This window comes from Enterobacter sp. CC120223-11 (assembly GCF_900215375.1).
Classification (GTDB): Bacteria; Pseudomonadota; Gammaproteobacteria; order Enterobacterales; family Enterobacteriaceae; genus Scandinavium.
The window spans coordinates 1-57671 of sequence record NZ_OBEF01000005.1 but is presented as its reverse complement, the minus strand read 5'-3'; the positions used below and the strand labels follow the sequence as shown (position 1 = coordinate 57671).

At 56.8% G+C, this 57671-nt stretch carries 40 protein-coding genes, 1 tRNA gene, 1 other RNA gene and 1 pseudogene (1 of these 43 running past the window's edge); 33 read left to right on the top strand and 10 right to left on the bottom strand.

Translation table 11 applies throughout. The features are described 5' to 3' along the window. Nucleotides 1-177: the 3' portion of a glycine--tRNA ligase subunit alpha gene (gene glyQ / locus CRO87_RS07555; RefSeq protein WP_004126458.1), read on the top strand. It extends 735 nt beyond the left edge of the window; 177 of the gene's 912 nt are visible here — the last part of the coding sequence; its start codon lies off the left edge, out of view; it ends in the stop codon at nucleotides 175-177. Nucleotides 178-186: 9 nt separating this feature from the next. Continuing rightward, entirely contained in the window at nucleotides 187-2256 is a 2070-nt protein-coding gene (gene glyS / locus CRO87_RS07550) for a glycine--tRNA ligase subunit beta (protein ID WP_097162327.1), read from the top strand. Nucleotides 2257-2358: 102 nt separating this feature from the next. Here glyS and CRO87_RS07545 read toward each other — a convergent pair whose 3' ends face one another. Continuing rightward, entirely contained in the window at nucleotides 2359-3240 is an 882-nt protein-coding gene (locus CRO87_RS07545; RefSeq protein ID WP_097162326.1) for a hypothetical protein, read from the bottom strand. Nucleotides 3241-3653: 413 nt separating this feature from the next. Here CRO87_RS07545 and pncA point away from each other — a divergent pair, with 413 nt between their 5' ends. From pncA to CRO87_RS07525, 3 genes and pseudogenes are all read left to right on the top strand, one after another. Next, a complete protein-coding gene (gene pncA, locus CRO87_RS07535; RefSeq protein ID WP_217992665.1) occupies nucleotides 3654-4460 on the top strand; it encodes a bifunctional nicotinamidase/pyrazinamidase in 807 nt (268 codons plus the stop codon). Between the two features lie 251 nt (nucleotides 4461-4711). Beyond that, nucleotides 4712-4882, top strand: a pseudogene (locus tag CRO87_RS07530) (DALR anticodon-binding domain-containing protein); the annotation flags it as partial. Nucleotides 4883-5151: 269 nt separating this feature from the next. Then, entirely contained in the window at nucleotides 5152-6774 is a 1623-nt protein-coding gene (locus CRO87_RS07525; protein WP_097162324.1) for an ABC-F family ATP-binding cassette domain-containing protein, read from the top strand. Nucleotides 6775-6820: 46 nt separating this feature from the next. Here CRO87_RS07525 and CRO87_RS07520 read toward each other — a convergent pair whose 3' ends face one another. Both CRO87_RS07520 and CRO87_RS07515 read right to left on the bottom strand, forming a co-directional pair. After that, a complete protein-coding gene (locus CRO87_RS07520) occupies nucleotides 6821-7108 on the bottom strand; it encodes an HTH-type transcriptional regulator (protein WP_097162323.1) in 288 nt (95 codons plus the stop codon). Nucleotides 7109-7357: 249 nt separating this feature from the next. Continuing rightward, nucleotides 7358-8716 carry an MFS transporter gene (locus CRO87_RS07515; protein ID WP_097162322.1) on the bottom strand — a complete coding sequence of 453 codons (1359 nt, stop codon included), beginning with the start codon at nucleotides 8714-8716 and terminating at the stop codon, nucleotides 7358-7360. Nucleotides 8717-9093: 377 nt separating this feature from the next. Between CRO87_RS07515 and CRO87_RS07510 the strand changes: the two genes are divergently transcribed. Continuing rightward, complete coding sequence (locus tag CRO87_RS07510; RefSeq protein ID WP_097162321.1) at nucleotides 9094-9804, top strand: DUF3053 domain-containing protein; 711 nt, start codon at nucleotides 9094-9096, stop codon at nucleotides 9802-9804. Nucleotides 9805-9903: 99 nt separating this feature from the next. On the opposite strand, the gene ghrB is transcribed toward CRO87_RS07510, so the two are convergent. Both ghrB and CRO87_RS07500 read right to left on the bottom strand, forming a co-directional pair. Continuing rightward, complete coding sequence (gene ghrB / locus CRO87_RS07505) at nucleotides 9904-10875, bottom strand: glyoxylate/hydroxypyruvate reductase GhrB (RefSeq protein WP_097162320.1); 972 nt, start codon at nucleotides 10873-10875, stop codon at nucleotides 9904-9906. 124 nt (nucleotides 10876-10999) lie between these two features. Then, nucleotides 11000-11662: an OmpA family lipoprotein gene (locus tag CRO87_RS07500; protein WP_097162319.1), complete on the bottom strand. Its 663-nt coding sequence runs from the start codon at nucleotides 11660-11662 to the stop codon at nucleotides 11000-11002. Nucleotides 11663-11829: 167 nt separating this feature from the next. On the opposite strand from CRO87_RS07500, the gene CRO87_RS07495 reads away from it, so the two are divergent. Continuing rightward, the gene (locus CRO87_RS07495) at nucleotides 11830-14163 is read left to right on the top strand and encodes a molybdopterin guanine dinucleotide-containing S/N-oxide reductase (protein ID WP_097162318.1); all 2334 of its coding nucleotides are present in this window, start codon (nucleotides 11830-11832) and stop codon (nucleotides 14161-14163) included. On the opposite strand, the gene CRO87_RS07490 is transcribed toward CRO87_RS07495, so the two are convergent. Beyond that, nucleotides 14132-14572, bottom strand: coding sequence for an N-acetyltransferase (locus tag CRO87_RS07490; RefSeq protein ID WP_097162317.1), 441 nt, complete (start codon nucleotides 14570-14572; stop codon nucleotides 14132-14134). The genes CRO87_RS07495 and CRO87_RS07490 overlap by 32 nt on opposite strands. Then, nucleotides 14550-15131, bottom strand: a complete 582-nt coding sequence (gene tag / locus CRO87_RS07485) for a DNA-3-methyladenine glycosylase I (protein ID WP_097162316.1) — start codon at nucleotides 15129-15131, stop codon at nucleotides 14550-14552. The genes CRO87_RS07490 and tag overlap by 23 nt, the downstream gene beginning before the upstream one ends. Before the next feature lie 206 nt (nucleotides 15132-15337). On the opposite strand from tag, the gene CRO87_RS07480 reads away from it, so the two are divergent. The 17 genes from CRO87_RS07480 to CRO87_RS07400 all read left to right on the top strand — a co-directional run bounded on the left by CRO87_RS07480 (nucleotide 15338) and on the right by CRO87_RS07400 (nucleotide 38146). Beyond that, nucleotides 15338-15985, top strand: coding sequence for an autotransporter domain-containing protein (locus tag CRO87_RS07480; protein ID WP_255252496.1), 648 nt, complete (start codon nucleotides 15338-15340; stop codon nucleotides 15983-15985). Nucleotides 15986-16217: 232 nt separating this feature from the next. Continuing rightward, nucleotides 16218-17420, top strand: coding sequence for an MFS transporter (locus CRO87_RS07475; RefSeq protein WP_097162314.1), 1203 nt, complete (start codon nucleotides 16218-16220; stop codon nucleotides 17418-17420). A 242-nt stretch (nucleotides 17421-17662) separates the two neighbouring features. Further along, nucleotides 17663-19345, top strand: a complete 1683-nt coding sequence (gene eptB / locus CRO87_RS07470) for a kdo(2)-lipid A phosphoethanolamine 7''-transferase (RefSeq protein ID WP_097162313.1) — start codon at nucleotides 17663-17665, stop codon at nucleotides 19343-19345. 90 nt (nucleotides 19346-19435) lie between these two features. Next, nucleotides 19436-19512: transfer RNA gene (locus CRO87_RS07465), tRNA-Pro, on the top strand. Between the two features lie 35 nt (nucleotides 19513-19547). Beyond that, nucleotides 19548-19679, top strand: a non-coding RNA gene (locus CRO87_RS07460) — RtT sRNA. A 790-nt stretch (nucleotides 19680-20469) separates the two neighbouring features. Next, on the top strand, nucleotides 20470-22077 hold the full coding sequence (dppA, locus tag CRO87_RS07455) for a dipeptide ABC transporter periplasmic-binding protein DppA (protein WP_097162312.1): 1608 nt from the start codon (nucleotides 20470-20472) through the stop codon (nucleotides 22075-22077). Between the two features lie 131 nt (nucleotides 22078-22208). After that, nucleotides 22209-23228 (top strand): dipeptide ABC transporter permease DppB, encoded by a 1020-nt coding sequence (dppB, locus tag CRO87_RS07450; RefSeq protein WP_097162311.1) that lies wholly within the window; start codon nucleotides 22209-22211, stop codon nucleotides 23226-23228. Nucleotides 23229-23237: 9 nt separating this feature from the next. Continuing rightward, entirely contained in the window at nucleotides 23238-24137 is a 900-nt protein-coding gene (gene dppC / locus CRO87_RS07445; protein ID WP_097162310.1) for a dipeptide ABC transporter permease DppC, read from the top strand. Nucleotides 24138-24147: 10 nt separating this feature from the next. Further along, nucleotides 24148-25131: a dipeptide ABC transporter ATP-binding protein gene (gene dppD / locus CRO87_RS07440; RefSeq protein WP_097162309.1), complete on the top strand. Its 984-nt coding sequence runs from the start codon at nucleotides 24148-24150 to the stop codon at nucleotides 25129-25131. Next, nucleotides 25128-26141, top strand: coding sequence for a dipeptide ABC transporter ATP-binding subunit DppF (dppF, locus tag CRO87_RS07435; RefSeq protein WP_097162308.1), 1014 nt, complete (start codon nucleotides 25128-25130; stop codon nucleotides 26139-26141). Before dppD ends, dppF begins: the two co-directional genes overlap by 4 nt. 478 nt (nucleotides 26142-26619) lie before the next feature. Continuing rightward, complete coding sequence (bcsO, locus tag CRO87_RS07430; RefSeq protein WP_097162307.1) at nucleotides 26620-27192, top strand: cellulose biosynthesis protein BcsO; 573 nt, start codon at nucleotides 26620-26622, stop codon at nucleotides 27190-27192. After that, entirely contained in the window at nucleotides 27183-27986 is an 804-nt protein-coding gene (gene bcsQ / locus CRO87_RS07425; protein WP_097162306.1) for a cellulose biosynthesis protein BcsQ, read from the top strand. Before bcsO ends, bcsQ (CRO87_RS07425) begins: the two co-directional genes overlap by 10 nt. A 17-nt stretch (nucleotides 27987-28003) precedes the next feature. Next, a complete protein-coding gene (gene bcsA, locus CRO87_RS07420; protein ID WP_097162305.1) occupies nucleotides 28004-30109 on the top strand; it encodes a UDP-forming cellulose synthase catalytic subunit in 2106 nt (701 codons plus the stop codon). Next, on the top strand, nucleotides 30106-32604 hold the full coding sequence (bcsB, locus tag CRO87_RS07415; RefSeq protein WP_097162304.1) for a cellulose biosynthesis cyclic di-GMP-binding regulatory protein BcsB: 2499 nt from the start codon (nucleotides 30106-30108) through the stop codon (nucleotides 32602-32604). The genes bcsA (CRO87_RS07420) and bcsB (CRO87_RS07415) overlap by 4 nt, the downstream gene beginning before the upstream one ends. Further along, nucleotides 32601-36656 carry a cellulose biosynthesis protein BcsC gene (locus tag CRO87_RS07410; RefSeq protein WP_176504276.1) on the top strand — a complete coding sequence of 1352 codons (4056 nt, stop codon included), beginning with the start codon at nucleotides 32601-32603 and terminating at the stop codon, nucleotides 36654-36656. The genes bcsB (CRO87_RS07415) and CRO87_RS07410 overlap by 4 nt, the downstream gene beginning before the upstream one ends. A gap of 1 nt (nucleotide 36657) precedes the next feature. Further along, nucleotides 36658-37131 (top strand): cellulose biosynthesis protein BcsD, encoded by a 474-nt coding sequence (gene bcsD / locus CRO87_RS07405; protein ID WP_097162302.1) that lies wholly within the window; start codon nucleotides 36658-36660, stop codon nucleotides 37129-37131. A gap of 25 nt (nucleotides 37132-37156) precedes the next feature. Then, nucleotides 37157-38146: a glycosyl hydrolase family 8 gene (locus CRO87_RS07400; protein WP_097162301.1), complete on the top strand. Its 990-nt coding sequence runs from the start codon at nucleotides 37157-37159 to the stop codon at nucleotides 38144-38146. Nucleotides 38147-38211: 65 nt separating this feature from the next. Here CRO87_RS07400 and bcsG read toward each other — a convergent pair whose 3' ends face one another. Genes bcsG through bcsE form a run of 3 tightly spaced genes read right to left on the bottom strand, consistent with a single transcriptional unit; the run spans nucleotide 38212 to nucleotide 41637 of the window. Beyond that, nucleotides 38212-39891, bottom strand: a complete 1680-nt coding sequence (gene bcsG / locus CRO87_RS07395; RefSeq protein WP_097162300.1) for a cellulose biosynthesis protein BcsG — start codon at nucleotides 39889-39891, stop codon at nucleotides 38212-38214. Then, nucleotides 39884-40081: a cellulose biosynthesis protein BcsF gene (bcsF, locus tag CRO87_RS07390; protein ID WP_097162299.1), complete on the bottom strand. Its 198-nt coding sequence runs from the start codon at nucleotides 40079-40081 to the stop codon at nucleotides 39884-39886. The genes bcsG and bcsF overlap by 8 nt, the downstream gene beginning before the upstream one ends. Next, a complete protein-coding gene (bcsE, locus tag CRO87_RS07385) occupies nucleotides 40078-41637 on the bottom strand; it encodes a cellulose biosynthesis c-di-GMP-binding protein BcsE (RefSeq protein ID WP_097162298.1) in 1560 nt (519 codons plus the stop codon). Before bcsE ends, bcsF begins: the two co-directional genes overlap by 4 nt. Nucleotides 41638-41853: 216 nt before the next feature. On the opposite strand from bcsE, the gene bcsR reads away from it, so the two are divergent. The 9 genes from bcsR (at nucleotide 41854) to CRO87_RS07340 (ending at nucleotide 57521) form a co-directional block, all read left to right on the top strand. Next, nucleotides 41854-42042 (top strand): cellulose biosynthesis protein BcsR, encoded by a 189-nt coding sequence (gene bcsR / locus CRO87_RS07380; protein ID WP_097162297.1) that lies wholly within the window; start codon nucleotides 41854-41856, stop codon nucleotides 42040-42042. A 10-nt stretch (nucleotides 42043-42052) separates the two neighbouring features. Continuing rightward, nucleotides 42053-42802 (top strand): cellulose biosynthesis protein BcsQ, encoded by a 750-nt coding sequence (gene bcsQ / locus CRO87_RS07375; protein WP_097162296.1) that lies wholly within the window; start codon nucleotides 42053-42055, stop codon nucleotides 42800-42802. Beyond that, nucleotides 42799-45417 carry a UDP-forming cellulose synthase catalytic subunit gene (gene bcsA, locus CRO87_RS07370; protein ID WP_097162295.1) on the top strand — a complete coding sequence of 873 codons (2619 nt, stop codon included), beginning with the start codon at nucleotides 42799-42801 and terminating at the stop codon, nucleotides 45415-45417. The genes bcsQ (CRO87_RS07375) and bcsA (CRO87_RS07370) overlap by 4 nt, the downstream gene beginning before the upstream one ends. A 10-nt stretch (nucleotides 45418-45427) precedes the next feature. After that, a complete protein-coding gene (gene bcsB / locus CRO87_RS07365) occupies nucleotides 45428-47848 on the top strand; it encodes a cellulose biosynthesis cyclic di-GMP-binding regulatory protein BcsB (protein WP_097162294.1) in 2421 nt (806 codons plus the stop codon). 6 nt (nucleotides 47849-47854) lie between these two features. Then, a complete protein-coding gene (gene bcsZ / locus CRO87_RS07360; protein ID WP_097162293.1) occupies nucleotides 47855-48961 on the top strand; it encodes a cellulose synthase complex periplasmic endoglucanase BcsZ in 1107 nt (368 codons plus the stop codon). Then, nucleotides 48943-52254 carry a cellulose synthase complex outer membrane protein BcsC gene (gene bcsC, locus CRO87_RS07355; RefSeq protein WP_097162292.1) on the top strand — a complete coding sequence of 1104 codons (3312 nt, stop codon included), beginning with the start codon at nucleotides 48943-48945 and terminating at the stop codon, nucleotides 52252-52254. Before bcsZ ends, bcsC begins: the two co-directional genes overlap by 19 nt. A 149-nt stretch (nucleotides 52255-52403) precedes the next feature. After that, nucleotides 52404-54413, top strand: a complete 2010-nt coding sequence (gene hmsP / locus CRO87_RS07350) for a biofilm formation regulator HmsP (RefSeq protein WP_097162291.1) — start codon at nucleotides 52404-52406, stop codon at nucleotides 54411-54413. Between the two features lie 146 nt (nucleotides 54414-54559). Further along, nucleotides 54560-55846, top strand: coding sequence for a dicarboxylate/amino acid:cation symporter (locus CRO87_RS07345; protein WP_097162290.1), 1287 nt, complete (start codon nucleotides 54560-54562; stop codon nucleotides 55844-55846). Nucleotides 55847-56033: 187 nt separating this feature from the next. Continuing rightward, nucleotides 56034-57521, top strand: a complete 1488-nt coding sequence (locus CRO87_RS07340) for a pitrilysin family protein (protein ID WP_097162289.1) — start codon at nucleotides 56034-56036, stop codon at nucleotides 57519-57521. Nucleotides 57522-57671: the final 150 nt, after the last annotated feature.

Sequence of the window (57671 nt, the reverse complement as noted above, 5' to 3'; positions counted from 1 at the left end):
GAGCGTATTCTGAAAGCCGCCCACAGCTTCAACCTGCTGGACGCGCGTAAAGCCATCTCCGTCACCGAGCGTCAGCGCTACATTCTGCGCATTCGCACCCTGACCAAAGCCGTGGCAGAAGCCTATTACGCTTCCCGTGAAGCCCTTGGCTTCCCGATGTGCAACAAGAATAAATAAGAGGCGGCCATGTCTGAAAAAACTTTCCTGGTGGAAATCGGCACCGAAGAGCTGCCACCAAAAGCCCTGCGCAGCCTGGCAGAATCCTTTGCTGCGAACTTTACGGCCGAGCTGGATAACGCCGGTCTTGCCCACGGCAACGTTGAGTGGTTCGCCGCTCCTCGCCGTCTGGCGCTGAAGGTGGCGGGTCTTGCGGCAGCGCAGCCCGATCGCGAAGTTGAAAAACGCGGCCCGGCGGTTTCTGCGGCGTTTGACGCCGAAGGCAAACCGAGCAAAGCGGCTGAAGGCTGGGCACGTGGCTGCGGTATCACCGTAGACCAGGCTGAGCGCATCGCAACCGACAAAGGCGAATGGCTGCTCTATCGCGCCCACGTGAAAGGCGAAAGCGCAGAAGCGCTGCTGCCAAATATGGTGGCGACGTCGCTTGGCAAACTGCCAATTCCAAAACTGATGCGCTGGGGCGCGTCCGACGTGCAGTTCGTGCGTCCGGTTCACACCGTGACCCTGCTGCTGGGCGACAAAGTCGTTCCGGCAAAAATTCTCGGCATCGATTCCGATCGCGTGATCCGCGGCCATCGCTTTATGGGCGAGCCGGAGTTCACCATCGACAACGCCGATCAGTATCCGCAGATCCTGACGGAGCGCGGCAAAGTCATTGCTGACTACGAAGCGCGTAAAGCCACCATCAAAGCAGATGCCGAAGCTGCAGCACGCAAAATCGGCGGCAACGCCGACCTGAGTGAAAGCCTGCTGGAAGAAGTCACCTCGCTGGTGGAATGGCCGGTCGTGCTGACCGCGAAGTTCGAAGAGAAATTCCTCGCGGTGCCTGCGGAAGCGCTGGTCTACACCATGAAGGGCGACCAGAAGTACTTCCCGGTCTACGGCAACGACGGCAAGCTGCTGCCAAACTTCATCTTCGTGACCAATATCGAGTCAAAAGATCCGACCCAGATTATCTCCGGTAACGAGAAGGTTGTTCGCCCACGTCTGGCGGATGCAGAGTTCTTCTTCAACACCGACCGTAAAAAGCGTCTGGAAGACAACCTGCCGCGCCTGCAAACCGTGCTGTTCCAGCAGCAGCTCGGCACCCTGCGCGATAAAACCGACCGCATTCAGGCCCTGGCGGGCTGGATTGCCGGGCAGATTGGCGCTGACGTCAATCACGCAACGCGTGCGGGCCTGCTCTCCAAGTGTGACCTGATGACCAACATGGTGTTCGAATTTACCGACACCCAGGGCATCATGGGCATGCACTATGCGCGTCACGACGGCGAAGCCGAAGACGTGGCCGTTGCGCTGAACGAGCAGTATCAGCCGCGCTTTGCGGGTGATGACCTGCCGTCCAACCCGGTAGCCTGTGCTGTCGCGATCGCCGATAAAATGGATACCCTCGCGGGCATCTTCGGCATCGGCCAGCATCCGAAAGGCGACAAAGACCCGTTTGCTCTGCGTCGTGCCGCCCTCGGCGTGCTGCGTATCATCGTTGAGAAGAACCTGAACCTCGATCTGCAAACGCTGACCGAAGAAGCGGTGCGTCTGTACGGTGACAAGCTGACCAACGCGAAGGTTGTGGATGAGGTGATTGACTTTATGCTGGGCCGCTTCCGCGCCTGGTATCAGGACGAAGGCTTCACCGTTGACACCATTCAGGCCGTGCTGGCACGTCGTCCAACCCGTCCGGCGGACTTCGATGCACGCATGAAGGCGGTGTCCCACTTCCGCACCCTGGAAGAGGCAGCAGCGCTGGCGGCAGCCAACAAGCGTGTTTCCAACATTCTGGCTAAGTCTGACGAAACGCTGAACGAGAGCATGCATGCTTCCCTGCTGAAAGAAGCGGCGGAAATCAAGCTGGCAACCCACGTGGTTGTTCTGCGTGACAAACTGCAGCCGTTCTTCGCCGAAGGCCGCTATCAGGATGCGCTGATCGAACTGGCGTCCCTGCGCGAACCGGTGGATGAGTTCTTTGAGAACGTGATGGTGAACGCCGACGATAAAGACGTGCGCATCAACCGTCTGACGCTGCTGGCCAAACTGCGTGAGCTGTTCCTGCAGGTCGCGGATATTTCTCTGCTGCAGTAACCGATTTGCGTATATTTAAGGCAAATGCAATCTGACGGTGACCGATAAACAACCGGTCACCGTCCGGTTTTTGGAACTATAGCTTATAACCAGGTCGTGAAATTAAAAGTAGGTTTCCACCCAGGCCGCTCGCCATTTGCTCGAACCGTTAACTGGAGTAAAATCTGGATTATTGCATTTTACTTCTTCAACGCAGGTAAAAATCGTCCCTTTATTAAATACTCTGTCGGCTTTTTCGAATTTTCCAACGTTTTCGGTGAAACCGGAAAAATCATAACTGGTTACTTTAGGTGTAACATTAAAAGCATTATCCATATCCATGCAGAAGCCCTGATCCGCACCTCTCAGGCAGATGTCGCGTTTTAGTAAGACTTCATTAGTGGGTGTTTTTACCCGGTTAAAAATAGTAACTTTGCTGCTTCTCTGCAGCTCAGGTGCGGTAAATGAAAGGCTGAATTTATCTTTGCTAATTTGAACACCTTTCAGCAAGCTTTCTGTTGCAGGATCAAAGGTCCATTCGGTTTCTAGCTGATCCTTTTTATTTTCTCCTTCTGGCATAAAGTTTAAATCAACCTTAACTATTTCACCCTTATTGTAGTTTGTCTTACTTTTTAACGGAGTACAGCCGAGCACAAAGCCCTCCTGGCAAAATTTCCTGGAAAGGGTTCGGTACTCTCCGTTGTCCTGTACGGCTGCCTGCACCAGTGATGTATGTGGTAGCCATCCCATGGAAAAACCTGTGATAGCAGTGTCTCCATAAGATTTGAAATAATGCGTACGATAAAATCTATTCTCAGCTAATAGCCAGTGAACGGCACCGCGATAATCCTCCTTATTCTCCAGGCTATACTCAGCACTCCAGTTGTCGCGCTCAATATAAGAAGGTCCATTAATATACATATGGTCGATGTTTGCATGGGCAGAATAAGCACTGAAAATTAACGGTAAGACCAGTAAAGCGAGAGGTTTTCTTTTAAGTTCCATTTAATGCACCTTTTTGAAAGTAATTATTCCCAGGAGAAACAAAAAGTAACATAACCTTTTATCATTTCAACCAGCCTGGATGCATTCTGGAAAATTCTCGCCCACCAAAAGATCAATCTTAATGAATAAACGAAAATTTATTTTTGGCTGAAAGCGAGCAGCGTTTTGATAAGGATAAATATAGCCGTTGCGTGAGTTAGCCCAGGATTTGGGCTGATGATTATTGTAACCGCAGCTATACATCATTTCGGTATCTGAGCGCCGCATCAACGTTGATTTTCTTCGGCATAACCCCGCCAAAGAAATACCTTATCGATCTTGCCTTTTATCTCATAGATCCGTCCCGTTAACTCATTGTAAAAACGGCATTCAAGACCGCTTACCTGAGCTAACTATCAAAGGGATTTATTGGAATGAAAGGTATTTTTACGCCTCCTCAAAAGCAGAATGCGCCGTGTGACTCATCGGCGGGGGAAGGTCTGCCGTCGTTGTCGAGAAGACACTTGATTGCCGCAACTTTTGGCGCCACGGCCATGATCGCATGCGGCGGAGCGATTGCGCAGACAGAAAACCGTCAGAAAACAGCACGCAACGGAAGAGGGGGCGGTAAACGTGCGCTGATTATTGTCGACATGCAGAATGACTTTCTTCCCGGTGGCGCGTTGGCGGTGGAGAGGGGAGATGAGATTATTCCGGTCATTAACGCCCTCTATGAGAAGTTCGACACCATTATTGTTACTCAGGACTGGCATCCTCATGGCCATATTTCGTTTGCCAGCGCCCACGATGGCAAAGAACCTAATGACACCATTGATACTCCCAATGGTCCTCAGATTCTTTGGCCCGATCACTGCGTGCAGGGCACCTGGGGAGCAAAGATTTGTAAGGATCTGCGCATCACTAAGGCCCAGCTGATCATCCGCAAAGGATATAATATCGACCTGGACAGCTACTCCGCGTTCAAAGAAGCGGACGGTCAGACGCCTACGGGGCTGGCGGGATATCTGCGCGAGCGCGGGATCGCGCATCTTTTCGTTACCGGAGTCGCGACCGATTTTTGCGTGGGCTGGACCGCTATTGACGCCGCCAGTCTCGGTTTTGACGTAAGCGTAGTTGAAGATGCAACCCGGGGAATTAACCTTGATGGCTCGCTCGACAAAGCCTGGGAGGCAATGAAGAAAGCTGGCGTCAGCCGCATTAAGGCCAGTGATATTGGCTGACTCAGGAGGACCGTATTACCTTTTCTGTCACTGGAGGACATGACTTCACCGGTGGCATGGATACGCTTTCTTCGTGTTGCAGAATATTTTACCCGGCAAACGGCAGGCGGCTTTACTGTTCAGGCGGGGGGATACTCATCGACAGTGCAGTTCCTGCTGTCGATGGCCCGATAAAGTTAGGCCCGGCAGCTTTGGCCTTAACGTACCTGTCCTCAATATGCCACAGGCAAAGATCGGAAGGATTACGCTGCTACCAGAAAGTGCTGGTGGAGCTGGCGTCCCTGCGCGAGCCGGTGGATGAATTCTTCGAGAACGTGATGGTGAACGCGGAAGATAAAGACGTGCGTATCAACCGTCTGACGCTGCTGACTAAGCTTCGTGAGCTGTTCCTGCAGGTGGCGGATATTTCTCTGCTGCAGTAAGTGGGGCCGGGTGTTGTCTGATGCCCTAACCCCAACCCTCTCCCTCGGGAGAGGGGAAATCAGAAACCCGCAGCCGCGGGTTTTTTTATGCCTGATGGCGAAAATTTAGCCTTGAAACCCCATGCCGTATGCGGCTATCCTGTGCCGCGACGAACCCCTCGTCATATCCGGAGTCTCTGCTGAAAATGAACAATCACGACTGATGAATTTCGCCCCTGACACAACGCATTGCGTTGGCGGGGAGGTTTTAATTTCATTCAGGAGTGCTTATGGCTCATTTTTATGCGCAATCCCCTTCTTTTATTTTGCATCAGGTCACCTGTCAGTTTGCGACGGGCGATGTGCTGTTTGGTCCGCTGAATTTTTCGCTTGAATCCACGCTGTGCGGTCTTGTCGGGCGCAACGGCAGCGGCAAGTCCCGGCTGTTGCAGCTGCTGGCAAATATCGATTTCCCTGCTCAGGGGCATATTGAGCGCTTCTCGCAGGTTGCCTACGTTGCCCAGGAGCATCAACTTCCTCCCGGTTGCACCCTGGCTGAACTGCTTGGTCTGAGCGATCGCTATGAGGCGATGGCCCGTGTGGCAAAAGGTGAAATGCTGCCGGAAGACGCCGATCTGCTGGACGGACACTGGGATTTAGCGGAGCGGCTAAGTGCCGGGTTTGCTGAACTCTCTTTACCTGTTTTTGACCCACAGCTTCCGGCGGCTTCCCTGAGCGGTGGAGAGCGGGTAAAAGCCCTGCTTTGCGGCGCGTTTCTGTCCGGGGCTGATTATCTGCTGCTGGACGAACCGACCAACCATCTGGATCGGGCCGGGCGGGAGTGGTTCTGGCAGCAGCTTTCACGCTGGCGCGGTGGAGCGCTGATTGCCAGCCATGACCGCGAGCTGCTGAGCAAGTTACCGCACATTCTGGAACTGGCCGCAGGCGAGCTGCGCAGCTATGGCGGTAATTTTGACGTCTGGCAGCAGCAGCGCGATGCCGAACAACAGGCGGCCCGCGCCGCACTGGAGCATGCGGCCACAGAGCGTCGGCGCACCCGCGCACGAATGCAGAAAGAGCACGATGCCAGCCTGAGACGTTCGGCGCAGACATTACGGACGGTGGATTCGCTGAATATCGCCTCCTTCGAGCGTGTGGCCTATAAAGGTGCCGCCAAAGCACGCCCGGGCACGATTCGTCGGCAGCACAGCGAGCAAAATGAGGCCCTGAATGCCGCGGTGAAACAGGCTCGTGAACGGGTGGAAGAGGACGCCACGGTAATGTTTACGTTGCCCGGCAGCCAAATTGCCGCAGGAAAACAGGTGCTGGAATTGAAGGATTTAGTGCTGCCACACGCAGCCCTGCCGCCGCTGAACATCCTGCTAACGGGGCCGATGCGCATTGCCCTGCGTGGGCCAAACGGCTGCGGCAAGACGACCTTATTAAAGGTGATTCAGGGGCTGCTCCCTCCCGTTTCGGGGAGTTGCAGGCTTTCCGTTCAGGCGGCCTGGCTCGATCAGCATCTCAGCCAGTTCGATCTGTCTCTCTCAGTCATGTCACTTCTGAATCTCGGTGATACGCCGCTCGAGGAGGGCGTGCTGCGCAGCCGCCTGGCACAGCTGCAGCTTACCGCCGATAAGGTCACGCTGCCGCTCGCCTCACTCAGCGGCGGTGAGCGCCTGAAGGCGGCGCTGGCAGGCGTGCTCTGGCGGCGGGAGGCGACACAGCTTCTGCTGCTGGATGAGCCGACCAACCATCTGGATTTGGCCTCCACGCAGGCAATCGAAACCGCGCTGTCGGCGTTTCCTGGGGCGATGATGGTGGTGTCGCACGATGAGGCATTTTTGCAGGCGCTGAGCCTCACGCACGTGTTGGAGTGGCGAGAAACAGGCTGGGAGTTCAGGACGTTATAAACAAAAACCCCCGCAGAAGCGGGGGCGGTCAGAAAGGTCGTGCTACTCAGGCAACGTGTTTGCTACCGGCAATATTTGCCTGAATTAAGCGCATAAGCATCAGTTCGCTGGGCGTCGGCTTTTCTCGTCTCGATTCCCACTCCTGCACCATGCTTACGCTCACGCCCATCGCCCGGGCGAAATCATCAATTTTTAAACCGGAGCCTTTACGCAGTTGCTCAAACTCGGTAAAGGCAGTGGGCTTTTGGGTCAGGGTAATTCTCTGTGATTCGTCTTTAAAAACAATGTTTTCCAGACTACTCAGCAGTTCAGACATCGGATCTTTAACTTCCATTGAGAACTCCTCTGGAGGGCCAAATGAGATTGTTATTATTGGCAAGCTCATTAAGCGTAGTCAGTAAAATGGGTGAGGTGTTGTCACGGGAGTGATTATTCGTGCGATATATTTGGCCTGACGCGTTTCAGCCAGAGGCCCGACAGAACTAATTATCTGATAAAGAACCGGGAAAGTTGTTCAGCGCTTTTTTTGTAAATCGACCGTAAAAAAACGCAAAAGGGCGGGCGCAGCGGCCCGCCGTTGAGATCAGGCTTTTTGCGTCGCTTTCGGGATGTCGCGGGTTTGGTTACGGGTCGGGCGGGTAACGAGATACTTAATCATCAATGCCGAGGCGGACAGCAGCGCCGGGATAGCCAGCAGCATAAAGATCGTTTCAAACGACAGCTCGGCCTGCATCAGGAAGACGCCGCTGAAGGCCCCAAGAATGCCGCCAAAACGCCCGATGCCGAGCATCCACGCTACGCCCGTGGCGCGGCCCTGCGTCGGGTAGAAACCGGCAGCAAGTGCTGGCATGGAGGACTGCGCGCCGTTCATGATGCTGCCTGCGATAAACACCATCACGCCCATCAATACCAGGCTGCTGGTCGAGAAACCGACGAGGCAGACGAACACGCCGGTCAGCAGCCAGCCGACGGCCACCACTTTGTTCGGATTGAATTTGTCCATCAGCGCACCGAGCACCAGCACGCCGATGCCGCCGCCGAGTGGGAACAGCGCGGTGATCACCGAGGCCTGGCTCATGGTGGCACCGGTTTCACGAATGAGCAGCGGTAGCCAGCTGGTCAGCAGGTAGAAAATCAGCAGGCCCATAAAGTAGGTCAGGCAAAGCATCACGGTGCCGACGAGGTAGCGCGGCGAGAAAATCACGCCCAGCGCGGATTTCTCCTGCACTTCACCCGCCTCGTGCAGGACAAAGTGAGTCTCTGCGGGCAGCGGAGCGATGCGGTTCAGGATGGCTGCCACCTGCTGCTGAGATTTGTTTTTCGCAACCAGGTAGCGGACGGACTCCGGCAGGAAAAACAGCAGCACGACAGCCATTACCAGCGGCATCACGCCGCCGAGGATCAGCACGCTTTGCCAGCCGTAGTGCGGGATCAGCCAGGCAGAGACAAAGCCACCGAGCGAAGAGCCAATCGGGAAGCCGACGAACATCAGATTCACCAGCAGCGCGCGACGGCGCTCCGGCGCATATTCGCTCATCAGCGTGGCGGCGTTTGGCATGGCCGCACCCAAGCCGAGGCCGGTGAGGAAGCGCAGCAGCGTCAGTTGGTTCAGGCTGGTAGCTGCCGCAGTCAGCAGGCTGAACGTACCAAACACGATGATGGAGAGGAGCAGCACCTTTTTACGGCCAATACGGTCCGCCATCGGGCCTGCGGTCAGTGCGCCGACGGCAAGGCCGACCAGCGCGGCGCTCATGACCGGGCCGAGCGCCGATTTCTGCACGCCCCATTCCTGAACGAGATCAGAGGCGATAAAGCCGATGATGGCGGTGTCGAAACCGTCCAACGCCACGGTAATAAAGCACAGTACGAGGATCATCCACTGATATTTCGTGAACGGATGCTCGTTGATAAAGGCCTGGATATCGGTTGTTGTCTTTGTCATGTCGCGATTCCTGGGAGGTAAAATGTGCGATTATCGAACATCAATCCGGTAATCGTTCATTCAATCAAACCACCCGCGCGCTTTTTCGACAACGTGCTGGCCCGGGGAAGCGTGCGATTATCGTACGCGGAAAGATCACACGCACAAAAAACCTGAATAAAGCAGTTTTAATTCATGATGTTATAGGTTGAATGCCGGGAAAGAACAATTTCACGAAGTGTGATGCGGGCAACAAATCATTAACATTAGGCGGCGAGCGGAATTTTCCGATGATGAACGCAGGAAAGGGTATCCTGTGAGGCCCGTGTCGACTATCCTTGTCAACGTCAGGCACGTGTGTGCCGGTTTGCGCTTTTTTTGGCTGAAGGAGTATGAAAATGGCGACAGGAAAGTCCTGCTCTCGCTGGTTTGCGTCCGTGGCGGCGTTGTTGATGGTAGTTAGCCTGAGTGGATGTTTCGATAAAGAAGGCGATCAGCGCAAAGCGTTCATCGACTTCCTGCAAAATTCCGTGATGCGGAGCGGCGAGCGTCTGCCGACGCTGACCACCGATCAGAAAAAACAGTTTGGTCCGTTCGTCTCCGATTATGCGGTGATCTACGGCTATTCGCAGCAGGTGAGCCAGGCGATGGATGCAGGTCTGCGTCCGGTTGTCGACAGCGTGAACGCCATCCGCGTGCCGCAGGATTACATGACCCAGCGTGAGCCGCTGCGTCAGGCGAACGGTGCGCTTGGCGTGCTGAGCCAGCAGCTGGAAAATGCCAAAATGCAGGCCGACGCGGCGCACTCAGCGCTCAAGCAGGGCGACGATCTGAAACCTGTGTTCGATCAGGTGTACAACAAAGTTGTAACTCAGCCTGCTAACGCGATGCAACCGCTGATCCCGGCGGCGCAGATCTTCACCCAGCAGCTGGTGCAGGTGGGCGATTTTGTGGCCCAGCAGAACACTCAGGTGAGCTTTGTGGCGAACGGTATTCAGTTCCCGACCTCGCAGCAGGCAAGCCAATACAACTCGCTGATTGGCCCATTGGCCTCCCAGCATCAGGCGTTTAACCAGGCCTGGACCGCGGCGGTGAACGCCACGCGTTAATTGGCGTTAGAGCCCGGTGGCGCTGTGCTTACCGGGCCTACAAACTTATCCGGCCTACGCGTAGGCCCGGCAAACGCAGTGCCGCCGGGCAATTCCCTCTTAAAGAACCTGCGGATTGACGCAGTTCTTTTCCACTTCCCCGTTCAGGGCATTTATCAGGTTATCCACCGCCGTTTCTGCCATCGCATAGCGCGTTTCATGGGTCGCGGAACCGATGTGCGGCAGGGCCACCACGTTTGGCAGCTTCAGCAGCTCAGAGGACACCGGCAGCGGCTCCTGCTCGAAAACGTCCAGTCCTGCGGCATGAATGTCACCGTTTTTCAGCGCGTTAATCAGCGCCTGCTCGTCCACCACCGGGCCACGGCCTGCGTTGATGAAAATCGCCGATTGTTTCATTTTGCGGAACTCCTCTGCGCCGAACAGGTGACGGGTTTCCTCGGTCAGCGGCAGAATCGAGCAAACAAAATCCGCTTCCTGTAATAGCGTGTCGAGGTCACAGTGGCGCGCGTTGAAGCGCTCTTCCGCCTCTTTGTGCTGACGGCGCGCATTGTAGAGCACCGGCATGCCGAAGCCAAAATGCGCGCGCTGCGCCAGGGCCAGGCCAATGCGCCCCATGCCGACGATGCCGATGGTTTTATGGTGAACGTCAGTGCCGAACCAGTCCGGGCCGATGCCCTTCGTCCATTCGCCCGCTTTCACGCGCTCTGCCACTTCAACCACCCGCCGGGCGCTGCTCAGAATCAGGGCCATCAGCGTGTCGGCGACGGTTTCGGTCAGCGCGGTGGGCGTGTGCATCAGCAGCACTTTGCGGGCGTTCAGCGCGCTGACGTCATAAGTGTCATAGCCTACGGAAATGGTGGACGCCGCTCGCAGCGCGGGCATGCTCTCCAGCAGTGCCGCATCAACGGTTTCGCTGGAGCCAAGCAGGCCAACAGCTTGCTTAAAAGTGTCGGTATGCTTCTGAACCGTACCGGGGCTGATATCGGGCAAAACGGTGACCGTGAAGTGGGACTCGAGGCGCTGCTGTAAATCCTGGGGTAAGGCTTTATAGAGAATAACGGGCGGCTTCATGACTTCTCTCCGTTGATTAGCAAGCTAGCAATCAGAGTAAGCCAACACAGGAATGAAATGCCAGTCCATATTTTAGGGGTGAGGAAAAGTACCCGGCCACCGAAGGCCGCCGGGTGATAAAGACTTACTGCAGTGGACTGAGGGTAATTTCCACGCGACGGTTCTGCGCTTTGCCTTCCGCCGTGCTGTTGCTGGCGATTGGGTTCGCCGGGCCCATACCGCTGGTGCGAATGCGGTTAGATGCCACGCCCTGGGTAATCAGCGAGCTGGCAACGGACTCCGCGCGCTGCTGAGACAAGCGCATGTTCAGCTCCTGGCCGCCGGTGCTGTCGGTGTAGCCCACCACGTTGACGGCGGTTTTTTCGTACTCTTTAAGCACCATCGCCACGCCGGTCAGGGTGTTGGCACCCGCCGGTTTCAGGTTGGCGCTGCTGCTGTCGAAGGTGACGTTGTTCGGCATGTTCAGCACGATGTTGTCGCCGTTACGGGTGACGCTGACGCCGGTGCCCTGCATTTTTTCGCGCAGCTTCGCTTCCTGCACGTCCATGTAATAGCCTACGCCGCCGCCGACGGCCGCACCCGCTGCGGCACCAATCAGCGCGCCTTTGCCGCGATCTTTTTTCGATGACGACAGCATGCCGATACCCGCGCCCGCCAGCGCGCCAATGCCTGCGCCGATGCCGGATTTACCCGCTTCACGCTCGCCGGTGTAAGGGTTGGTGGTACAGCCGGAAAGGGCCAGTGCGCCGCTGACCATAGCAGCAATCACGATTACGCGTTTTTTCATCTTATTTCCTTAATCCTTTTTATTCTTTGCCACGACGGACGTGGCGGTTGATTATGACGCGTGATTGCGTGGAAAATTCCAAAGGCAATTCTTAAATATGTAAATAAATTGAACGCTGACGAAAAAATCGGCGTCGCAACACCTGCATCTGTAAACAGGAGCCTGTTTTGGCCAACTCATCTGCAACAAAAACCGTTCTGACCGCCGCCCACTGGGGACCGATGCTGGTCGAAACCGATGGCGATACTGTGCTGGGCTCGCGTGGCGCGCTTTCCGGAACGTTTGAGAACTCGCTGCAAAGCGCGGTGCGCGACCAGGTGCACAGCAAAACGCGCGTGCGTTACCCGATGGTGCGCAAAGGCTTTTTGGCTTCGCCAGGCTCTCCGCAGGGCGTACGTGGGGAAGATGAGTTTGTGCGGGTGAGCTGGGATGATGCGCTGAACCTGATTCATACGCAGCATCAGCGTATTCGGAAGAGCTACGGCCCGTCGTCGATTTTTGCAGGTTCCTACGGCTGGCGTTCAAACGGCGTGTTACACAAAGCTGCGACGCTGCTGCAACGCTATATGAGCCTTGCGGGCGGCTATACCGGGCATCTGGGTGATTACTCTACCGGCGCTGCGCAGGCGATTATGCCTTACGTGGTCGGCGGCAATGAGGTCTATCAGCAGCAGACAAGCTGGCCGATGATTCTGGAACATACCGACGTTGTGGTGCTGTGGAGCGCCAACCCGCTCAACACGCTGAAAATCGCCTGGAACGCCTCCGACGAGCAGGGCATTACCTTTTTCGACAAGCTACGCCGCAGCGGTAAACGGCTGATCTGCATCGATCCAATGCGATCGGAAACCGTTGATTTCTTTGGTGATGCAATGGAGTGGATTGCCCCGCACATGGGCACCGATGTGGCGCTGATGCTGGGCATTGCGCATACCCTGGCAGAAAACGGCTGGCAGGATACAGAGTTCCTGGCACGCTGTACGACAGGCTATGAAGAGTTTGCCGAATATCTGACGGGCGAGCGCGACGGCGTGGCCAAAACCGCCGAGTGGGCGGCGGAAATTTGCGGCGTTGAGGCGGCCAAAATCCGCGAGTTGGCGAAACTGTTCCATGAAAACACCACCATGCTGATGTCCGGCTGGGGTATGCAGCGCCAGCAGTTCGGCGAGCAGAAGCACTGGATGCTGGTGACGCTGGCGGCGATGCTCGGGCAAATCGGTACACCGGGCGGCGGCTTCGGCCTTTCATATCATTTCGCCAACGGCGGCAACCCAACGCGCCGTGCAGCGGTGCTGGCCTCAATGCAGGGCAGCGTGAAGGGCGGGACGGATGCCGTCGATAAAATTCCGGTGGCGCGCATTGTTGAAGCGCTGGAAAGCCCTGGCGCGCCGTATCAGCACAATGGCATGGACAGGCACTTCCCTGATATCCGCTTCGTCTGGTGGTGCGGCGGGGCCAACTTTACCCATCATCAGGACACCAACCGCCTGATCCGCGCCTGGCAAAAACCGGAGCTGGTGGTTATTTCCGAATGCTTCTGGACCGCAGCCGCGCGCCATGCGGATATTGTCTTACCGGCGACGACCTCGTTCGAGCGCAATGATTTGACCATGACCGGCGACTACAGCAACCAGCATCTGGTGCCGATGAAGCGGGTGGTGCCCCCGCGCGACGAGGCGAGGGATGACTTGGCGGTCTTCGCCGATCTCTGCGAGCGCTGGGAAGAGGGCGGCTACGAGCGTTTTACCGAGGGGAAAAGCGATCTCGAATGGCTGGAAACCTTCTACGACATTGCCGGGCAGCGCGGGGCTAGCCAGCAGGTCACTCTGCCGCCGTTCCATGAATTCTGGGAGGCCAATCAGCTGATTGAAATGCCAGAGAGCGAGCAGAACGCGCAGTTCATTCGGTTTGCGGCATTCCGGGAAGATCCGTTGGCCAATCCGCTGAAAACCGACAGCGGCAAAATTGAGATCTTCTCGCAGCGCATCGCCGGGTTTGGCTATGCCGACTGTCCGGGACACCCGACGTGGCTTGAGCCTGACGAGTGGCACGGCAATGCCCAGTCCGGGCAGCTCCAGCTGCTGTCGGCGCACCCGGCGCACCGTCTTCACAGCCAACTCAATCACACTTCCCTGCGTGAGAAATATGCCGTGGCAAACCGTGAGCCTTTGACGCTGCATCCTGAAGACGCGCACGCGCGGGGAATAAACGACGGCGATTTGGTTCGAGTCTGGAACGGGCGCGGACAGGTGCTGGCCGGAGCCGTTGTCACCGAAGGCATTCGTCCGGGGGTGATTTGCCTGCACGAAGGTGCATGGCCGGATCTGGACCGCAGTGCGGGTGGGCTGTGCAAAAACGGCGCGGTGAACGTGCTGACCAAAGACATTCCCAGCTCGAAGCTGGGGAACGGCTGCGCGGGAAACACGGCGCTGGTGTGGCTTGAGAAATACAGCGGGCCGGTGCTGCCGCTTACAGCATTCGATCCGCCTGCCAGCGCATAAGCCAGGTCGGCTGTTGTGTGTCATCCTGCCATGCGCTGTCTTCAATACGAAAACCCTGCGCATGGTAGAAATTCACCGCCCGGCTGTTCTTCTGATACACCTCAAGGCTTAAGTCCGGGTAGCGATCGCAGATAAACGTGAGCAGCGCCCGGCCAATGCCGTGCCCGATACTCTGCGGGGCGACAAACAGCGCCCCGATAAAGCGCTGATCCATCACGCTGATAAAGCCTTTCACTTCACTTTCTTCTTCCCATACCCAGGTGTGCGCCGAGGGGAAATAGACGTCGCGCACCAGCGCTTCGCTTTCGTGCCAGTAGCCTTCGTCGATAAAGGGATGTGCGTAAATGGTGCTTTCAAGCCACAGCTTCAGCAAAGGGCTGCGGTCGTTACTTTGCCATTTGCGGATCATCCTCGCCTCCGGAGTAGCAGAAGCAGCTGGTGACGTGGTCATTGACCAGCCCGCAGGCCTGCATAAAGGAGTAACAGATAGTGGTGCCCACGAACTTGAAGCCGCGTTTTTTCAGCGCTTTTGACAAGGCATCTGAGGCGGGCGTGCTGGTGGGGATCTCCGACAGGCTGGCGGCGTGACGGATTTGTGGCTGATTATCGACAAACGACCAGACGAAATCGGTAAAGTCCTCGCCGTTGGCCTGCATCGCTAAAAAGGCACGCGCGTTGCCAATAATGGCCTGAATTTTCCCGCGATGGCGAATGATCCCGGCGTTTTGCACCTGTTGCTCAACATCGTCTTCGGTCATCGCCGCCACTTTGATCGGGTCGAAGTGGTGGAAGGCTTCGCGATAATTTTCCCGTTTTTTCAGCACCGTTATCCACGAAAGCCCCGCCTGCTGGCCTTCGAGGCAGATCATTTCAAACAGCTTCTGGCTATCCCGCTGAACAACGCCCCATTCGTTATCGTGGTAATCCCTGTAAAGCGGATCTGTACTCACCCAACCGCAACGTTCCATCTGATTCTCCCACTTTTTGATGTCGATGAAGAAATGTGCAACCTGCCTTGACGACAGAAATAAAATGACAATATTTAGTAATACGCAGTCGCGTAAAAAATCATAACAACAATGCCGGGTTCGGCTCTGTCGGAGTCGCAAAAATGATTATTAAGAAATGCAATGGCTTTCGGGGTTGTGTCTACCCGGCTTCTGTTTTTGTGTGGATGTCTCTGGCGGCACCCGCCATTGCCTGGCAACAGGAATATATCGTTTCTGATGCCCAAAGTAATACGGCGGAACGCTATACCTGGGATAGCGATCACCAACCGCGTTATAACGATATTCTTGCCGAGCGCATCAGTGCGGCGCAAATGCAGCCTGGCATCGCCATGAATCAGCCCGATGATACACCGCTGGATACGACACGCACCTTAAGCGTGGGATGGAATATGCCGCTGAGTGCACTGTTTTCCACCGGGCCGGTGGCGAGCTGGCATTATGATGGCTCTGCAACCTCAATCTGGAACGAATTTGGCGACAGTGGGACCAGCACCACGGCGCTGACCGATCCGATGTGGCATGCCAGCATCAGCACGCTCGGCTGGCGTTTTGATTCTCAGCCGCTTTGGGGCGTCCATCCCTGGGCGCAGATTAGCTACAACCAGCAGTTTGGCGAGAATCAGTGGAAGTCCCAGTCGGGCCTGAACCGGACGCCGTCCACCACCCAGGACGGTAACTGGGTCGATGTCACCGTTGGGGCGGATATGCTGTTGAATCAGCACGTTGCAGCCTATGCTTCGTTATCCCAGGCGGACAATATGGCCGAAGGAGCGAACTACCTCTATGTGATGGGCGTGAGTGCGCGTTTTTAACATTTAACGATCGTTTTCAGTACATCGCTATTTCTGTTTGATCACAATGGTGGCGCATTCTGGCGCGATAGTGACTGCTCACGTTTCTGCTTTTCCTTTTTCGGCAATGCCATTCATTCTGCTTTTAGTGCATTTCATTCCGCACTGACGGCAGTTCATGCCTTTTTTAACCTGCAGTGAAATGCACTTCGCTATTTTAAGCAGCAGTTAATCTTGATAAGGCAACTCTGCGATGAACGCTGCAATCCGTCCTTCTACCCGCTGGCTGACGCTGTTCGGGACCATCATTACCCAGTTCGCACTGGGTTCGGTTTACACCTGGAGCCTGTTTAACGGCGCGCTTTCAGCCAAGCTCGATGAGCCCGTGAGCCAGGTGGCGTTTTCCTTTGGTTTGCTGAGCCTCGGCCTGGCGATTTCTTCCTCGGTGGCCGGTAAGTTGCAGGAACGCTTTGGCGTGAAGCGCGTCACCATGGTCTCCGGTATTCTGCTCGGCGTGGGCTTTTTCCTGACGGCGCATGCGAATAACCTGATGATGCTGTGGCTGAGCGCGGGGGTGCTGGTTGGCCTGGCGGACGGCGCGGGCTATCTTCTGACCCTCTCCAACTGCGTGAAGTGGTTCCCGGAGCGCAAAGGGCTGATTTCAGCATTCTCCATCGGCGCGTATGGCCTTGGCAGCCTCGGCTTTAAGTTTATTGACAGCCAATTGCTGGCGAGCGTGGGCCTTGAGAAGACATTTATGATCTGGGGCGCGATTGTGCTGGTGATGATCGTCTTCGGTTCTACGCTGATGAAAGACGCGCCGAAGCAGGAAGTGAAAACGCTCAACGGCGTGGTGGAAAATGATTTCACCCTGGCGCAGTCGATGCGTAAGCCGCAGTACTGGATGCTGGCGGTGATGTTCCTGACCGCCTGCATGAGCGGCCTGTACGTGATTGGTGTGGCGAAAGATATTGCGCAGGGCATGGTGCACCTGGACGTGATGACCGCGGCGAATGCGGTGACGGTGATTTCCATCGCTAACCTGAGCGGACGCCTGGTGCTCGGTATTCTGTCCGATAAAATTGCCCGTATCCGCGTGATTACCATTGGTCAGGTGATTTCGCTGGTGGGTATGGCGGCGCTGCTGTTTGCCCCACTGAATGCGGTAAGCTTCTTCGCCGCAATTGCCTGCGTGGCCTTTAACTTCGGTGGCACCATTACCGTATTCCCGTCGCTGGTGAGTGAGTTCTTCGGCCTGAACAACCTGGCGAAAAACTACGGCGTGATTTATCTCGGCTTCGGCATCGGCAGTATCTGTGGATCGATTATTGCGTCGCTGTTTGGCGGGTTCTACGTGACTTTCTGCGTGATCTTCGCGCTGCTTATCCTCTCCCTGGCGCTTTCCAGCACCATTCGCCAGCCGAATCGCGAAGTGCTGGCCCAGGCACACGCCTGATACGGCGATGTTCCGCTGATAGGTAATCCATCAGCGGAATAAATCTTCAACCGGGGGCATTATTTTTGTAAAAATTGCTCCCGATCGCATTTCCTGCTGACACTTTTCCCGCCTCTCATGGTCTACTTGTCGCGCTTATAGACGTTTCTTATAACTGTTCCTTATGCGATTCCTTAATCTACTTACCGTCATTCCGATGGATAAGTCGGTTTTTTGTGCCCCTTTTCCCAGGGTTTGCTTGCATGAATTATATTAAATCGTTAACGCAACAACGGCTGTGTCTGTTCCTTGCGATCTATATCGGCCTGTTCCTGAACGGCGCCGTACTCGTCAGACGCCTGATGGGCTATTTCGAAGATTTGACGGTCAGAAACGGAATTTTCGCCGTTATAGAAATCTTTGGTTCGGTCCTCGCGACTTTCTTCCTGCTGCGCCTGCTTTCGCTGTTTGGCCGCCGTGCCTGGCAAGTGCTAGCCTCGCTGGTGGTGGTGATTTCCGCCGCGGCCAGTTATTACATGACCTTTATGAACGTGGTGATTGGCTACGGCATTGTGGCCTCGGTCATGACCACGGATATCGATTTATCCAAAGAAGTGGTGGGCCGTGGCCTGATGATGTGGACCGTGCTGGCGAGCCTGCCGCCGCTGTTCTTCATCTGGAGCAACCGCTGCCGCTATACGCTACTGCGCCAGCTTCGTACCCGCGGCCAGCGCGTGCGCAATCTCGCCGTGGTGCTGATGGCGGGCCTGCTGGTCTGGGCACCGATTCGGGTTATGGAGCGAGCGCAAAGGCACTATGAGAAAGTTATCGGAATGGACATGCCAAGCTACGGTGGCGTGGTGGCGAACTCTTATCTGCCCTCGAACTGGCTCTCTGCGCTGGGGCTGTATGCCTGGGCACAGGTTGATGAATCAACCGATAACAAATCCCTGATCAACCCGGCTAAAAAGTTCACCTATGTGGCGCCGGGTCATGAGCTGGATGATACCTATGTGGTGTTCATCATCGGCGAAACGACCCGCTGGGATCACATGGGGATTCTGGGTTATGACCGCGACACCACGCCGAAGCTGGCACAGGAGAAAAACCTGATTGCTTATCGTGGGTCATCGTGTGATACCGCAACCAAACTGTCGCTGCGCTGTATGTTTGTGCGCGAGGGTGGGGCCGAAGATAACCCTCAGCGAACCCTGAAGGAGCAGAACGTCTTTGCGGTTCTCAAGCAGCTGGGCTTCAGCTCAGACCTGTTCGCCATGCAGAGTGAAATTTGGTTCTACAGCAATACCATGGCCGATAACATCGCCTACCGCGAGCAGATTAGCGCCGAACCGCGCAACCGTGGCAAAGACGTGGACGACAAGCTGTTGCTGAGTGAAGTCTCCCAGTCGCTGCAAAATCACCCGCAAGGAAAGCATCTCATTATTCTGCATACCAAGGGCTCGCACTGGAGCTACTATCAGCGCTACACCCGGGATTTCGCCAAATGGCGGCCTGAGTGTACTGGGATCAACAAAGAGTGCAGCAAGGAGGAGCTTATCAACACCTACGATAACTCTGTGCTGTATGTCGACACGTTTATCAGCCGCGTGTTTGACCAGCTGCGCGATAAGAAAGCCATTGTTTTCTACGCCGCCGACCACGGTGAATCGATAAATGAACATGAGCACCTGCACGGCACTCCACGCAAGCTCGCGCCGCCTGAGCAGTTCCGTGTGCCGATGCTGATGTGGATGTCCGATAAGTATCTTGAAAACCCGGCTCATCAGCAGGCGTTTGAGCAGCTGAAGAAAGAAGCGGATATGAAGATTCCGCGTCGCCACGTAGAGCTTTACGACACCATTATGGGCTGCCTTGGCTACACCTCACCAAATGGTGGGATCAACGAGAACAACAACTGGTGCCACGTTCCGAAACAGGGTCAGTAGCGGGCTGGCGAGTTTATCGCCGATCGGACTGGCTTTTGCTGAAAAGGGATTGACGGGGTAGCATCGCAGCAGTAAGATGCGCTCCGCATTCGGCGAGTAGCGCAGCTTGGTAGCGCAACTGGTTTGGGACCAGTGGGTCGGAGGTTCGAATCCTCTCTCGCCGACCACATTCGAAAAACCTGCTTTTTTAAGCAGGTTTTTTTTCGTCTGTCGTTTATGAGGATGAGAAGCTCCGGGGTCGGAGGTTCGACTCGAGCGCAGCGAAAGAACGTTGCTTCAGCAACGGCCCGCAGGGCGAGCCACGCAGTGGTGAGTCATCCTCTCTCGCCGACCACATTCGAAAGGCCTGCTCTTTTAAGCAGGCCTTTTTGCATTTGGCGCTTTCTTCTTTCTCCCTCTCCCTGTGGGAGAGGGTCGGGGAGAGGGCATCAGGCTGCAGAGAGTTGCCCCTCTCCCTAACCCTCTCCCCGGAGGGACGAGGGAACTGGGCAGGGCAGGTTTTTGGAAGTACTTCTTCTTCTCCGTGGGAGGGCGCAGCAGGCCACTCGAAAGCCAAAAGCGCAAACCCCCAAAAATCCCCAACTCACCCCATTTCCCGCCATCAGCTCACCGTTTTGTGACATATTCCATTGTATTTTTTTATATTTGATAAGCTGAAATCTTGCGTTTCTTATGGATAAGCTCAGCATTTTCACCTGTGCGTTTTAACGTTCACGCTATTAATCGCTCAGATAATCGCCATTCTGCCAGAAATTTTCAAGAAATCGCTCGATTGTTAATCACTGGTTATTGCAAGGTGTGAAGATGATTGTGCTGCTGTTAAGCGCGTAGCATAAATTTCCCTGCTGAAAATACCCTGTCGAAGTTTTTTTAATCTTTGTCAGTGGTTTCTCACCGCTGATGTAAATCCCGGTTACCTGTATTGACGTTTGCACATCTTGTTGACAGATTGTAGGGCATGAGGGGCATTTCAGGGAGAATCTGCGCTGCTACTCAGCCGCTCTTCTGAAAGGAATCTCCAACCCTTTTAACGCCTTCGGGCACTACCGACCAGACCGGGTAAAAAACATATAAAGGCCTGGCGGAAATACACAACAAACAAACATCACATTTGGAGCAGAATAATGAGTATTTCCTTGAAAAAGTCAGGGATGCTGAAGCTTGGTCTCAGCCTGGTGGCATTGACCGTGGCAGCAAGCGTGCAGGCCAAAACCCTGGTTTACTGTTCTGAAGGCTCGCCGGAAGGCTTTAACCCACAGCTGTTTACCTCTGGTACAACCTACGACGCCAGCTCGGTGCCAATCTATAACCGTCTGGTCGAATTCAAAACCGGTACTACCGAAATCATTCCAGGCCTGGCTGAGAAGTGGGAAGTCAGCGAAGATGGCAAAACCTACACCTTCCACCTGCGTCAGGGCGTGAAGTGGCAGGACAACAAAGATTTCAAACCGACCCGCGATCTGAATGCTGACGACATCGTCTTCTCCTTCGATCGTCAGAAGAACGACAAAAACCCGTTCCACAAAGTCTCTGGCGGCAGCTACGAATACTTTGAAGGCATGGGCCTGCCGGATCTGATCAGCGAAGTGAAGAAAGTGGACGATAAGACAGTCCAGTTCGTGCTGACCCGTCCGGAAGCGCCGTTCCTCGCGGATCTGGCGATGGACTTCGCGTCCATTCTGTCCAAAGAATATGCTGACAACATGCTGAAAGCCGGTACGCCGGAGAAAGTTGACCTGAACCCAATCGGTACCGGTCCATTCCAGCTGCTGCAGTACCAGAAAGACTCCCGTATTCTGTACAAAGCCTTCCCGGGCTACTGGGGCACCAAGCCACAGATCGATCGTCTGGTCTTCTCCATCACCCCAGATGCTTCCGTGCGCTACGCCAAGCTGCAGAAAAACGAGTGCCAGGTTATGCCGTACCCGAACCCGGCTGACATCGCTCGCATGAAGCAGGACAAAAACATCAACCTGCTGTCGCAGGCGGGTCTGAACGTGGGTTACCTCTCCTTCAACACTGAGAAGAAACCGCTGGATGAAGTGAAAGTCCGTCAGGCACTGACCTACGCAGTAAATAAAGAAGCGATCATCAAAGCCGTTTATCAGGGTGCAGGCGTTGCTGCCAAGAACCTGATCCCACCAACCATGTGGGGCTATAACGACGACGTGAAGGATTACACCTACGATCCGGAAAAAGCTAAAGCGTTGCTGAAAGAAGCGGGCCACGCCGATGGCTTTACCATCGACCTGTGGGCGATGCCGGTTCAGCGTCCGTACAACCCGAACGCTCGCCGTATGGCTGAGATGATTCAGGCTGACTGGGCGAAAGTGGGCGTGAAAGCCAACATCGTGACCTACGAGTGGGGCGAGTACCTGAAGCGTGCGAAAGCCGGTGAGCACCAGTCTGTGATGATGGGCTGGACCGGTGACAACGGGGATCCGGATAACTTCTTCGCGACCCTGTTCAGCTGTGCGGCAGCGAAAGACGGCTCCAACTACTCTCGCTGGTGCTACAAGCCGTTTGAAGACCTGATTCAGCCGGCGCGTGCGACCGACGATCACAACAAGCGTATCGAACTGTACAAGCAGGCTCAGGTTGTGATGCATGACCAGGCTCCGGCGCTGATCATCGCTCACTCCACCGTGTACGAGCCAGTGCGTAAAGAAGTCAAAGGCTATGTGGTTGATCCGTTGGGCAAACACCACTTCGAAAACGTCTCTGTCGAATAATAAGTACCTTGCCTGATTCCCTCTCCCCCCTGGGGGAGGGAACGGGCTTCTTCTCCCCAAATTGGGGCGAGTCTGATGAGCAATACGACGTGCGGTCGCCAGGCTGTGCGTTATGAGAGAGAGTACGTGTTATGTTGCAGTTCATCCTCCGACGACTGGGATTAGTCATCCCGACCTTTATCGGTATTACCCTGCTTACCTTTGCCTTTGTGCACATGATCCCCGGCGACCCGGTGATGATCATGGCCGGTGAGCGCGGTATTTCCCCTGAGCGCCACGCGCAGCTTCTGGCCGCATTAGGTCTGGATAAGCCACTGTGGCAGCAGTATGTCAATTATATCTGGGGCGTTCTTCATGGCGATTTAGGCATTTCGCTGAAGAGCCGTCTGCCGGTGTGGACCGAGTTTGTGCCTCGCTTTAAAGCGACGCTGGAACTGGGCGTTTGCGCCATGATTTTTGCCGTCGCCGTCGGGATCCCCGTGGGCGTGCTGGCCGCCGTTAAGCGCGGTTCCATTTTTGACCACACCGCCGTGGGTCTGGCGCTGACGGGCTATTCCATGCCGATTTTCTGGTGGGGCATGATGCTTATTATGCTGGTCTCCGTGCAGCTGAACCTTGCGCCGGTGTCCGGACGTATCAGCGATTCGATATTCCTCGATGACAGCCAGCCGCTAACCGGCTTTATGCTGATTGATACCGCCATCTGGGGTGAGCAGGGCGACTTCATTGACGCACTGGCGCACATGGTGCTGCCTGCCATCGTGCTTGGCACCATTCCACTGGCGGTGATCGTGCGTATGACCCGCTCGGCGATGCTGGAAGTGCTCGGCGAAGACTACATCCGTACCGCCCGCGCAAAAGGCCTGACCCGCATGCGCGTCATCATCGTCCATGCGCTGCGTAACGCGATGCTGCCGGTGGTTACCGTTATCGGTTTGCAGGTGGGTACGCTGCTGGCGGGCGCCATTCTGACCGAAACGATTTTCTCCTGGCCGGGCCTTGGGCGCTGGCTGATTGATGCCCTGCAGCGCCGTGATTACCCGGTTGTTCAGGGCGGCGTCCTGCTGGTGGCGACGATGATTATCCTCGTTAACCTGCTGGTCGACCTGCTCTACGGCGTGGTGAACCCGCGTATTCGTCATCGGAAGTAAGGGGCCATCATGTCACAAGTCACTGAAACTAAAGTTGCTGCACCGGTGCCTATGACCCCGCTGCAGGAGTTCTGGCACTATTTTAAACGTAACAAAGGCGCGGTCGTCGGGCTGGTGTATGTTGTCGTGGTGATGCTTATCGCCATTTTCGCCAACTGGATTGCCCCGTATAACCCGGCGGAGCAGTTCCGCGATTCGCTGCTGGTTCCGCCGTTCTGGCAGGAAGGCGGCAGCTTTGCGCATTTGCTCGGTACCGATGACGTGGGTCGCGATGTGATGTCGCGTCTGATGTACGGTGCGCGCCTGTCGCTGCTGGTCGGCTGCCTGGTGGTGGTGCTGTCGCTGGTGCTGGGGGTTGTCCTTGGCCTGGTGGCGGGCTACTTCGGCGGCATCGTTGATAACATCATCATGCGTGTCGTCGACATCATGCTGGCGCTGCCGAGCCTGCTGCTGGCGTTGGTCCTGGTCGCGATATTCGGCCCGTCCATCGGCAACGCCGCGCTGGCGCTGACGTTCGTGGCGCTGCCTCACTACGTGCGCTTAACGCGTGCGGCGGTGCTGGTGGAAGTGAACCGCGACTACGTCACTGCTTCCCGCGTGGCGGGTGCCGGTGCGATGCGCCAGATGTTCGTCAATATTTTCCCAAACTGTCTTGCGCCGCTGATTGTTCAGGCGTCGCTGGGCTTCTCGAACGCCATTCTCGATATGGCCGCTCTTGGCTTCCTTGGCATGGGTGCGCAGCCGCCAACACCGGAGTGGGGCACCATGCTCTCCGACGTGTTGCAGTTCGCGCAAAGCGCCTGGTGGGTCGTGACCTTCCCGGGTCTTGCGATTCTGCTGACGGTGCTGGCATTTAACCTGATGGGCGACGGTCTGCGTGACGCGCTGGATCCCAAACTGAAGCAGTAAGAGGCACGAGATGGCGTTATTAAATGTAGATAAATTATCGGTGCACTTCGGTGACGAAGGCACCCCGTTTCGCGCCGTTGACCGCATCAGCTACAGCGTAAAGCAGGGCGAAGTGGTCGGTATTGTGGGCGAATCAGGCTCCGGTAAATCCGTCAGCTCGCTGGCGATTATGGGGCTGATTGATTACCCGGGCCGCGTGATGGCGGAAAAGCTGGAGTTTAACGGTCGCGACCTGAAGCGCATTTCCGAGAAAGAGCGCCGCCAGCTGGTGGGTGCGGAAGTGGCGATGATCTTCCAGGACCCGATGACCAGCCTCAACCCGTGCTACACCGTCGGTTTCCAGATTATGGAAGCGATTAAGGTGCATCAGGGCGGCAACAAGAAAACCCGCCGTCAGCGGGCCATCGATCTGCTGAATCAGGTAGGTATTCCTGACCCGGCATCGCGTCTGGACGTTTACCCGCATCAGCTCTCCGGCGGGATGAGCCAGCGCGTGATGATCGCGATGGCGATTGCTTGTCGTCCGAAGTTGCTGATCGCCGATGAGCCAACAACGGCGCTGGACGTGACCATTCAGGCGCAGATCATCGAACTGCTGCTGGAACTGCAGCAGAAAGAGAACATGGCGCTGGTGCTGATCACGCACGACCTGGCGCTGGTGGCGGAAGCCGCACACAAAATTATCGTGATGTACGCAGGCCAGGTGGTGGAAACCGGGGCCGCGCAGGATATCTTCCGCGCGCCGCGCCACCCTTACACCCAGGCGCTGCTGCGTGCGCTGCCGGAGTTTGCGCAGGACAAAGCCCGTCTGGCCTCGCTGCCGGGCGTGGTGCCGGGCAAATATGACCGTCCGAACGGCTGTCTGCTCAACCCGCGCTGCCCGTATGCGACAGACAAATGCCGCACGGTAGAACCTGAACTGAACCTGGTGGACAACGGCCGCCAGTCGAAATGCCACTTCCCACTCGATGATGCCGGGAGGCCAACCCTATGAGTACGCACGAGGCCACCTCGCAACAGCCGCTGTTGCAGGCTATCGACCTGAAAAAACACTACCCGGTGAAGAAGGGCATGTTTGCCCCGGAGCGCCTGGTCAAGGCCCTCGACGGCGTATCGTTCACCCTCGAACGCGGTAAAACGCTGGCGGTGGTGGGCGAGTCAGGCTGTGGGAAATCCACGCTGGGCCGCCTGCTGACGATGATCGAAGTACCGACCGGCGGTGAGCTGTATTACCAGGGGCAGGATCTGTTAAAGCACGATCCGCACGCCCAAAAGCTGCGCCGTCAGAAAATCCAGATCGTCTTCCAGAACCCGTACGGCTCGCTGAACCCGCGTAAGAAAGTGAGCCAGATCCTGGAAGAGCCGCTGCAAATCAACACGACGCTCAGTAAGGCAGAGCGTCGTGAAAAAGTGCTGGAAATGATGGCGAAAGTGGGCCTGAAAACCGAGCACTACGACCGCTATCCGCACATGTTCTCCGGCGGCCAGCGTCAGCGTATCGCCATTGCGCGCGGTCTGATGCTCGACCCGGACGTGGTGATCGCCGATGAGCCCGTGTCTGCGCTCGACGTGTCCGTGCGTGCGCAGGTGCTGAACCTGATGATGGATTTGCAGCAGGATATGGGGCTGTCGTACGTCTTTATCTCTCACGACCTGTCGGTGGTGGAGCACATCGCCGATGAAGTGATGGTGATGTACCTCGGTCGCTGCGTGGAGAAGGGGACCAAGGATCAGATCTTCAACAATCCTCAGCATCCGTACACTCAGGCACTGCTCTCTGCAACGCCGCGTCTGAACCCGGATGAGCGCCGCGAGCGCATCAAGCTGACCGGCGAGCTGCCAAGCCCGCTGAACCCGCCGCCGGGCTGTGCGTTTAACGCGCGCTGCCGTCGCCGTTTTGGGCCGTGCACGCAGCTTCAACCGCAGCTCAAAGACTACGGCGGACAGCTGGTCGCCTGTTTTGCGGTTGACCAGGACGTTAACGGTGAAAAAGCTCAGGCTTAAGGCGTGAAAGAACTAACCGGAGCCTCGTGCTCCGGTTTTTTTTATTACCTTAATAAAGGTAACGGTAATAGCCCGATAAAATGTAACAATAAATTTCAGTTAATGTATAAAAATTTCCACGCGCAGAGTTAATCCAAAAGTATTAGTCTCCAGATTTACCCTATCCCAATTGGCTATCTTGCTCATTCATTCACAAGCAGAATGATGTATGGCTTATACGCGATTAAGAAAGTAGAAAAATCTTAGCTCATTCCGGGCATAAAAAAAGATAGCGGTGGTAACGAATCCAGGTGAATATTGCGTGAAATAAACCAGCGCTTATTCACATTAAATCCCTGCTTAATAGTTGCGGATCGTAATTACTATCTTAATTAGGTAAGCGTTCACATTTATACAAAATACACTATGCTGTAGTTGGATGGATACGTTATAAAACAGCAAGTTATTGTCGTAATATTTTGTGAATCATGGGGTTACTATGAACCATTATGATGATTTGCAGCGGTTTAAGGACAAAACACGCACGCAAAGTCTTGAATTTAAGGATCTCTCTGCCCAAAGTGCCTCGCGTGAGCGTGGGGATTGGGCGATCCTCGATCAGCTCTCTCCTCAGACTGAAAAAGAAACCACCCTGGCCGTGGGCGGCTCTGTGACGCAGGTCGTCCCGCAACCGGTCTCAGCTGATGCCTTTGTGCCACACGATGTAGCGCCAGTGCGCATGGTGTCCAGCCAGGAGCTGCCACATGAAACCCGTGCGCCATCTATCATGCAGAGTGTTTCAACGCAGATGACCCCGCACGCGCACGCGGAGGCTGAACCCACTCCAGCCCCGGTGGCGAAGCCGGAACCGGACATCCGTCCCGTCACGCCGCAGGCCGATCCTGTACCGCAGCCCGCTGCTCGTCCGCCTGTCAGGACAGAGGCTCCGGAAGCGGTCAACTACTCTCGCCTCTTTGCATCTAAATCCGCCGTTATTGCTGATAAAGCAGAGAAAGAAGAGAAAGATCAGCCCTTAAAATCATTGCTGGAAAGGATTGCTTCATGCCGTTAATTTGCGTCTGTTCCCCCAAGGGAGGCGTGGGTAAAACAACTCTCGCGGCTAACCTGACCTATGCGCTGGCCCGGGCTGGCAGTAAAGTGCTGGCGCTCGATTTTGATGTGCAAAATGCGCTGCGCCTGCATTTCGGCGTGCCGCTTTCCGATGAGCGCGGCTATGTCGCCAAAGCGACGGACTCTTACGACTGGAGTCAGTACGTGCTCGGCGCAGGCGGCAACATGTTCGTTCTGCCTTATGGCGAAGTGACCGAACAACAGCGCGTGGATTTTGAAGACAGATTAGCCAACGACGAGCACTTCCTCGCTCGCGGTCTCGGTACGCTGCTCAACTATCCAGGGCTGGTTATTATCGCCGATTTCCCGCCGGGCCCATCTGCGGCGCTCAAGGCGATGACTCCGCTCGCCGATATTCACCTGGTAACGCTGATGGCTGACACGGCTTCCATGTCGCTGCTACCCCACGTGGAAAATAACCGCCTGACCGGCGAGGCGCTCAATCATAAACATGGTCATTTTTTCGTGGTGAACCAGAGCGACAGCCGCCGGCAAATCAGCCGTGACGTCACGGCGTTTATGGAAGAGAGGCTGGGTGAACAGTTGCTTGGGATCATTCATCGCGATGAAAGCGTCATTGAAGCGAACGCCTCGCAAAAATCAATATTTGAATTCAGCCCCTCATCGGCGGCGGCGTTTGATATTGAAATAATTGCAAAAAAAGTCGCCGCGAAGCTGGGCGTCAAAGTTGGGGATGGCACGGTACATAACATGCCACGCATGTCCGGGCTTTAATACATTCAGGGTCGCTTATGAAAAAGTTACTTTTCTGGTTGCTGGTACTGGCGCTGGCACCGGTTGCAATGCTTGTGATTGCCACCCCCATGGACAGCCAGAAACAATTTATTTTCGGCATGCTCAGTATTGGCATTCTGTTCCTGATGGGGTTCAGCAAAAATCGCAGCATTTCGGTGATCATGGTGGTGACGTCATTATTGATGTCCACCCGATATATGTATTTCCGCCTGACGCAAACCCTGCATTTTAACTCTGAAATAGAAGCCATTCTGGGAATAGGGCTATTTCTGGCGGAAGTCTATATCTGGGTGATGCTGCTGCTGAACTATTTGCAGACCGTCTGGCCCTTAACGCGCGATATTACGCCGCTTCCCGAGGATATGTCGCTGTGGCCAACGGTCGACGTCTACATCCCGAGCTATAACGAACCGCTGGAAGTGGTGCGAGATACCGTGCTGGCGGCGCAGTGCATCGACTACCCGAAAGACAAAATCAAAATTTACCTGCTGGATGACGGTAAGCGCAGCGAGTTTGCCGTGTTCGCGGCAGATGTCGGTGTTGGCTATATCACGCGTCCGGATAACAAGCACGCCAAAGCAGGTAACCTGAACCATGCAATGAAGCTGACCAAAGGTGAGCTTATCTGCGTCTTTGACTGCGACCACGTGGCGACGCGTATTTTCCTGCAGGCGACGGTAGGCGGCTTCCTGAAAGATCCAAAACTGGCGCTGGTGCAGACGCCGCACTATTTCTATTCCCCGGACCCGTTCGAACGTAACCTGTCCGTCGGACGCAATATCCCTAACGAGGGGATGCTGTTCTACGGGCCGATTCAGCGCGGCAACGACAACTGGAACGCCACTTTCTTCTGCGGCTCCTGTGCGGTCATTCGCCGCAGCGCGCTGGAAGAGATTGGCGGCTTCGCGGTGGAAACCGTGACCGAAGATGCGCACACGGCGCTGAAAATGCAGCGTCTCGGCTGGAAGTCGGCGTTTATTGATATTCCGCTGGCGGCAGGCCTGGCAACCGAACGTCTGGTACTGCACGTCATCCAGCGTACCCGCTGGGCGCGAGGCATGACGCAGATTTTCCGCATGGATAACCCGCTATTTGGCCGCGGGCTGACCTTCCAGCAGCGTCTGTGCTACCTCAGCGCCATGATGTATTACCAGTTTGCGCTCCCGCGCGTGGTGTTCGTCACCGCGCCGCTGGCGTATCTGCTCTTTAACCTCAATATCATTCACTCGTCCGCAAGTCTGATCGTCGCCTATGCGCTGCCGCACCTGTTCCTTGCCATTTACGTTGGTTCAAGGATGAACGGCCGCTATCGCTACAGCTTCTGGGGGGAAATCTACGACATTGTGCTGGCCTTCCACCTGGTGCTGCCGACCATTATCACCATGATTTTCCCGAAACGCGGCAAGTTCAACGTGACGGATAAAGGCCAGCTGCTGGACGTCGGCTACTTTGACTTTGGCGTGGTACGTCCGCATCTGGTGGTGGCGTTTCTGCTCGGCGCGGCGGTGATTGCCGGTATCGTCAGGGCCGTCGGTCATGACTACTTTGGCTCAGACCCCAGCGTTATCGCACTGAACGTGGGCTGGGGGGCATACAGCCTGATCTTCCTGCTGGCGGCTATTGCTGTTGCGCGCGAGACCAAGCAAACCCGAAAAACTATCCGTATCGACGTGGATATTCCGGTACTGATTCATTACGCCAGCGGCATTGTGTCCCGCAGCAAAACCGCAGACCTGTCGATGGGTGGCTGTCGTATCGAAGTGGTGGATGAACGCCACCTGAATGATGAAATAGAAGAGGTGGAGCTGCTCCTGGGCTCCGGCGCTATTTCCATTCCGGCGAAGATGATTGCCACAGACGATCGCTATATTCGCATGATGTTCGACGAAAACATCCCGCTGTCACGCCGTCGGGAGCTGGTTCGCGTGGTGCTCTCTCGCGCTGATGCGTGGATCCAGCCGCCGCGTCCGCAGGATAATCCGTTCCGCTCGTTCGCAACCATTCTGCGCTGCGTGTTTGAACTGTTCTGGCTGACCTGGAAATCGCGGAAGGAGAATCGCCGGATGCGTGCGGCGATGGCAAAAGAGGATGGCCGGGTATGAAACGATTGACGACGCTGGCACTGATGATTGGCACTTTGCTTGCGCCTTCCCTGAATGCGGAAGAAACCCCGAATGCGGAACCGACGATAAGCTTCCCGTCGTCCGTCACTGACGACTCTGCTAATAGCGTAACGCCTGCGGCAGAAGACAGCGCAGCGCCTGAACCTGCCGTAGCGGCACCGGATGCCAGCGCGACGCCTGAACCTGCCGCAGCGGCACCGGCAGAGAGTTCCCCGGAAAGCGCTGCGCCAGGCCACAGCACGACGGCGAGTATGCCTGAAGCTGAAATCACGCCGCCCGTCCTGCCACCGGTGACTGATGACACCACGCCCTCCCTGGGCGGACTGGTGCCGTCGATGGTCAGCGGCCTGACGCTGTCGCAAATGGGGATGCCGGAAGGGATCATTCTCAGCGGCGGTCAGCTCCAGGGCGGGGCCGATTTTACGTTGCCTGGCGATCAGGTGGTCACCACCGCACAGCTCAATCTCGATGTGAAAGTCTCGCCTGAAATGGCGACCCGTAACGCGACTTTACAGCTGATGCTGAACGGCCAGGCTTTGGGCACCGTGCCGCTGGGCGCGGCGGAAAACGACATTTCTCACTATCAGCTGGACGTCCCTGCGGCGCTGATGGTGTCGAGCAACAACCTGAGCTTTAAGATCAACGACGGCGATGCCCAGCAGTGTCTGCGTGACCTGACGGATAAGTATCGCGTGGTGATCATGCCTTCCTCCCGCTTTAACTGGGAAGGCCAGCAGCTGGATATCGGTTCCGACCTGAGCCACTTCCCGCGTCCGTTCTTTGACAGCATGCAAATGGCACCCGCCAGCGTCTCCGTGAGCTTCCCGGCGCGCGTCAGTGCAGACACCGTCAGCGCGGCGGCGATGGTTTCTTCGTGGCTCGGGATTCAGGCTGACTACCGTGGCATCTCCTTTGAGTCGCTGCATGACAGGCTGCCGGACAAGCACGGTATCGTGATTGGGCATCCGGGCGAGCAGGTCGGTGGCCTGACGCTGCCGCAAACCAGTAAGCCGCTGCTGAAAATTATTCCGAACCCGGCGAACCCGGTTTACAAGCTGCTGCTGATTGTTGGCAAGGATGAAACTGCGCTGCGGGCGGCGGCCTGGCGTCTGACAAAGGGCAATTTTGCGCTGCAAACCGCCAGCAGCGATGTTGATCCACAGGCGATCCCGGTCAGCAAGGCCTACGATGCCCCGCGCTGGATCCGCACCGATCGTCCGGTAAAAATCAGCGATCTGATCCGTAAAGATCAGAGCACCACGGTGAGCGGCGTATGGCACGAACCGCTGCGCGTGGCGTTCCGTGCGGCACCGGATCTCTATCTGTGGGATGGCGAAACCATACCGCTGCAAATCGGCTATCGCTTCCCGTCGGAAAGCTGGATTGATGAGCAAAAATCGCTGCTCAGCGTGACGCTCAACAACACCTTCCTGCGCAACCTGCCGATGAACAAGCAGGGGCTGCTGGAATCGCTGTGGCACAAGCTCGGTGGCGACGCGCGTCAGGAACGCTTCACCATCCCGCTGGAGCCGTATCTGATTTACGGTGACAACCAGATGTCGCTCTATTTCAACGTGGTGCCGAAGGATAACGCGCCGTGCAGCGTGCTGCTCAACAACAACATCAAGAGCCGCATCACCGACGATTCGTGGATTGATCTGAGCCACACGCGCCACTTCTCGCTGCTGCCGAATCTTTCGTACTTTGTCGGGGCCTCCTTCCCGTTCACGCGGCTGGCAGACTACTCGCAGACCGTGCTGCTGCTGCCGGAGAAGCCGTCTGAAATGCAGGTGGCGACGATGCTGAACATGGCGGCGCGTTCAGGTAACGCCACCGGGACGACGCTCGGTAATAATAAAGTGATCATGGGCATTCCATCCGGCGGCGCAAACCTTGAGTTCCTGCGAAACCGTGATGTGCTGGCGGTCAGCGGGCTCGATCAGAAAACGTTCAACCAGGGCCTGTTAGCTAATTCGCCATACGTGGTGACGGACAACACCCTGGGCGTTCGCGGGGCCACGACATGGCAAAAACTTCAGCGCTGGATGGTGGGTGACTGGACAGCCGATGGCGTGGACGCCGACCGCTATTTCTCTTCGAACAGCGCCTGGCGTGGGTTTGTTAGCTATCGCTCACCGTGGAACAGCGACAGGCTGGTGGTGGCGGCCTTCGGCAGCAACGACGATCAGCTGGCACGCCTGTATGACGACCTGAACTCGCCGCGTATCAACGCCGGGATCAGGGGCGACACCTCGATCATCACCAACGAGAACGGCGTGCGTAGCTTCCGCGTCAGCACCCAGTTCCCGAGTGGACAAATGCCGTGGTACATGATGGCTATCTGGTACGCCAACCAGCACTCCGGCCTGCTGGCGATCATGGGGCTTATTGCCACCACGCTGATTGGCCTTGCCTTAACATCGATGTTTAAACGCCACGCCCGCAAGCGTCTGCACCCGGGGGAAGATAAATGAGAAGAACCACCCCAATGAAGACTTTTAAGCTCTCCAGGCTTTCCGGCCTGTGCCTTTCCGGCGTGATGGCGCTTGGCATTATGGACAGCGCGCAGGCGGCAGGAAATGACGCGGCACTGAAAGCGCTGTTCGACCAGGCGCAGTACTGGCACGAAAAATCGCACGACGATCTGGCGATGGAATCGCTGAAAAAAGTGCTGATGGTCGACCCGAACAACACCCAGGCGCTGTACCTGATGGCGCTATGGAATCAGCAAAGCGGCGACATGCAGGCCTCTGCGCAGTGGCGCGAGCGGCTGGCGAAGGCGTCCCCGGGTGATAACAGCCTTCAGGAGCTGGATAACGCCCGCAAGATGTCGAAAGTGCCGCAGGGGCAGCTGAACCTGGCGCGTCAGCAGGCGCGCAGCGGCAACATTCCGGCGGCGCTTACCACCTGGCGCGGTATGTTCAGCGGCGATCAGCCGCCGCAGGCGCTGGCCGCGGAATATTACATGACCATGGCGAGCGATAAGTCGCTCTATCCGCAGGCGTTAGGCGAACTGCGCAGCTATGTTGCGCAGCACCCGCAGGATAACGCCAGCCGCGTGGCGCTCGGCAAGGTGCTGACCTGGCGGGAAGACTCGCGCCGGGAAGGGATTGAAATGCTGGAGCCAATGGCGGGCGGCAATAAAGACGCCGATGCCGGGCTGCGTCAGGCGCTGCTGTGGCTCGGGCCGCAGTCGGGCGATGACCAGTATTACAACACCTGGATGCAGCGCCATCCGCAGGACAGTGCGGTGCAGGCCTATTACCGCGAACACGTTGGCGGGCTGGCGAAAGGCCAGGGCTACACCGATCTGAACAGCGGCAATACCGCAGGCGCGAAACAGCAGTTCGAACAGGTCCTGCAGACCAATCCGGAAGACGCCGATGCGCTGGCCGGAATGGGTTACATCGCCCAGCGTAGCGGCGATTATCAGGCTGCGGCGCAGTATCTGAACCGTGCAGCGGCTTTAGGGGGCGATGCCTCGGCCAGTCGTCGTGAACAGGCGGCAGATGCGCAGTTCTACGGTCAGCTGGCTCAGGCGCAGTCTGCTTATAAGCAGGGCAACGTCAGCCAGGCGCTGGCGCTCTCGGCTCCGCTTGCCCAGCAGAACGGCACGCGTGGCGCGTCGGCGAAGCTGTTCCGTGCTGATGTGCTGCGTCACAACAAAGATTATTCTCAGGCCGAGCAGACGCTGCGTGGTTTGCTGGACGAACAGCCGCAGAACGCCTCCGCGAGGGAAAACCTCTACTACGTTCTGCGCGATCAGAATAAAACGGCGGAAGCTCAGACGGTGCTGCGCACGCTGCCCGCCAGTCTGCAGGCGAAGCTGGCTCCGCGCGTGGTCACCGGCGTACCGGGCGACGGCCTGCGTCGTCAGGCGCAGCAGATGGCGGCTAACGGCAATACGCAGCAGGCGATTGCCACGCTGCAGCAGGGCGTGGCGCGCTATCCGGATGACCCGTGGATGCGCCTCGACCTGGCGCGCATGCTGCAAAAATCAGGCAACAGTGGCGAAGCGGCCTCGGTGATGGCGACGGCCTATCGTCCCGGCGCCAGCAATAACTCGCTTTACGCTGCCGCGCTGTTTGCCAGCGAACAAGGCGCATGGCAGCAGTCGCAGTCGCTGCTTTCGCGTATTCCGGGCTCCGCACAGACTTCACAGATGCGTGATTTGCGTCAGCGGGTGAACTACAACCTGCAAATGGCGACCGCGCAGAGTTACCTTGCGCAGGGGAATACCGTTGCCGCCGCGAACACGCTGAAAGCGCTCTCCTCCACGCCGCCGAAAGATCCGGCAGACGTGGGTAAACTGGCAAGACTGCTGGCAGACAGCGGCGACATGAATACCGCCGTGGCGCTGGTACGCAACAACATCAGCCAGGGCGTGCAGGGGAACGTTGGCGATTACGCCGATCAGGTAACGGTGCTGAATCAGGCCGGGCTGACCCGCGAAGCGCAAACCCTGCTGTCGAACCCAACGCTTCAGGCAGGCAGCACGCCGACGCAGCTCGCCAGCATCCGTAATGGTTACGTGATCAATGAAGCCGACCGCCTGCGCGAGCGGGGCAACTATGCAGGCGCATACGATAAGCTGATAGGCGCATTGCAAAACGATCCACAGAACACCGATCTGATGTTCGCGATGGCGCGTCTGTATCAGACCGGCAAAATGAACAAAGAAGCAGGCGTGGTGTATGACTACCTGATGACCCGCGACACGCCGTCGCAGGATGCCCGCGCGGGCGCGATCGACGTGGCGCTGGCTGAAGGGAACAACGACCGCGCTGCCGACCTGACTCGGGGCCTGCGCAACGACAATAGCCCGGACCGCCTTCTGTTGTTAGCGCGTGTCGAAGAGGCGAATGGCAACCATCAGCAGGCGATGACCTATCTGCGTAGCGCACGTGGCAAGCTGATTGGCCTCGATTCCAGCAATACCGCGCAAACGCCTACGGTTGGCGGCCTGCTGATGTCGGACAACCCGTTTATCGGCACCTCGAAAACACAAGCGCCTGTGCGCACCGCCTCTGCTTACGGCACGACGCTGCCGTGGCAGGTCGGGCAGGTGGCGGCCGATCCGGGCACGGCATATCCGGGCACCGAACGTACTGATTTGCCGGTGGATACCGCGCAGAGCCGTACGCTGCGTCAGGTCGATAACATGATGCAGCAGCTCGAAGAGAAGACCGGCACCTGGCTGCAGGCAGGCATGCAGGTGCGCGGCCGCGATGGCGAATCGGGCACCAGCAAGCTCACAGAGATGAAAGCGCCGCTGACCTGGTCTTCCTCACCGTTTGGTGACTCGCGTTTCGACTTCACCGTCACGCCAATCACGCTGAGCGCGGGCAGTGCGTCGGGTGATGCATGGCGTCGTTTCGGCGCTAACCCGCTGTCGAACGCGGTGTCGAATATCACCACCACGGCCACCGCCGAGCAGAAAGCCATCGCCAATATGACGGCTGCCGAGCGGGCGACCTATCTTGCCGCCAACCCGGGCGCGGCAGCGCTGGTGGACCTTGGCACGCTCGACCCGACGGACTTCAACGCCACCACCAGCGATGGTCAGGCGAATCTGGCGAAGCTTGGACAGTATGACGGCGGCCAGGTGGCCTCCTATCTGGCGGCATCGAACCTGAAGCCGAACGTGAACCAGCCGGGTGACGTTTCTACGGATTCGCAAAAGGCCAATGGCGTCGAGCTGAACATGGCGCTGAGCGGCGATAACTATAAGGCGGATATCGGCAGCACGCCGCTGGGGCAGGATCTCAACACGGTTGTCGGCGGCGTGAAGTGGTCGCCGAAGCTGACCAACTATCTGTCGCTGATCTTTACCGGCGAACGTCGGTCAATTACCGACAGCCTGCTCTCTTATGTTGGCCTTAAGGATCAGTATTCCGGCAAATCCTGGGGGCAGGTGACCAAAAACGGTGGTGACGTCCAGCTGAGCTACGACGACGGTGATGCCGGGTTCTACGTTGGCGCAGGCGGCTACAGCTATCTTGGTCAGAACGTGGAGAGCAACACCAGCTTTAACGCCAATGCCGGGGTCTATCTGCGTCCGTATCACGACGAGTACCAGACGCTGCAAACCGGGCTCAGCATGAGCTACATGGACTTCTCGAAGAACTTAAGCCAGTTCACCTTCGGCCAGGGGGGCTACTTCAGCCCGCAAAACTACGTCAGCGTGTCGCTGCCGGTAGACCTGACTCAGAAGTACGACAGCTGGACCATGAAAATTGGCGGCTCCGTGGGCTACCAGTCCTACAGCCAGGACGAAAGTCCGTACTTCCCGACGCAGTCCGGCTGGCAGCAAGAGCTTGAAACGGCTGTGGCGAACGGCTTTGCAAAAGAGGCGTACTACAAAGGCACCACCGAGAACGGCGTGGGTTATACCGTTCGCGCGGGGGCCGATTATAAGGTCAACAACCAGATGACCATTGGCGGCCAGGTGGGGTATGACACCTTCGGGAGCTACAACGAAAGCACCGCCGCGCTCTACTTCCGTTACATGTTGGGAGACAAATAAAATGACGGACAACACCGCCTCTGCCGCACTGGCGTGGTTTCAACAGCAACAAACGCCTGCGGGCTGGTTCGATCTGCTGACCATTATGGTAGACGGCATGGTTCGCAACGCGGGTGAGATGGAGAGTCAGCCCTTTTTGCGCCAGATGGGCGAGAAGCTGGCTGAGGCCTGGCCACTGCCGGAGTCCGGCACGCTTGGCGAGCTGGAAGGTAACATTAACCGTTTTCTTACCCTGTTCCAGTGGGGCATTATCTCTCTGCACGCCGGTGAGAATGGGATCATGATTCGCCACCAGGCTCTGCCGGTGGGGCGTGATGCCGACCAGCAGATGCGCTGGTGCAATGCATTTTGTACCATCCTCGAAGGATTATACTCCCGATGGCTGCAGGCACAGGGTGGTGGAGAGCACGTGCTGCTGCAGCGGGAACGGGTCTGGTCCGTCGCCGATGTGCAGTTCCGCTACTATCATCCATGAATAACCCTCTATAAAGAGTGACGCTATGCTGGTGCGAATGCTTGTTGCCATGACGGTGCTGATGTCCTCGTTTGCCCACGCCGATGCATGGGAAACCTACAAATCCCGCTTTGTGCAGCCCGACGGGCGGGTGGTGGACACCGGCAACGGTAATATTTCCCATACTGAAGGACAGGGCTTCGCCATGCTGATGGCAGTCAGCCTCGATGACCGGCAGACGTTCGATAAGCTCTGGCAGTGGACCAATACCACGCTGAAAAACAAGGATAACGGGCTGTTTTACTGGCGCTACAACCCCGTTGCGCCCAACCCTGTTGCCGATAAAAACGATGCGACTGATGGCGATATGATGATCGCCTGGGCGCTGCTGAAAGCGCAAAAACAGTGGCGGGATAACAGCTACGGTACGGCATCGGATGAGATCACTCGTTCGCTGCTGAAATATACGGTGATCAACTATGCGGGTTATCGGGTGATGCTGCCGGGTGCGCATGGATTCAACCTGAATACTCACGTTAACCTCAATCCCTCCTACTTTATCTTCCCTGCCTGGCAGGCGTTCTCCGATCGCAGCCATCTGGTCGTCTGGCGAGATTTGATCCGCGACGGCAAAAAGCTTGTCGGCAAAATGGGCTGGGGCAATGCGAATCTTCCTACGGACTGGGTGGCGCTGAGCGCTGACGGCAAAATGAAGCCCGCTGACGAATGGAAGCCGCGCATGAGCTACGACGCTATCCGTATTCCGCTTTATATCCGCTGGTATGAGCCGAACAGCCCGCTGCTGACGCCGTGGAAAGTCTGGTGGCAGAAATCTCAGCGTGCGCAAACCCCGGCGTGGGTGAACGTGCTCAGCAACGAAACCTCGCCTTATCCGATGAACAGTGGCCTGCTGGCCGTCAGGGATTTCACTCTCGGTGATAACCCCGGAGAACCGCAAATCACCCCGCAAGATGATTACTACGCCGCCAGCCTGAAAATGCTGACCTGGCTTGCCGAGCGGGATATCGCTAAGTAGCGATGCTTGTGAGATAGCTGACAATAAAAAACCCGCCTGCGAGGCGGGTTTTTCACATCAGGCGTTTACTGCGGATAAGGCACCCAGTCGCCGCCGTTCAGGCGGACATACGGTTTGTCCTGATACTGAATCACCACCGCGTTGGAGTTCTCGGATACCGGCGCGGTCTGCGGCAGGTTGCTGGTGTATTCATCCCAGTTCACGCTGTCGGCGGTAAACATCTTGCCGTCGAGTGCGCGGGACACCAGTTCAGACACTGCCAGCAGGCTGCTTGGCTTATCGATTTCAATCGCCGCGCCCTGATGCGGCGTCTTCATGCCGAAGAACTTGATGGCCGTTGGCACGTTGGTGATGTGGGGGCTTGGGATATCACGCAGGCCGGAGACCTGCATTTTATCGCCCTTCAGCGCACCGCCGTGCTCCGGCACCATCACTACCATCACCTTGCGGCCTGATTTTTCCAGCTCGGTAAAGAAGGTGTCGAGTTCATCGAACATCTTCTGGGCACGAACCTTGTAATCAGCAGTTTTGCTCTGCCCGGCGAAGTGGTTACCGTCGTGAAGCGGCAGGGTGTTGTAGAAGGTCGCCGTACGGGTACCTGGCTCCTTCAACTCCCCCTCATTCCAGCGCCGCAACACGGCGAGATCGTCATACACTGGCGAGCCATCGAAGGCGACCAGACTCTGCTGTAAACCCTTCTGGTCCATCAGCGGAGCCTGCATATCGCCGTAGTTGCGCATCTCTTTCAGGAAATCGCCAAACACGCCGTTGTGGCCGAGCATCAGCTGCGTTTTAAAGCCCAGCGCCGCGAGATTATCAAACAAATAACACTGCTTGCTGGCTGGCGAATAGAGATCGGTGTGTGACGGCTGACCGCAGCTGGCGCGCAGCAGACGAATGGCCGCCGGGCCGCTATAAGAGGTCGCCGAGTTAAAGTTTTTGAACACAATATCAAAGTGTGACCACAGAGGATGCTGCGCCAGGCCTGCGGCTTCAATGTCGTCCCAGGAGAGGGAGCAGATATTGATCACCAGCAGCTCAAACGGCTGGGCGTCGGCAGGTAACTCGGTCAGGAAGGTGGTCTGCCGCTTTTTCTCCGCCGCATAGAAGCTGGACAGCCAGGCGTTGAGGTTGGCGGAGGTCGGCGGTGCCGTTTGCGCCGGAATATCGCCCACAACCGGTTTGGCATCAGCCGTGGCCACCGTTGCTGCCGCGGTTGCGCCTGTGGTGGTTACCGTGCCTGTTGGCTGACCGCCGGGGAAAAGCGTAAAGCTTGGGCCCACAAGCGTAATAAAGTTCAGCCAGACCATGATAAGGACGGTAAATACCGTGACGCGTACCCACTGAGATAAAAACAGCCAGGCAACCAGCAGAACAAAGAACAGCCCAACCATCTGCCAGTTGATAAAGCGCATCACCAGGTCGATGAGGTAACCCATGCTGAAGCCCGCCACCTCGGAGCCCTGGCTCATAATACTCTCCGGGCCGGGCAGCCAGGTGTCATGCCAGAACAGGGCGAAGCCTATCGGGATGGCAATCCAGTGACGTAGCTTGTGCAGTTTGCGGTTAGGGATTGGCACCAGTAAGAATGCCATGAATACCAGGTTCTGCATGGCGTGGAAATTAAGATAGCCAGCCCACAGCAGGCCAAACTTTGCCAGAAAGTAGAAGTTCCAGCCGGAAAGGCCGCGCCAGTATTGCCAGAATGGCGACGAAGAGACGGCGGTTTGAGTTGGGTTAGTCATCGTTTTGTTTTGCCTTGACGTTTACTTCCCGGCGCAGAATGCCTGCCGGTTTGACATAACGGGGTCTGAAAAACATCAACCGGAGGGTTGTCTCGATGCGGCGCAGGAAATGGCGCGCCATATATCCCAGCGGGAAAAAGATCAGAGCGCACAGCACAACCAGTTGAATAATATCGGCAATGGACATCATTGAGGCGATTCTCCTTGCGCGTCAGTCAGACGATGCGGCTCCGGGAAGCGACGCCAGCTGCGGCCATCGTGGACGGCGTTCACCACGGTATTCTTTTCGGTGGTGAGAGACAGTGGCGCATTCCAGCGCTCTGCGGTCAGCGCCCGCATCTGCACGATCTCTGCGGTAATCTGTTTATCTTCAAACCAAATCATGCGGTTAGAGAAAATGTCTCCCGTCGGCAGCGGGAAAATATGGTTCAGGGCCGTGTCGAGATCGTTGATACGGCAAAAGGTCAAAAACATCACCAGCCGGTTGTCACCAATGGTCATGATATCGCCGAGACGGTTGGGACGGCAGAGCGTCAGCGCCTGTTCGACACGCAAGCCCGGCACCGGGCGCAGCGCCACCATGACGCCTTTATTATCGGCAGGCAGCAGCGGATTGTTCATGATGTTGTGCACGGCCTGGCAGAAGATGTCCCATTTTTGATAGCCGCGCAGCTTCAGCGGCTGGGTCATTGAGAGCAGGGTACTGATATCTTCAGGTACGTGGCGCTGGAACTGCTGTTTCTGCACGCTTTCAATTAAGGTCAGGCAGCGGGAGAGTGGCGCGTTCCAGGGGATGACCAGGTTCGCTCCGCAGCCGAGCAGCAGACGCTCATCGGTAGCGCGAAGGCTGGCGGTGATTTCACGCACCACAATTTTCATGGCGCTACCGCGTTGGCGACGGAGGGTATGTATGTCATGCGCCAGCTGGTCTATCTGACTGGTTTGCTCAACGGAGAAGACGACCGTGGCAGCCTGAGCCGTGCGAGCGGCGTTAAAGACCGCGTCATTGGTATCATACACGGACCAGTATTCCGACAGCGGCGGGGCACCTTCGAGGGCACTATTCGTGCTGAGGACGTCTTTTTCATCACTGCGCGGCTGGACGACGGCTTCTTCCTGCTCCGCCAGTTGCCAGGTCTGTTCTTTGTAGCTAATTTCCAGCTGCTGGCGTGCGCTCACTCCTTTTTCATTGGCCCAGAAGGCGATATCAAAGAGGTGGCTGTCACCCTGGAATCGCAGACTCGCCAGACCGGCCAGAGACTGATATTCCGCCAATAAAAGTGAAAGCTGTGCGTCGGTATTGTTGCCTGGATTAAGAATGAGTAACGTGCAGCGATAGTATTTTGCCCATCGCTGGGCGTTATTTAGCCATTTCTTGATTTTTTCTGGCGGGATATTCTGCCAGGCATTGTCAGTGCACAGCAGGATAAATAAATAGCCTGCCGGGTCTAATGAACAAAGCAGATCCCGGCGTAGCGAGTATAGACCACTTTCATTTTTTGGCATGCTGAACAGACGTATTTTTTCAGGACCGTGAGATGCATTGAGCTTTACAATTTTGTGCGGCTTCTCCCCCATTGTAATGGCGGCAATTTTGGCATCAGAGGGCTGTGCCGAAATCGTCTGATTCAACAGGCTGACGGCATCCTCGCGACGTTCAACATTCATCCACCACACGCCGCCCAGCGGCATATGGCTGACTTCGTCCCATAAGGACTGGATTCCGAGTGAAAAGACAGGGTCCACGGTGTCCCTCGTGTGCAAATTTGACTATCTATTAGTTTACTAGCAAAAGGCTCAGATTAAACCTAACATTGAAATTAAAGAGTAACAGACTTAGCATGTAAACGAATTTTCCGATCGGACACCCTGTCACTATATGCCGGGCTCGATTTTTGGCTTTTTAAGTCAAAGAAATCTCCGATTGCTTACCACGCAATGTCCGCTGAGGGGTTAAAATAAATGTCTGAACATGAACTCCGGACAACATCAGATACAACGCCTGGTTATACCTTCCAAAATGATTTTTTGGCTTTAAGTCGGGCTTTTTCATTGCCTGAAATAGATTACACCGATATATCTCAACGCGAGCACCTCGCCGCCGCATTAAAGCGTTGGCCTTTGCTGGCAGAGTTTGCGGAACAAAAATAAGGAAGCCGGAATGGCCATTTTGGGTTTACAGGGCCTGCGAGGCGGCACAGGAACGACGTCGCTGACTGCCGCACTTGGTTGGGCATTGCAGATGCTTGGTGAGTCCGTCATCGTGATGGATGCCTGCCCGGACAACATGCTGCGCTTTTTTTTCAACGATGATATCGCCCATCGCGATGGTTGGGCGCGCGCACTCCTGGATAATAAAGAGTGGCGTGATACCGGGATGCGTTACACTTCTCAGCTCGATTTTATCCCTTTTGGTCAGCTATCGGTTACGGAACGCCTGAATGTTCCACTTTTGTCTCCTTTGAGCCAGGCTGCCGAGATTGTTCACACGCTTCAAAAACAACGTCCTCATCAGTGGCTGCTTATCGATTTGCCCCATGAAGTGACGCCGTGGGTGCAGCCGCTGGTTGAAGCGTGCCAGCACGTATTAACGATAGTTAACCCGGATGCCAACTCGCATATTCGCCTGCATCAGCAGGTATTGCCCAAACACGGCCACATTCTGATCAACGACCTGCGTGTCGGCAGCCATATTCAGGACGATCTCTACCGCATCTGGCTGCAAAGTCAGCCGCGAATGCTGCCGGTGACCATCCATCGGGATGAATCCATTGCCGAATGTCTGGCCGCCAAACAGCCGCTGGGTGAATACCGCAGCGATTCGCTGGCGGCGGAGGAGCTGATTACCCTCGCAAACTGGTGCGTGATGCATTACGCCGGTATGCATGCTGGCGTGGAGCAGTCATCATGATTCGCCTGACGGCCCTTTTGCTGGCACCGGAAGCAGGGGCACGGCTGCGTGCGCGTTATCAGGACTACCGTCAGCATAAAGCCTCATGGCTGGGGGCGACGATGGGTTGCCTGTGGGTGGCGCTGGCGTGGATAGTGATCCCGCTGGAACACCCGCGCTGGCAGCAAATCCGCGCGAATCACGATCTGCTTTACCCCCATATCAATTCACACCGTCCACGGCCGCTCGACCCGTTGCGCTATCTGTTGCAGAGCCTGTGGCTGCTGGTCACTCGTCCGGTGGGTGAGAAGAAAAATCTGGAATGGAAAGGGCTGAAGGCGATGACGGGCGCTCGCGGACGCTACCACCAGTGGATGGAAAATTTGCCGGAAAGGATGAGCAAGAAAACGGCTCATCTCGACCACAAAAAAGAGCTGGCGCACATCAGCCCGAAAACCCGCAAAATCATTCTCGGCGTGGTGGTGTTCTGTTCGCTGCTGTTGGCGCTGGTCTGCGTGACACAGCCGTTTAACCCGCTGTCGCAGTTTATCTTCCTGCTGCTCCTGTGGGGGGTGGCCCTGCTGGTGCGCCGCATGCCGGGGCGTTTTTCCGCGCTGATGCTGGTGGTGCTGTCGCTGACGGTTTCCTGCCGCTACATCTGGTGGCGCTATACCTCAACGCTCAACTGGAACGACCCGGTGAGCCTGGTGTGTGGCATGACGCTGCTGTTTGCTGAAACCTACGCCTGGATAGTGCTGGTTCTCGGCTATTTCCAGGTTATCTGGCCGTTGAACCGCATGCCGGTGCCTCTGCCGAAAGACATGGCGCTCTGGCCGTCGGTGGATATTTTTATCCCGACTTATAACGAAGACCTGAACGTGGTGAAAAACACCGTGTACGCGTCGCTTGGGATTGACTGGCCGAAAGACAAACTAAAAATCTGGATCCTTGACGACGGTGGGCGCGACGAGTTCCGCCAGTTTGCCAAAGACGTTGGCGTGGAATACGTCGCCCGAACCACCCACGAGCACGCCAAAGCAGGCAATATCAACAACGCGCTGAAGCTGGCGAAGGGGGAACTGGTGTCCATCTTCGACTGCGACCATGTGCCGACGCGCTCCTTCCTGCAAATGACCGTTGGCTGGTTCCTGAAGGATAAAAAATTGGGCGTAATGCAGACGCCGCACCACTTCTTCTCTCCCGATCCGTTCGAGCGCAACCTCGGACGTTTCCGTAAAACGCCGAACGAAGGCACGCTGTTCTACGGCCTGGTGCAGGACGGCAACGACATGTGGGATGCGACGTTTTTCTGTGGTTCCTGCGCGGTTATCCGTCGTGGGCCGCTGGACGAAGTTGGCGGCATTGCCGTGGAAACCGTTACCGAGGATGCGCACACGTCACTGCGCTTACACCGTCGTGGCTATACTTCCGCCTACATGCGCATTCCACAGGCCGCGGGTCTGGCAACGGAAAGCCTGTCCGCGCATATCGGGCAGCGTATTCGCTGGGCGCGTGGCATGGTGCAAATTTTCCGTACGGATAACCCGCTGTTCGGCAAAGGGCTGAAATGGTCGCAGCGCATCTGTTATGCCAACGCCATGCTGCACTTCCTCTCCGGCGTGCCGCGGCTTATCTTCCTGACGGCCCCGCTGGCGTTCCTGTTGCTGCATGCTTATATCATCTACGCTCCGGCGCTGATGATTGCGCTGTTCGTTCTGCCGCACATGATCCACGCGAGTCTCACCAACTCCAAGATTCAGGGCAAATACCGCCACTCATTCTGGAGTGAAATCTATGAAACCGTGCTGGCCTGGTACATTGCACCGCCGACTATTGTGGCGCTGATCAACCCGAAAATCGGCACCTTTAACGTGACGGCGAAAGGTGGCCTGGTCAAAGAAGAGTACGTCGACTGGGTCATTTCAAAGCCGTATCTCTGGCTGGTTATCCTCAATCTGATCGGCGTGGGGGTGGGCATCTGGCGACACTTCACCGGTCCTGAGAATGAAATTCTGACCGTCTGGGTGAGTATCGTCTGGGTGTTCTACAACCTGATTATCCTCGGCGGCGCAGTGGCGGTTTCGGTGGAAAGCAAGCAGGTGCGCCGCTCGCACCGCGTCGAAATGCGAATGCCCGCGGCGATTGCCCGTGAAGACGGGCATCTGTTCTCTTGTACGCTGCACGACTTCTCAGATGGCGGTGTTGGCCTGAAAATCAACGGCCAGGCGCAGGTGCTGGAAGGGCAGAAGGTCAGCCTGCTGCTCAAACGCGGTCAGCAGGAGTACGCCTTCCCGATGCTGGTCACTCGTGTGTTCGGCAGTGAGGTCGGGCTGAAGCTGCTGCCGATGTCGACGCAGCAGCATATTGATTTTGTTCAGTGTACGTTCGCCCGCGCCGATACCTGGGCGCTGTGGCAGGACAGCTATCCGGAAGACAAACCGCTGGAAAGCATGCTGGACATTTTGAAGCTGGGGTTCCGTGGCTATCGTCACCTTGCGGAGTTCGCGCCGCCTTCGGTGAAATTTATCTTCCGGTCGCTTATTTCTCTGGTTGCCTGGGTTGTCTCTTTCATACCGCGTCGCCCGGAGCGTAGCGCGGTACAGACACTCCGTGAACCGGCAATGGCTCAACAATGATGACTATACGATGAAAAGAAAACTTTCCTGGATGTGCGCAGCGGCTGTGGGCATGAGCGCTTTAGCCCCAGTGACAACTTACTCAGAAACCACGGCGGCCACCCCTGCGGCAGCACCCGCACAGGGCGCGCCAACGGCAGCGGATGCAGCACCTGCTTCGGCAGGAGATACCGCAACGACGCCCGCAGCGCCAGTCCCGGCAGTGGCGGCTCAGAGTCCGGCCGATCCAACGATGATCGATCCTGCGGCGGTGGATGCGAATGCCGCCAACGCCCCTGCGATCGTTGAAAGCTCTCCCTCGCGCGACGTTAAGCTCAGCTTTGCACAGATTGCGCCCGCGCCGGGCAGCATGGTACTGAGAGGCTCAAACCCAACCGGTTCGGTACAGTTCGGTACCCGCAGCGATGAAGTGGTGTCGAAAGCGATGCTGAACCTCGTCTATACGCCGTCGCCGTCGCTGCTGCCAGTGCAGTCGCAGCTGAAGGTCTATCTCAATGATGAGCTGATGGGCGTACTGCCGGTCACCAAAGAGCAACTGGGCAAAAAAGTGATGGCCCAGGTGCCGGTCGATCCGCTGTACATCACCGACCTGAACAACGTGCGTCTGGAGTTTGTCGGCCACTACCGTGACGTGTGTGAAAACCCGGCCAGTACTACGCTGTGGCTGGACGTGGCGCGCAACACTTCACTGGATTTGACCTTCCAGCAGCTGAACGTGAAGAACGATTTGTCCCACTTCCCGATCCCGTTCTTTGACGCGCGTGACAATCGCCCGCTCAATCTGCCAATTGTCTTTGCAAGCGTGCCAGACAGCACTCAGCAAAAAGCCGCGGCCATTGTTGCCTCCTGGTTCGGCGCACGAGCAGGCTGGCGCGGGCAGACCTTCCCGGTGCTGTACAACCAGCTGCCAGGCAAGAACGCCATTGTCTTCGCGACCAACGACAAGCGTCCGGACTTCCTGCGTGATTATCCGCTGGTGAAGGCGCCGACGATTCAGATGATTAACGATCCTGAAAAACCTTATGTGAAGCTGCTGGTGGTCTTCGGGCGTGATGACAAAGACCTGCTTCAGGCAGCGGAAGGCATTGCCGCCGGTAATATCCTGTTCCGTGGCGACACCGTCACCGTGGATGAAGTGAAATCCCTGCTGGCACGCAAGCCTTACGACGCGCCGAACTGGGTGCATACCGACCGTCCTGTGACCTTTGGCGAACTGAAAACCTATGAGCAACAGTTACAGTCCACTGGGCTGGAGCCTGCTTCGATTAACCTGTCGCTGAACCTGCCGCCGGATCTCTATCTGCTGCGCAGCAACGGCATCGACATGGATCTGAAATATCGCTATACCCAGCCGGCCATCAAAGACAGCTCGCGGATGGACATCAACCTCAACAACCAGTTCCTGCAGTCCTACAGCCTCAGCAGTAGCGATGAGCGTAAAGGCCTGCTGCTGCGCCTGCCGATTGTGCAAGGGCTGCTTGACGGCAAAAATGAGGTGTCGATTCCGGCGCTGCGTCTGGGTGCCACCAACCAGATGCGTTTTGACTTCCAGTACACCAACCCGATGCCGGGTGGCACCATTGAGAACTGCATCACCTTCCAGCCGATCAAAAACAACGTGGTGATTGGCGATGAATCAACCATCGATTTCTCCAACTATTATCACTTCCTGGCGATGCCGGATCTGCGTTCGTTTGCCAACGCAGGCTTCCCGTTCAGCCGTATGGCTGACCTCTCCGATACGCTTATCGTGATGCCGAAAACGCCAACTGAGGGTCAGGTCAGCACGCTGTTGGATACCGTGGCAACCATCGGCGGGCAGGTGGGCCTGACAGGGGCGAACCTGAAGCTGACGGACGATCCGAACGAGATGCAAAAGCATGACGTGGACATCATGCTCATTGGCGCCATTCCGGACAAACTGAAAGACGATCAGCACATTGACCTGCTGGTGAATGCCACGCAAAGCTGGGTGAAAACCCCGTCGCGCCAGAACGAACTGGCTTCCGTGAAGCTGGATGACAACGAACGCATGCCAATGGCCCAGGCCACGGTTGGTTCGAAAGGCCCGATGGCGGCAATTATCGGTTTCCAGTCGCCGTACCACGATCAGCGCAGCGTGATCGCCCTGATGGCCGACAGCAAACGCGGTTTTGAGTTACTCAATGGGGCGCTGAACGACAGCGGCAAGCGTGCGGCAATGTTTGGCTCCGTGTCGGTGATCCGTGAGTCCGGCGTGAACAGCCTGCGTGTAGGTGACGTTTATTACGTGGGTCATCTTCCGTGGTACGAGCGCGTGTGGTTTGCACTCTCCAATCACCCAATTCTGCTGTCGATTCTTGCGGCCCTGAGCGTAGTGCTGCTGGCGTGGGTGCTGTGGCGTCTGCTGCGTATCCTGAGCCGCCGCCGTCTGGATCCGGATGATGAGTAAAAAAAGATGAAAGGCTTACGCCGGGGTTGCCTGGCGCTGCTCACGCTGGTCACATTGCAGGCCTCTGCCGCCTGCGACTGGCCCGCGTGGCAGCAGTTTAAAAAGGATTACATCAGCAAAGAAGGCCGGGTGATTGACCCGAGCGATGCCCGCAAAATTACCACCTCCGAAGGGCAGAGCTACGCGCTGTTCTTCGCGCTGGCCGCAAACGACCGTGAAGCCTTTGCGTCTCTGCTCGACTGGACGCAGAACAACCTGGCAGAGGGCGATTTGAAAGCGCATTTGCCCGGCTGGCTGTGGGGTAAAAAAGAGGGTGATAGCTGGGCCGTTATTGACAGTAACTCCGCCTCAGACGCCGACGTATGGATTGCCTGGTCGCTGCTGGAGGCGGGGCGGCTGTGGAATATTCCGCGCTACACTGAAGTCGGCAAAGCGCTGCTGTCGCGTATCGTCAGCGAAGAAGTGGTGAAGGTGCCGGGCCTGGGCTCGATGCTGCTGCCGGGTAAAGTCGGTTTTGTCGATGACAAGGGCTGGCGCTTTAATCCGAGCTATCTCCCGCCGCAGCTGGCGAGCTATTTCGTGCGCTTCGGCGCGCCGTGGAATGCGCTGCAGGCCACCAATTTGCGCCTGCTGCTGGAAACCGCGCCGAAAGGTTATTCACCCAACTGGGTGCGCTTTGATAAGAAAAAAGGCTGGCAGCTGAAGCAGGATAAAACGTTTATCGGCAGCTACGACGCCATCCGCGTTTATTTGTGGGCTGGCATGCTTAACGATGCCGATCCGCACAAGGCGCGGCTGCTGGCGAAGTTCAGGCCGATGGCGGCGCAAACAACAAAGGCGGGGATAGCGCCTGAAAAAATCGATATTGCCACCGGGAAGGTGGAGGGTGACGGCCCGGTAGGCTTCTCGGCCTCGCTGCTGCCGTTTCTGCAAAATCGTGACGCGCAGGCGGTACAGCGCCAGCGCGTCGCCGATCAATTCCCCGGCAATGACGCCTATTACAGCTATGTTTTGACCCTGTTCGGGCAAGGATGGGATCAGCATCGTTTCCGTTTCACCGCGCGCGGTGAACTTCTACCTGACTGGGGCCAGGAATGCGTAAGTTCTCATTAAGTTTACTCAGTCTCTCGCTCGGCATGGCGCTGATGCCCTTCGCGCATGCCGAAACGTCGGCACAACAACAGCTGCTCGATCAAGTGCGCCTGGGCGAGTCCGCCAAGCGTGACGATCTCGTGCGTCAGTCGCTGTATCGCCTGGAATTGATTGCACCGGATGACCCGCAGGTGATTGCCGCTCGCATGCGCTATGCGCTGCGCCAGGGCGATACCGCCAGCGCGAAGAAGCAGCTTGAACGCCTGAAGACGCTGGCACCGCAGTCTGATGCCTATAAAACCTCGCTAAGCGAAATGCAGCTCTCCAGCGGTGATGGCCGTCAGGCCTTGCAGCAGGCACGTCTTCAGGTGACCACCGGACATATCCCGGAAGGGATTGCCCTCTATGACAAGTTGTTCAACGGCACGCCGCCAGACGGCGACATCGCCGTGGAGTACTGGACGGCCGTGGCGGGTTTACCGGCTCGCCACAATGAAGCGGTGAACAAACTCAAAGCCCTGAATGCAACGTCGCCGGGCAACGTGCAGCTCCAGACGACGCTCGCCAAAATGCTGTTCAGGGATAACCGCAACGATGAAGGTTATGCGGTGCTCCAGCAGATGGCAAAGTCTAGCGCTGGACGCGGTACCGCGGCGGACATCTGGTACGATCAAATCAAGAACCAGCCGGTCAGTGACGGCAGCGTAAAATCTCTCCAGCGTTTCCTGACGCTCTTTACCACGGGTGAACTGGCCGATGAAGCGCGTGGGCAGCTGGCAGAGCAACAAAAACAGCTCGCCGACCCCGTTTTCCATGCCAAAGCTGAACAGCAGGCGAAGGCGGCGGAAGCGGTAAAAGTGGCTGCCAGCCAGCCGCAGACCTGGGAAATTGTCTGGCCGCTGATTCGCAAAGGGGATGCGGCACTCAAGACTAACAATCTCGATCAGGCTCAGCGCTTTTATCAGCAGGCGCAGCGCGTGGACAACAGCAACAGTTACGCGGTGCTGGGGCTTGGCGATGTGGCGATGGCGCGTCACGATACCGCAGCGGCAGAGCGCTATTATCAGCAGGCGATGCGTCTGGATCGCGGCAACAGCAATGCCGTTCGTGGGCTCGCCAATATTTACCGTGCCGAGTCGCCCGAAAAAGCGACGGCATTTATCGACGGGCTCTCTGCCAGCCAGCGTAAAAGCATTGATGACATTGAGCGCAGCCTGACCAACGACAGGCTCTCGAAGCAGGCCGAAGCGCTGGAAAATCAGGGGCAGTGGGCGCAGGCCGCTGAGATTCAGCGTCGCAGGCTGGCGCTTAACCCTGGTGATGTGTGGGTGACGTATCGCCTGGCAAAAGATCTCTCCAGCGCCGGGCAGCGCAGCGAAGCTGACAATTTGATGCTGGATCTGGCCCGCAAAAAATCGGGCGATCCGGATCAGGTATACGCCTACAGCCTGTACCTCTCCGGTAACGGACAGGATATGGCGGCGCTGTCGCACCTCAACCAGCTTCCGAAAAGTCAGTGGAACAGCAATATTCAGGAGCTGGCCGACCGCTTACAGGCCGATCAGATCCTGCAAAAAGCGAACCTGCTGCGCGACAACGGCCATGAAGATCAGGCCATTGCGCTGCTAAAACAGCAGCCAGCGTCCACGCGCTTCGATTTAACGCAGGCGGACTGGGCGCAGCAGCGTGGCGACACCGCCACCGCCATCGCACAATACAACGCCGTGCTGGCGAAAGACGCCACTAACGACGACGCACGTCTGGGGCTTGCGGAAGTGTATGCTGCCGACGGCAACCAGGCCGCCGCCCGCGAACAGCTGGCGCAGATCAAAGCGCCTGCCGCAGGTGAGATTCCGTCCCTTAACACCCAGCGCCGTGTCGCACTGGTGGATGCCAGCGTCGGCGATAACGCGAAAGCGCAGCAAATCTTTAGCAGCATTGTGCCGCAGGCCAAAGCGCAGCCCGCCTCAATGGAGAGCGCGCTGGTGCTGCGCGATAATTCGCGTTTCCAGGTCGAGAATGGCTCCCCGCAACAGGCGCTGGAAGGCTACAAAGATGCAATGGTGGCGGCAGGCATTACGCCGACCCGTCCGCAGGACAACGACAGTTTTACCCGCCTGACCCGCAACGATCCAAAAGACGACTGGCTCAAACGCGGCTTGCGCAGCGATGCGGCCGATCTCTATCGCCAGCAGGACGTGAACGTCACGCTGGAGCACGATTATTGGGGCTCGAGCGGTACCGGCGGTTATTCGGATCTCAAAGCACACACCACCATGCTTCAGGCGGACGCCCCGCTGGCGGATGGGCGGATGTTCTTCCGCAGCGACTACGTCAACATGAACGCCGGGACTTTCTCCACCAATAGCGACGGTGGCTATTCGCCGAGGTGGGGGACTTGTTCTGAGCTGACCTGTTACAGCGGCGACAAGAGCCAGAGCGACAGGGGCGCAAGTATTGCGGTGGGGTGGCGCAACGATACCTGGGACATGGACATCGGCACCACGCCGATGGGCTTCGACGTGGTGGACGTGGTCGGCGGTCTGAGCTACAGCAACAGCATCGGCTCCCTCGGCTACACGGTGGAAGGCCACCGTCGTCCGATCTCCAGTTCGCTGCTGGCGTTTGGCGGTCAGAAAGACCCTAACACCGGCACGACCTGGGGCGGCGTGCGCGCCAACGGCGGCGGCGTCAGCCTGAGCTACGACAAAGGCGAAGCCAATGGCGTCTGGGCATCGTTAAGCGCCGACACGCTGACGGGCAAAAACGTGGAAGATAACTGGCGTGCTCGCTGGATGGCAGGCTACTACTACAAAGTCATCAACGAAAACGACCGCCGGGTCACCGTGGGCCTGAACAACATGATCTGGCACTACGACAAAGACCTCAGCGGCTATACGCTGGGCCAGGGCGGCTATTACAGTCCGCAGCAGTATCTGTCGTTTGCGGTACCGGTGAACTGGCGTCAGCGCACGGAAAACTGGTCCTGGGAGCTTGGCGGGTCGGTGTCCTGGTCGCATTCGAAAACCAACGACCAGGCGCGTTACCCGCTGCAAAATCTGCTGCCCGCCAATTTTGAAGGCGGTGATACCGTCGATGGAGGCAGCAGCAGTAATGGTATCGGCTACACGGCCCATGCGCTCATCGAGCGGCGCGTGACCTCAAACTGGTTTATCGGTGCGGCAATAGATATTCAGCAGGCGAAGGATTACACCCCAAGTCATGCGCTGCTGTATGTGCGTTATTCCGCCGCGGGCTGGCAGGGCGATATGGATCTGCCACCGCAGCCGCTAATTCCTTATGCGGACTGGTAAGCAGATTCACCTGAAATACGTTTCTGCCATCCCGATGCGCAATCTCTTAGCGTATAATGTGGCGAAAATCACGTAACGCCGGGTTCAAATATGCTACCCCGGCGTTATCGTGGTGCGCCTGAGGGCGTTTTACTCTGGGGAGAGTTCTTTTGCGCGTCAGTCGCTCACTCACAATTAAACAAATGGCCATGGTGGCAGGTGTCACCATGGTGTTCGTGTTGGTCTTTTGTTCCATTTTGATGTTCCATTTTGTGCAACAAAACCGTTATGCCACTGCCACTCAGCTGGAAAGCGTGGCCAGAGCCGTGCGCGAGCCGCTCTCGGCCGCGATTCTGAAAGGGGACATTCCCGAAGCAGAAATGATTCTGGGGCGGATTCATCCCGCCGGGATCGTCAGTCGCGCTGACGTGGTGCTGCCGAATCAGTTCCAGGCGCTGCGGATGCGCTTTATTGAGGAGCGGCCGGTGCCGGTGATGGCGACTCGTCTGTTCGAGCTGCCGGTGCAGATTTCGCTGCCCCTTTATTCGCTGGAGCGACCGGCCAACCCGCAGCCTCTGGCTTACCTGGTGCTGCAGTCGGACTCCTGGCGTTCATATAAGTTTGTCATGAGTTCACTTGCGACGTTAGTGACCGCTTACTTACTTTTGGTTTTAATGCTGACCGTGGCGATCACCTGGTGTATTAACCGGCTGATTGTGCGTCCATTGCGCGCCATGGCGCGCGAGCTGCACGACTTGTCGCCGCAGGAACGCGTTGGTCATCAGCTGACGGTGCCGCGTCTGCATCACGATGACGAACTGGGCTTGCTCGCACGCAGCTATAATCGCAATCAGCAAATCATTCTGCGGCATCACGAAGAGCTGAGCAGCCACTCCACGCACTTCCCGGTTTCACTCCTGCCGAACAAGTCGTTTTTGCTGGCGCTGCTTGAGCAGACCGTCGCGCATAAGAAAACCACAGCGTTAATGATCGTTGCCTGTGAAACCTTACAGGACACCGCGGGCGTGCTGCAGGAGAGCCAGCGTGAGATGCTGTTGCTGACGCTAACGGAAAAACTCAAATCGGTGATTTCGCCGCGGATGGTGCTGGCACAGGTTAGCGCTTATGACTTCGCGATTCTGGCCCACGGCGTAAAAGAGCCGTGGCACGCCATCACATTAGGTCAGCAAGTACTCACTATCATAAATGAGCGACTGCCCCTTCAGGGTATCCAGCTTCGCCCAAGCGCCAGCATCGGGATTGCCATGTTCCACGGTGACCTGAGCGCAGAGCAGCTTTATCGCCGGGCAGTCTCCGCCGCCTTCACTGCCCGTCGCAAGGGCAAGAATCAGATTGAATTTTTCGACCCTGAGCAGATGGAAAAAGCCCAGCAGCGGCTGACCGAAGAGAGCGATATTCTTTCCGCTCTCGACAATCAGCAGTTTGCGGTCTGGCTGCAGCCACAGATTGATATCGCCAGCGGAAAAGTGTGCAGTGCGGAAGTGCTGCTACGTATTCGCCAGCCGGGCGGCAACTGGGAGCTTCCTGCGGATTTGATTGAGCGGATTGAATCTTGCGGTCTGATGATCACCGTTGGCTACTGGGTGCTGGAAGAAGCCTGTCGCCAGCTCGCGGCCTGGCAGGGGCGCGGCATTATGATGCCACTGTCGGTTAACCTTTCGGCCCTGCAGCTGCTGCATCACGATATGGTGGCCGACATGCTCGAACTGCTGAACCGCTACCGTATCGCTCCCGGCACGCTGGTGCTCGAAGTGACGGAAAGCCGGCGGATTGACGACCCGAAAGCCGCCGTCGCCATTCTGCGTCCGCTGCGCAATGCCGGGGTGGAGATTGCGCTGGATGATTTTGGTATGGGCTATGCAGGGCTGCGTCAGCTCCAGCACATGAAATCGTTGCCGGTGGATATCCTCAAAATCGACAAAATATTTGTTGAGTCATTGCCGGATGACACCAGCATGGTGTCTGCCATCATCCAGCTGGCGCGCAGTCTGAACCTCAGCATCGTCGCGGAAGGCGTCGAAACGCAGGCTCAGCTGGAATGGCTGAAGTCGGCTGGCGTGGACATTGCCCAGGGCTTCCTGTTTGCCCGCGCGGTGGCGCCGGATGTATTTGAACAGACCTGGCTCTCCACTCTCCTGACAGATGATGCAAGCGCATAGGTGATTTACGCGCTTGCGCGAGTCAGCTCAAACTTTTTAACATTAGATGCATGATTTGTTTCTGCATTGTTTAGCGGATGTTACTTTAAGGCCGCAGGCGAACAAAAGACCTACTCAGCCTGTGGTTTTATCTTTAAGGACATCCTATGAAAACCTCCCTGTTCAAAAGCCTCTATTTCCAGGTAATAACGGCTATCGCAATCGGTATTCTGCTGGGCCACTACTACCCGGAGCTGGGTGCGCAAATGAAACCGCTTGGCGACGCCTTCGTTAAGCTCATCAAAATGGTCATCGCTCCCGTTATCTTCTGTACCGTCGTTACCGGTATTGCAGGTATGGAGAGCATGAAAGCCGTGGGCCGCACCGGTGCCGTGGCGCTGCTCTATTTCGAAGTGGTCAGTACCCTGGCGCTGATTATCGGCCTGATTATCGTGAACCTGGTGCAGCCTGGGGCGGGCATGAACGTTGACCCGGCGACGCTGGATGCGCAGGCGGTGGCGGTCTACGCCGCGCAGGCGAAAGATCAGGGTGTCGTGGCCTTCCTGCTGGATGTGATCCCGTCGAGCGTGATCGGCGCGTTCGCCAGCGGCAACATTCTTCAGGTGCTGCTGTTTGCGGTGATGTTTGGCTTTGCCCTGCACCGTCTGGGCAATAAGGGCCAGTTGATATTCAACGTGATTGAGAGCTTCTCGCAGGTCATCTTCGGCATCATCAACATGATCATGCGTCTGGCCCCCATTGGCGCATTCGGCGCAATGGCCTTCACCATCGGCAAATACGGTGTAGGCACGCTGGTGCAGCTTGGTCAGTTGATTATCTGCTTCTATATCACCTGTATTCTGTTCGTGGTGCTGGTACTGGGCTCTATCGCCCGGGCAACGGGTTTCAGCATCTTCAAGTTTATTCGCTACATCCGTGAAGAGCTGCTGATCGTGCTGGGGACCTCCTCATCTGAATCGGCGCTGCCGCGCATGCTCGATAAGATGGAGAAGCTTGGCTGCCGTAAATCGGTCGTGGGGCTGGTGATCCCCACCGGCTACTCGTTTAACCTCGATGGCACCTCTATCTACCTGACGATGGCGGCGGTGTTTATCGCCCAGGCCACCAACAGCCATATGGATATTTTCCACCAGATCACGCTGTTAGTGGTGCTGCTGCTTTCCTCGAAAGGCGCGGCAGGGGTGACGGGCAGCGGCTTTATCGTGCTGGCGGCGACCATTTCTGCGGTCGGACATCTGCCGGTCGCGGGCCTGGCGCTGATTCTGGGCATAGACCGCTTTATGTCGGAAGCGCGTGCGCTGACCAATCTGGTTGGTAACGGCGTCGCGACCATCGTGGTCGCCAAATGGGTGAAAGAGCTCGACACCCAAAAACTCGACGACACGCTCAATAACCGTGCGCAGAGCAGCAAAACGCAAGAAATTTCCTCATAATCCCGTAACTTATCCCCCGTATCTGCCCGTAGTCCCTTGATGGACTGCGGGCTCCTGCGCATAATTGACCAAATTTTTCGTAGCCCGTGTGACATTTCATCTTTTGCACGGTCTAAACGACGTATTTAACTCATTAAAATGATCATGAGTTGTCTTCATTACCAGGATTGTTGATTCAGGGGTTTACATGCAGGGCACAAAAATTCGACTCATAGCGGGCGGCATGCTGATGATGGCAACCGCGGGCTATGCGCAAGCAGAAGCGCTCCAGCCGGACCCGGCATGGCAACAGGGAACACTGGCGAACGGTTTTCAGTGGCAGGTGTTGGCCACGCCTCAGCGCCCTAGCGACAGGGTTGAAATCCGGTTACAGGTGAACAATGGTTCCCTTAACGAAATGACGCAGCAGTCAGGCTACAGCCATTTTATCCCACGCCTTGCTCTGTCCCAGAGCGGTAGTTTACCGACGATGCAGGCCCGTTCATTGTGGCAGCAGGGCATCGACCCTCAGCACCCGATGCCGCCAGCCATCGTTTCTTACGATTACACCCTTTTCAGCCTGAGCCTGCCGAACAACCGCAACGATCTGCTGAAAGAGGCGCTGACCTGGCTCTCTGACGCCAGTGGCAAACTCAATATCACCCCGGAAGCGGTGTCTCACGCGCTCGGCGGTGAAGATATGGTGCTCACCTGGCCGCAGGATCCGAAAGAGGGCTGGTGGCGCTATCGTCTCAAAGGCTCTGCCATGCTTGGGCACGATCCGTCCGAACCCATTAAACAGCCTGTTGATGCGGAACAGCTGAAAAGCTTCTATCAAAAATGGTACACCCCGGATGCGATGACGCTGATCATCGTCGGTAACGTTGACAGCCGCGGCGTGGGTGAACAAATCAATAAAATTTTCGGTGAGCTGAAAGGTAAGCGTGAAACGCCAGCGGCGTTACCGACGCTGGCCCCGTTGCCGACGAAATCCGTCAGTATCATGACCGACGCGGTGCAGCAGGACAGACTGGCGATCATGTGGGACTCCCCCTGGGCCCCGATTCGTGAATCCGCTGCGCTGCAACGCTACTGGCGTGCTGACCTCGCCCGTGAGGCGCTGTTCTGGCGCGTGCAGCAGAACCTGAGCAAAAGCAACGCCAAAGATATCGGCATCGGTTTTGATTGCCGCGTGCTCTATCTGCGCGCGCAGTGTGCAATAAATGTCGATTCCCCGAATGACAAGCTGAACCGCAACCTCGGCCTGGTGGCGAAAGAGCTGGCAACAGTGCGCGAAGAAGGGCTGACGAAAGAAGAGTTTGATGCGCTGATCGCCCAGAAGAATCTGGAGCTGCAAAAGCTGTTTGCAACCTATGCCCGTACTGACACTAATTTGCTGATAAATCAGCGTATGCGTGCGTTACAGAACCAGGTGGTGGATATCGCGCCGGAGCAGTATCAAAAACTGCGCCAGGAGTTCCTTAACTCTCTGACGGTGGAAAGCCTGAATCAGGATCTTCGCCAGCAGCTCTCCCAGGATATGGCGCTGGTTCTTCAGCAGCCGAAAGGCGAGCCGGAGTACAGTATGAAGGAATTGCAGGAGACGTGGGATAAGCTGATGGCGCCTGCCGCCGCTCCGGCTCCTGCCGCGACGGACGATCGTCAGGACGTGACGGATATTCCGCCGGGGCAGTAAAGCACGGTGCGCGCTTTTCCCCCCTCTCCCCGACCCTCTTCCTCATGGAGAGGGGGAAATTCAAAAGCGGCTCCGGTCGGTTCCCTCTCCCTCATGGAGAGGGGGAAATTCAAAAGCGGCTCTGGTCGGTTACCTCTCCCTCATGGAGAG

What these genes read in the sequence shown, in the direction of transcription:
- glyS (WP_097162327.1), top strand. Translation starts at nt 187, where the DNA reads ATGTCTGAAAAAACTTTCCTGGTGGAAATCGGCACCGAAGAGCTGCCA.
- CRO87_RS07545 (WP_097162326.1), bottom strand. Translation starts at nt 3,240, where the DNA reads ATGGAACTTAAAAGAAAACCTCTCGCTTTACTGGTCTTACCGTTAATT.
- pncA (WP_217992665.1), top strand. Translation starts at nt 3,654, where the DNA reads ATGAAAGGTATTTTTACGCCTCCTCAAAAGCAGAATGCGCCGTGTGAC.
- CRO87_RS07525 (WP_097162324.1), top strand. Translation starts at nt 5,152, where the DNA reads ATGGCTCATTTTTATGCGCAATCCCCTTCTTTTATTTTGCATCAGGTC.
- CRO87_RS07520 (WP_097162323.1), bottom strand. Translation starts at nt 7,108, where the DNA reads ATGGAAGTTAAAGATCCGATGTCTGAACTGCTGAGTAGTCTGGAAAAC.
- CRO87_RS07515 (WP_097162322.1), bottom strand. Translation starts at nt 8,716, where the DNA reads ATGACAAAGACAACAACCGATATCCAGGCCTTTATCAACGAGCATCCG.
- CRO87_RS07510 (WP_097162321.1), top strand. Translation starts at nt 9,094, where the DNA reads ATGGCGACAGGAAAGTCCTGCTCTCGCTGGTTTGCGTCCGTGGCGGCG.
- ghrB (WP_097162320.1), bottom strand. Translation starts at nt 10,875, where the DNA reads ATGAAGCCGCCCGTTATTCTCTATAAAGCCTTACCCCAGGATTTACAG.
- CRO87_RS07500 (WP_097162319.1), bottom strand. Translation starts at nt 11,662, where the DNA reads ATGAAAAAACGCGTAATCGTGATTGCTGCTATGGTCAGCGGCGCACTG.
- CRO87_RS07490 (WP_097162317.1), bottom strand. Translation starts at nt 14,572, where the DNA reads ATGATCCGCAAATGGCAAAGTAACGACCGCAGCCCTTTGCTGAAGCTG.
- tag (WP_097162316.1), bottom strand. Translation starts at nt 15,131, where the DNA reads ATGGAACGTTGCGGTTGGGTGAGTACAGATCCGCTTTACAGGGATTAC.
- CRO87_RS07480 (WP_255252496.1), top strand. Translation starts at nt 15,338, where the DNA reads ATGTCTCTGGCGGCACCCGCCATTGCCTGGCAACAGGAATATATCGTT.
- CRO87_RS07475 (WP_097162314.1), top strand. Translation starts at nt 16,218, where the DNA reads ATGAACGCTGCAATCCGTCCTTCTACCCGCTGGCTGACGCTGTTCGGG.
- eptB (WP_097162313.1), top strand. Translation starts at nt 17,663, where the DNA reads ATGAATTATATTAAATCGTTAACGCAACAACGGCTGTGTCTGTTCCTT.
- dppA (WP_097162312.1), top strand. Translation starts at nt 20,470, where the DNA reads ATGAGTATTTCCTTGAAAAAGTCAGGGATGCTGAAGCTTGGTCTCAGC.
- dppB (WP_097162311.1), top strand. Translation starts at nt 22,209, where the DNA reads ATGTTGCAGTTCATCCTCCGACGACTGGGATTAGTCATCCCGACCTTT.
- dppC (WP_097162310.1), top strand. Translation starts at nt 23,238, where the DNA reads ATGTCACAAGTCACTGAAACTAAAGTTGCTGCACCGGTGCCTATGACC.
- dppD (WP_097162309.1), top strand. Translation starts at nt 24,148, where the DNA reads ATGGCGTTATTAAATGTAGATAAATTATCGGTGCACTTCGGTGACGAA.
- dppF (WP_097162308.1), top strand. Translation starts at nt 25,128, where the DNA reads ATGAGTACGCACGAGGCCACCTCGCAACAGCCGCTGTTGCAGGCTATC.
- bcsO (WP_097162307.1), top strand. Translation starts at nt 26,620, where the DNA reads ATGAACCATTATGATGATTTGCAGCGGTTTAAGGACAAAACACGCACG.
- bcsQ (WP_097162306.1), top strand. Translation starts at nt 27,183, where the DNA reads ATGCCGTTAATTTGCGTCTGTTCCCCCAAGGGAGGCGTGGGTAAAACA.
- bcsA (WP_097162305.1), top strand. Translation starts at nt 28,004, where the DNA reads ATGAAAAAGTTACTTTTCTGGTTGCTGGTACTGGCGCTGGCACCGGTT.
- bcsB (WP_097162304.1), top strand. Translation starts at nt 30,106, where the DNA reads ATGAAACGATTGACGACGCTGGCACTGATGATTGGCACTTTGCTTGCG.
- CRO87_RS07410 (WP_176504276.1), top strand. Translation starts at nt 32,601, where the DNA reads ATGAGAAGAACCACCCCAATGAAGACTTTTAAGCTCTCCAGGCTTTCC.
- bcsD (WP_097162302.1), top strand. Translation starts at nt 36,658, where the DNA reads ATGACGGACAACACCGCCTCTGCCGCACTGGCGTGGTTTCAACAGCAA.
- CRO87_RS07400 (WP_097162301.1), top strand. Translation starts at nt 37,157, where the DNA reads ATGCTGGTGCGAATGCTTGTTGCCATGACGGTGCTGATGTCCTCGTTT.
- bcsG (WP_097162300.1), bottom strand. Translation starts at nt 39,891, where the DNA reads ATGACTAACCCAACTCAAACCGCCGTCTCTTCGTCGCCATTCTGGCAA.
- bcsF (WP_097162299.1), bottom strand. Translation starts at nt 40,081, where the DNA reads ATGATGTCCATTGCCGATATTATTCAACTGGTTGTGCTGTGCGCTCTG.
- bcsR (WP_097162297.1), top strand. Translation starts at nt 41,854, where the DNA reads ATGTCTGAACATGAACTCCGGACAACATCAGATACAACGCCTGGTTAT.
- bcsQ (WP_097162296.1), top strand. Translation starts at nt 42,053, where the DNA reads ATGGCCATTTTGGGTTTACAGGGCCTGCGAGGCGGCACAGGAACGACG.
- bcsA (WP_097162295.1), top strand. Translation starts at nt 42,799, where the DNA reads ATGATTCGCCTGACGGCCCTTTTGCTGGCACCGGAAGCAGGGGCACGG.
- bcsB (WP_097162294.1), top strand. Translation starts at nt 45,428, where the DNA reads ATGAAAAGAAAACTTTCCTGGATGTGCGCAGCGGCTGTGGGCATGAGC.
- bcsZ (WP_097162293.1), top strand. Translation starts at nt 47,855, where the DNA reads ATGAAAGGCTTACGCCGGGGTTGCCTGGCGCTGCTCACGCTGGTCACA.
- bcsC (WP_097162292.1), top strand. Translation starts at nt 48,943, where the DNA reads ATGCGTAAGTTCTCATTAAGTTTACTCAGTCTCTCGCTCGGCATGGCG.
- CRO87_RS07345 (WP_097162290.1), top strand. Translation starts at nt 54,560, where the DNA reads ATGAAAACCTCCCTGTTCAAAAGCCTCTATTTCCAGGTAATAACGGCT.
- CRO87_RS07340 (WP_097162289.1), top strand. Translation starts at nt 56,034, where the DNA reads ATGCAGGGCACAAAAATTCGACTCATAGCGGGCGGCATGCTGATGATG.